This is a genomic window from Amycolatopsis pithecellobii, assembly GCF_009707865.1.
GTDB lineage: Bacteria > Actinomycetota > Actinomycetes > Mycobacteriales > Pseudonocardiaceae > Amycolatopsis_E > Amycolatopsis_E pithecellobii.
Genome location: NZ_WMBA01000006.1, coordinates 1 through 55,431 on the forward strand (window position 1 = coordinate 1; position 55,431 = coordinate 55,431).

Here is a 55,431-nt window from a genome sequence, read left to right on the forward strand (position 1 = left end):
CCACCAGCCCCTGGCGGACACGCTTCGCGTGGCGGTGTCCTCACCACGTCGGCGCTGCCCTCCGCCAGCGACCACCTCAGAACCCGCTTCGGTGCGAGCTGACGGCGTGGTGAGCGCCTTCGCCGCTGAGAAACCACTCCCTTTCAGTGTTCCTGTTGGTCTCGCTCGTACAGTTCGGCGAGGTAGCGGTTGTAGGCCGCCAGCTCATCGTCGTCGTCCGCGACCGGGACGGCGGGGCGCGGCTTGGGTACCTGCGCGACGCGGCGAGGTTGCGGAGGCGCCGCGGGTTTCGCGGCCGCGGCCTCGCGGCGCAGTTTGCGGATGCGCAGCACCATGAACGCCGGGAACAGGCCGAACAGCGGCCACTGCAGGACGTACCCCAGGTTCTGGAAGGTTCCGGTGGCCGATTCGAACCGGTTCCACTGCCACCACGCCAGCCCGCAGCACACGATCAGGCTGAGCAGGCACAACACCCCGATCGAGACACGGCGTGGCGTGAGGAACCCGGCTGACACGCCTTCGACGCTAGCACTCGCCGCACTTCACGAGACCTTGACCACCTGCGCGGCCTTGGCGTAGGAGTCGGCGAGGCCGAACACCTTCTGCGCGTATTCGACCGAGTTGTTGTACGACAGGATGCCCTGCCACCAACCGGCCGGGGCCGACATGTCACGCCCGCCCGCGCACAGGTACTTCGCGGCGGCGAGCGCGGCCGCGTCGATCTGCTGCGGGTCGTATCCGCCGCCCCATTTCGCCCAGGTGCCGGGGATGAACTGCATCGGCCCGACCGCGCGGTCGAAACCCGGGTCACCGTCGAAGCGGCCGCCATCGGTATCCCCGATCGCCTTGACCCCGGCGGAACCGTCGAGCGGCACGCCGACGATCGGCTTCGACGGGTACCCGTTCGCCTGCAGGACCGCGCCGCCGTACTGGCCGTGGTTCGACTCGATGCGGCCGATCCCGGCGATGGTGGCCCAGGAGATCCGGCACCCGGGCTGGCTCTCGCGCACGGCCAGTTCGGCGTTGCCGTAGGCGATCAGCGCGCGGGCCGGGATGCCCGTCACGTCGGAAACCTTGCCCGCCCACACCGACAGCAGGTCCTTGCCTTGCTGCTGGGGCCGCTGCTGCGGTTGCGGGTCGGCCACCGGCGCGCCCGCGACCGTGGCGTTGACCGGAGCCGTGGACCCCGGTGCGACGTCGGCCGCCTGCACCGACAGCGCCGGGATATCAGTGGTGGTCCGGCTGGGCGCGGGTGTGCTGACCCTCGTCATCACGAACACCGCGGCACCGGTCATCGCGAGGACCACCACCATGATCCCGAGCCTGCCCAGCGCGGCCAGCCCGGCTGGGCGCTTGCGTGGTTCGGCGGGCACAGGAGCGGTTTCCTGCTCGATCTGCTCGGTGCCCAAGAATCCTGCCCTCCGCCGGGTGTCCGTATGTCCAACGACCATACGGAAACCCACGTTACGGGCGGGTTATCAATGCGGGTGGGAACCTAGCTCGCGCGCTGCTGCCGGGCGAGGCGGGCGACGCACCACGCGGGCGCGCTGCCGCGGCGCAGGTGCTGCAGCACGGTCATCGGGCCGAGGCGACGGCTCAGGTCGCCCGGGGTGAGGCCGGCGGCGCGGTAGTCGAGCGCGCGCTGGTCCAGCGGGCTGATCCCGGCGTCCCACCACTTCGCGGCCTCGGTCACGTCGCCGATCATCTGCCACCATCCCGCGGCGGCGACGAGCAGCTCGTGCGGAACCCCGGGGAGCCGCTCGCGCATCGCGTCGAGGTAGTCCGGGTCGGCGGATTCGACCGGCGCCCAGCCACGGGCTCCGGACCTGGCGCGCTGACCGGGAATCCCGGGCGCCTGCTGCGGTACGTCGGCGAGCCACGCGGACGCGATCCGGTCGATCTCCTGCTCTTCGGCCGTCTGCTCACGTTCAGCCGCCCACTGCCGAATAACCGCATCAACTCCGGGATCTCCGGTCATCCCTGCCTCCTTGTGCCCCAACGACAAGTTGTGATGATCGAGCGATCGAGCGGGCCAGAACCAGCTGGTCACGCAATGTGAGCACCGTAGAGGCAGTTCCCACCGCTGCGCCAGACCCTGCGGCCCACGAATTCGACGACCAGGGCCTTCAATGGCTTGATCCACCCGGATGGTCGAATCCATCGCCTCATATTTCCCACGTTGTGACTTTCCGTGATCACGTTGCCGAGGGCGCACCAAAGGCCGGCACCGCGTTCGGCGGCGCCGGCAGGCTCAGTGTCGGGTCAGGAGAAAAGGGCTCGCACGAACGTCACGATCGCCTCGGCGCCGTCCTGCAGCCAGCCGAGCGCCCTGTGCACGACGTCGGCCGACTGGGTTGGCCTGCTGATCAAGAAGAACAGGACGAGCGCGACGACAGCGACGACGACGATCTTCTTCGCGTTCGCCGACATCCGCTCCCCCGATCGTTTCGCGGGCCGCCGCCCGGGACACCCGTCATCCTGCCCAACGAGCGAGCTTTCCGACAGGCCTTCACCTGTTCGGCGGCCACCCTTGACTCTCCGTGTACGGCCCAGGGTAGCTTTCGCCGCTCGCTGCCCCGTGCGGGACATGCCGGAAACCGCGCCGGTAACGGGATTTGCGAGCCGCAAGCGGCGGATGGCGCTCAGAGCGTGCGGGAGATGATCTCCTTCATGATCTCGCTGGTACCGCCGAAGATCCGGTTGATCCTGGCGTCGGCCCACGCCCGCGCGATCGGGTACTCGGTCATATAGCCGTAGCCGCCGAACAGCTGCAGGCAATCGTCGACGACCTTGTTGACCCGCTCGGTGGTCCACAGTTTCACCATGGCCGCGCCCTGCACGTCGAGCTCGCCCCGCAGATGCCGTTCGATGCACTGGTCGAGGAACGCGCGGGCGACGGCCGCTTCCGTGGCCGCCTCGGCGAGGGTGAACTTGGTGTTCTGGAACGAGAAGACCGGACGGCCGAACGCGGTGCGCTCCTTGGTGTAGGCAAGAGTTCGCTCGATCGCCGCCTCCATCCCGGCGACCGCGGTGACGGCGATGATGAGCCGTTCCTGCGGCAGCTGCTGCATCATCTGGACGAAGCCCTGCCCCTCGGCGTCGCCGAGCAGGTTCGCCACGGGCACGCGAACATCGTCGAAGAACAGTTCCGCGGTGTCCTGCCCCTTGAGCCCGACCTTGTCGAGCAACCGGCCACGGCGGAAGCCCGGGGTGTCCGCCGGGACCGCGACCAGCGAAACACCGTGCGCACCGGCGTCGGGGTCGGTCTTCACGGCGAGCACGATGAGGTCGGCGAGCCCGCCGTTGGTGATGAACGTCTTGGCGCCGTTGATGACGTACTCGTCACCGTCACGGACGGCGCGGGTCTTGATGCCCTGCAGGTCCGATCCGGTGCCCGGCTCGGTCATCCCGATCGCGGCCACCATCTCCCCGCTCGCGAGCTTGGGCAGCCACTCCTTTTTCTTGTCTTCGTTCGCGTAGGCGAGCAGGTAGTGCGCGACGATGCCGTTGTGCACGGCCACGCCCCACGCACTGTCTCCGGCACGCGCCTGCTCCTCGTAGAGCACGGCCTCGTGTGCGAACGTGCCGCCACCGCCGCCGTACTCCTCGGGTATCGACAACGCGAGCAGTCCCACCTCGCCGGCCTTGGTCCACAGTTCGCGTTCGACGTGTTTCTGCTCGCTCCAGCGCGCCGCGTTCGGAACGAGCTCCCGCTGGCAGAAAGTCCTTGCCAGTTCACGGAAATCGGCCAGCTGGCCGCCCCATGCGCTGTTCGGTGTCGGCAGTGGCACGATGCGGACCTCCTGGAAAACATTACGTGCGGAAGGTAAGTTCTGACCAGAATGTACATTGAGGAGGTGGCCGTGGTCGAGCCCCGAGGGCACCGCACCCAGGCAGAGCGGCGCGAGCAGACGAGGACGGCGCTGCTCGACGCGACGATCGAGTGCCTGATCGAACTCGGGTACGCGCGCGCCTCGATGCAGGAGATCTGCGCACGGGCCGGCGTCTCCAAAGGCGCGGTACAGCACCATTTCTCGGACAAGGCCGAGCTGATGGCCGCGGCGGTCGAGCATCTGACGACGAAGCGGATGACCGCGCTCACCGACTCGCTCGGCAAGCTGCCCCGGGGCGTGGAAGCCATTCCCGCCGCGGTCGATCTGCTGTGGTCGGGCTATTCCGGCGCACTCGCGGCGGCGGCGACGGAGCTGTGGATCGCCGCCCGGACCGACCCGGCTCTGCGCGTCGCGATCCGGCCGGTCGACCGCGCGATGGGCCGCGCGGCGCTGGCGGGCATCCGGTCCCTCACCGACGACCTGCCCGCGGAGCAGGTCGAAAACCTGTTCTGGTTGACGGTGAATCTCGCCCGCGGGCTCGCGCTGGACGCGGAACTGGGCGGCGCCCCGGCGCGGCGCAAGCGACTGCTGGAGGAGTGGAAGCGAATGGCCGTCGAAGCGACGAACTGACCGGGCCCGGCCCGGCCCTCACTCGGGCCGGCCCCGGTCACTCGTGAGACACGGGACGCCGCCGAGCATGACGCCACGGTGGGCTCTGATGACGAGAATCCCCTGTTCGCGTGAGCGGGTCAGGGCGCGTCGCACGCTCTCGCGTGGGAGCGCCCGGCGTTGATCTGGCGCAAAAAGCTCAGCTCCGGTGGCAGCGTCGCTGCTCGACTTGTGCGCGGAACGCAAGATCACCGCCGACGTCGAACGCCGCCGTCAGGCTCAAGCACGCACGAGGAGGCCCCGCTCATAGGCGATCGCCACCGCTTCGGTGCGGCGGGTGGCGCCCAGCTTCGCCATCACGCGAGACAGGTGCACGCTCACCGTCTTCTCACTGATGTACAGCTCCTCTCCCACTTGCCGGTTCGTCCGGCCCAGCGCCACGCGCTCGAGGACCGCCCGCTCCCGTTCCGTCAGCGGGTCCACCCGCTCCGGCAGCGCCGCCGCCGGCACGCCCGGCAGCTCGATCCGCGCCCGGCGCGCCACCTCACGCACCGCGTCGCGCAGAGGTAGTGCGCGCAGCTTTTCCGCCGTTTCGTGTGCCTGCTTCAACTCCGCGGCCGCCTGCTCCGGCTCCCCCACCGTCAGCAGCGCCTCCGCGTACTGCCACCGGCACACCGCCTGCTCGTACACCGGCCCATAGCCGAACTTCTCGACCGCCTCCGCCCACAGCGCCGGATCCGGCGCACCCGGCAACCCGCTCGCGATCGCTTCGGCGCGCGCCAGCCAGGCCTGCCCCTCCGGCCCGAGCGAACCCGACCGTGGCCTGCCCGTCGCGGCCGCCCGCCGCACCCGCTCGATGAGCTGCGCTCCCCCTTCGACATCGGCCGGCTCCCCGCGCCGGCGCGCCGCGGCGGCCCTGGCGACCGCGGCGGCGAGCGCCCCCGCGCCGAGCCGGATCCCGCTCAACCGGTACGCGGGATCGAGCGCGTCGAGATAATCCATCGCCTCCGCGGCGCGCCGGATCGCCGTCTCGTGATCACCCTGCCAGTACGCCAGCTCCGCACCCGCGCCACCGGCGGCGATCGCGGTCAGCGGCTCGGCCCGCCAGTGCGTGCGAAGCTCCGCCAGCAACTTCCCCGCCGTGGCGAACCCGCCCCGCGACACCACGACCGGCAGCCAGGTCGCGGTCATCCGCGCCGTCAGCACGCTGGACACGCCACGCGCCGGCGCCGCGGTGACGGATTCCGCCGGCCAGTTCCCGCGCTGGTACTGGAGCGAGAGATGCCGCGCCCGCAACTCGAGCCCGTACGCGCTCCACGTCATCCCGGTCTCTTCGGCCCGCTTGATCCCGCGCTCGAACACATCGATCGCTTCCGGGAGCTCGCCTTGATCGTCATAGCTGTACCCGAGGAAGCACAGTGCCCGCAGTTCGACACTCGGCGCGGTCGCGTCACGGGCCTTGCGTGCCGCTTCGGTCAGCCGGGCGCGTGCCTCGGCGAAGTCACCGGCGTTGTCGGCCAGCGCGCCGACGGTGATCAGCGCCGAAGCCTCCGCGCCCGCCGTGCCGGCTGCCCGCGCGTCCTCGACCGCTGTCCGCGCGCTGACCAGCGACTCCCCATGGCGATCGAAACTGCGCAGGATGGCCGCCCTGGTCGCGAGCACCCACGCACGGGTCTTGCTCGACTCGGTCGCTTCGATGAGATCCCACGCCCGGTTGATCGCGTCGAGCGCACCACCGCTCTCGCTCTCGACGTTCATCAGCGACTCGGCCAGCCGGCGCCATGTTTTGCTCGCCCGCACCACGTCGGTGTCCGTGCTCAGCGCCTCAACAGCCGACCGGGCATAGGCGATCGCGCGCTCCGGCTCCCCCGACGTGCCGGCGAAATACGAGGCCTCGTGCAGTAACCGCAGCTCGTCGAAATCGGGCGGGCGCGCGTCGGGCGGGACCGCGTCCCAGATCTCCAGTGCCTGCTCGACATGCCGCAGCGCGGCGCCGGGCGCGCCGAGCCGTTCCGCCTCCTCCGCGGCCCGCAGCAGAGCGGGCAGCGCCGCGGTGAGATCGCGGCTCTGCAAACTGTGGTAGGCCAGCTTGGCGTCGTGCCCGCGGCCCTGCGGGGTGCGCCGGATCCGCGCCGCGTACGCCGCGTGCATCCGGGTGCGCTCACCGGGCAGCAGATCGCCGTACACCGCCTCCTGCAGGAGCGCGTGCCGGAACGTGTACGCGCCCTTTTCGACCACCAGGGCGTGATACTGCACCGCCTCCCGCAATGCCTCGTCGAGTTCGTCCTCCCCCAGCCCGGACACCTCGGCCAGTGCCGCGTGCGCCACCGACTCGCCCGCCACCGCGATCACCCGCAGCACCCGCTGCGCATCGGACGTGAGCCGTTCCAGTCGCGCCAGCAGCACCTCGGCGAGCCCGGCCGGGAGGTCGACGCAGTCGCTGCACGAGGCCAGCAGTTCCTCCGCGAAGAACGGGTTGCCCTCGGAGCGCTCGACCACGCTGGTGACCAACTCCGGCGCCAGCGGACCGTCCGCGAGCGCCTCGACGAACGCGCGCGCATCGGCGTCCTTCAAGGGATGCAGCTCGATCTGCGCGACGGCGGGCAGCCGGACCAGCTCGACGAGCAGGCCCCGCAACGGATGCCGGCGGTACACGTCCTCCCCGCGGTAGCTCGCCACCACGAGCAACCGCTGCCCGCGGAGGCGGGAAAGCAGGAAGGACAACAGGTTCCGGGTGGAGCCGTCGGCCCAGTGCAGATCCTCCAGTACCAGCAGCACCGGGCGGTGCTCGGCGATCTCGGTCAGCACCCCGAGTACCGCGTCGAACAGCTGCAGCTGCCCCAGGTCCTGCTCCGGGCGCAACCGGTACGCCATGTCCCGCTCGGAACCGGCCGACATGTGCTCGGCAGTGGCCACCGGCCCTGGCTGGGCCAGCGGCAGCAGCCGGGCCAGCGCCGGGCGGATCCGCACCGCGGCCCCGACCGCCGCGTCGTCCGCGGTGGCCAGCGGCCCGAGCGCCTCGGCGAACGGAAGGTACGGCAAGCCGCCTTCACGCACATCGAGACAGCGGCCGGTCAGCACCAGCGCGCCGCGCGCCGTGGCGAACTCGGCCAGCTCCGCGAGCAGCCTCGTCTTGCCCACGCCCGCGTCCCCGGCGACCAGTACCGCTCCGGCCTCACCGTGTTCGGCACGCGCAAAGCCGGCGCGTAGACGCCGCATCTCGTCCCCACGCGCGACCAAGGGAATACCGGAACCCAAACGAGGCACAAGTCGCATTCTGGCCTACCCCTCCGACAGTTTCGGAACGGTTTTCGCCGCGGGCGAGATTCCGGCCCCTTACCCCGCCCGAGCCTCGGCGACTGTCGACTCGTCCGCGCTCGGGCCCCGCTGTCTCGGCACGTGTATTTCCGGGCTTCTTCGGCCCAGCAGCCGGCGCCGCCGCTTCGGCTCGGCCGGCCATGACCTGTAGATCTCTTCGGTCCGGTACGCCACCTCGGCCCGCACCACGTCGTAGAGCCAGCTGCCGTGCATGGGAACTCCCCTCTTTCCACTCATCGGTTCCTGCGAACGTCAGAGTCGTCCTGAGGGGGCCGGTCCGGCATCGGCATTCCACGCCGTCCCGGACAGCAAAAGACCCCTTACTCCGCAGGGGTCCAGCTCAGCGGTGTAAGGGGTCGGTGCGGAGCGCACTCAGTTGCGGCCGACGGCATGCAGGAGACCGCGCCAGCCCGACGGGGAAACGCTCAGCGCGCCCGCGTCCGGGTTCTTCGAGTCGCGGACCCCGACGTGCCCGGTGAACAGCGCGACCTCGACGCAGTCGTTGCCGCCGCCGCTGTAGCTGCTCTTGCGCCAGGTTCCCTCGGAATATTCGACTTTCGCCATATCTCCCCGCTCCTCACTTTTCACGCGGTGCTTTATCCGGCTCAATATCGTTCCGCGGCTTCGGCGATCAGTGCCAGTGAGTCGTCCGGTTTCAACGCCGCTGCACGCAGATGATCGAACATGAGCGAATAGCGCCGGACATCGGGGGGTAGTTCCAGAAAGAAACCGCCGGACGTACTGTCCACATAGACCACGTCCTGATCGGCCTGTTCGGGAAAACCGAGGATCAGAAACGGGCCTTCCATGCCGGGATGGGCGCCCGCGCCGAAAGGCACGACCTGAATGGTCACATGGGGCGACTGCCCGACTTCGAGGAGTCGTTTCGCCTGCTGTCCCATCACTTCCGGCCCCCCGACCATCCGGTGCAAAACGGCCTCGTCGATCACCGCCCAGTAGTCCGGCGGGGTCGGATCGGACAGCAATTGCTGGCGCGCCACCCTGGCGGCAACGCGACGTTCCACTTCCGATTCCTCCGAATCCGGGCGCATTGCCCGGATCACCTCCCGGGCATAAGGCTCGGTCTGCAACAGACCGGGCACGATCAGCGCCTGGAAAGCACGCAACGAGCTGGCATCGGCCTCGAGCCCGACGAAGGTGCCCGTGAAGACTTCCTTGTAGGCATGCCACCAACCCGGTTTACGGGCTTCCCTGGCGAGCTGGACGAGCGCTTCCCGTTCGTCACCGGTGAGCCCGTACAGCTCCAGCATGTCCCGGGCATCACGCGGGGTGACCCCGACATGTCCCGTTTCGATCCGGCTCACCTTCGAGGCGGAGCATTCGAGCTTTTCGCCCACCTCGTCGATGGTCAGATCGGCCGCTTCCCGTAACCGGCGCAACTCGCTCGCGAGCCGCCTGCGCCGAATGGTGGGACCCTGACCCCGTTTCACTGGTGCACCTCCGCGTTGGCCGTCGCCCATTCTCCGGTCGTTTCTCAGCGCCGTTACTACATCTAAGCAGCCGATTCTCCCAGGGAAGCGAGGGTGACCTCCTCGTCCGGGTTAGTTTCGCCAGAATGGCCTACTGCAAATTGCAGTTTGCGGTTGTAAGGTAGCGTCCTGCGTTCGCTTCCGGGAAATCAGTAGCGTCCCGGCGGACGAATTCACAGGAGGCGGCGTGTACGACGGCAATCCACTCGACGGAGGGCTCCGGACGTCGGTGCACCAGCGCCTCGACGATCTTGCCCGTGCCGCCGGCCGGCGCGATCCCCGCCGGGCAGCGGAGCTTTCCCGGCAGGAGATCCCGTTGCTCGTACAGGCATTGCGCTCGGTGCTGGCCGCGCACGAACCCGACGAGCACGGCCACTGCCCGGTCTGTCACCCGAAATCCGCGTGGCTGCCGTTCCGGCGCCACAACCGGCTGCCGTGCCGCGCGTATCTCGCGGTGCAGCTACGACTCGGCAACGCGGAAACGGCCGTGCCACTGCAGCGCCGCCGTCATCGCGCCACTCACCTGCATTCGGTGAGCTGAGGTCACGACACGCGCAGCAGGCCCTCCTGCACGACGGTCGCGATGAGCGTGCCGTCAGCGGCGAAGAAGCGGCCGGTGGCCAGGCCGCGCCCGCCGGACGCCGATGGCGACTCCGTGTCGTAGAGAAACCATTCGTCCGCGCGGAACGGGCGGTGGAACCACAGCGCATGATCGAGGCTGGCGCCGCTGACCGAATCGAGTTCCCAGTAGACCCCGTGCCGGGCGAGCGGGGAGTCGAGCAGCGTCATGTCCGAGGCGTAGGTCAGCACGCAGACGTGCAGCAGGTCCTCGTCGGGAAGGCTGCCGTCGGCACGCATCCAGACCTGGTTGCGCCCGGTGGCGGCGCCGGTCTCGCGGGTCATCCACGGCGGGTCGTTGATGTAGCGGATATCGATCGGCCGCGGTCGCGTACGAGCGCCGCTCAGCCCAGGGAAGCCACGGATGCGTTCGGCGAACGTCGGCAGTGTCTCGGGAGCGGGCACGTCCGGCATGTGGTCGGCGTGATCGAGGCCCGGCTCCGGCTGCTGGAACGACGCGGACAACGCGAAGATCGCCTTGCCGCGCTGGATCGCGACCGCGCGCCGGGTCGTGAACGACCGGCCGTCGCGGGTGCGGTCGACCTCGTAGACGATCGGGATGCTCGGGTCACCGGGCCGGATGAAGTAGGCATGCAGGGAGTGCACCTTGCGTTCCGTCGGCACGGTGCGTCCGGCGGCGACGAGCGCCTGGCCCGCGACCTGGCCACCGAACACCCGAACAGGCGATGCGGCCGGGCTCACGCCGCGGAAGATGTTCTCCTCGATCTGTTCCAGGTCCAGCAGGTCGACCAGGTGATCGAGCACCTGCTGCCCACCGGCGCCCTCCTCGGCCGCCAACCGTGCCGCGGCGTCTTTCGCCAGGTCTGTCATATCGAGAACCTACAGTCGCGCGCAGCGCGTCGATGAGGGGCGGTGGTCGGGCGAGGGGCTGGCGTTATGCGTGATCGTCTTCGCCCAGGCGGTGCACCCGTATGAGATTTGTCGTACCGATCGTGCCGGGCGGCGAGCCGGCGACGATGACCACCAGGTCACCGGGCTGGTAGCGCTCCATCTCCAGCATCGCGCGGTCGACCTGCTCGATCATCTTGTCCGTCGAGTCGACCTTCGGCACCAGGTACGTCACGGTGCCCCAGGTCATGGACAGCTGACTGCGCACGCACTCCTCGGGGGTGAACGCGAGCAGCGGCAGCCGGGTGTGCAGCCGGGCCAGCCGGCGCACCGTGTCCCCGGACTGGGTGAACGCGACCAGTGCCTTGGCGTTGAGCCGCTCGCCGATGTCCCGCGCCGCGTAGGAGATGACGCCCCGCTTGGTCCGCGGGACATGCGAAAGCGGCGGCACGGTGGGCGAATCCGTCTCGACGGCCTCCACGATCCGGCCCATCGTGCGCACCGTTTCGATCGGGTAGCGGCCGACGCTGGTCTCGCCGGAGAGCATCACCGCGTCGGTGCCGTCGAGCACCGCGTTGGCGACGTCGGAGGCCTCGGCCCGGGTCGGGCGAGAGTTGTTGATCATCGAGTCGAGCATCTGGGTGGCCACGATGACCGGCTTGGCGTTTTCCCGCGCGATCTGGATCGCGCGCTTCTGCACCAGCGGCACCTGCTCCAGCGGGAGCTCGACCCCCAGGTCACCGCGGGCGACCATGACCCCGTCGAACGCGAGCACGATCGCCTCGAGGTTGTAGACCGCTTCGGGCTTCTCGAGCTTCGCGATCACCGGCACCCGCGGCTTGCCGAGCCGGTCCATCACCTGGTGCACCAGGTCGATGTCGGCGGGCGAGCGGACGAAGGACAGCGCCACGAAGTCCACGCCGAGCTCCAGCGCGAACTCCAGGTCCTCGATGTCCTTGTCCGACATCGCGGGCACGGACACGTCCATGCCCGGCAGCGAGACGCCCTTGTTGTTGCTGACGGGACCGCCCTCGGTGACCTCGCAGACCACGTCGGGGCCCTCGACGTCCTTCACGACCAGGCCGACGTTGCCATCGTCGACGAGCAGCCGGTCACCGGGCTTGGCGTCCTTGGCGAGGCCCTTGTAGGTGGTGGACACGCGGTCATGGGTGCCCGCGACGTCCTCCACGGTGATGCGCACGATGTCTCCCGTGCGCCACTCGACCGGCCCGCCGGCGAACGTGCCGAGGCGGATCTTCGGGCCCTGCAGGTCGGCCAGGATGCCCACGGCGCGCCCGGTCGCGGCGGCGGCTTCGCGCACCATGTCGAACACCTGCTTGTGATCGCCGTGGCTGCCGTGGCTGAAATTCATCCGGGCCACGTCCATCCCGGCATCGACGAGAGCCCGCACTTTGTCCGCGGTCGCGGTGGCGGGACCCATCGTACAAACGATCTTCGCGCGTCGGCTCACGGTGGAAAGCGTAGTCCTTCGCCGCCCATTCGTCTTTACCGATCCCGAGATCGAGTCAGCGCCTGGGGTTTTCACTCACCCCGACGTGGTCGCGTGCCCATTCGTTGAACTCCCGCACCTGCCGCCACGCCTTGCGCACCCGGTCCAGGCACGCGCGTTCGTGCAGCGTGTCGTCGGGTTCCCAGGTGCGGACCGCGTACAGCGAGCGGTGCTTGAGCAGGTCGAGACGCGGGTGGTCCTCGGCGAATCCGCGCGGCCTGGTGCGCAAGGTGTCGCCCGCGATCTGCCAGCCCGCTTTGCGGAGTTTGCCGAGAATTCGCTCGAGCGCCCTGCCGTGGATGTCGGTGTCGACGGCCTGCCGGAACCGCGCCAGCTGATCGGACTGGAGGTGGAAACAACCGCCACCGACCCGCAGACCGCCCGACGACAGCTCGACGTAATAGGCGCCACCGCCGCGGCCCTGCTCGATCACCGCGCCGCAGTGGGTTTTATATCGACTCTTGACTGTGTCTTTGCGGGCGAACCGGACATCGCGATGCGGCCGGAAGACCTTGCCCTCACCGAAGTCCGGCGCGAATTCCGGGGTCAGCTCGGCCAGCAGCGCCTCCATCGGGGCGCGCACGTGCTCGCGGTAGATCGACAGGTTGTCTTCCCAGTACGGCTTCGAATTGTCGGCGAGCAACCCGTCGTAGAACTCGACCGCGTGTTCTCCGAATCCCGCGAACGTCACGCGTCAGACGATAGCCACCGTCACCGACAAGAGTGATGGACCGTTTGCCTCGCGACTGCGACGGGAAGGGCCTTGGGAGTCCGAAGTGTCCAGAGGAGGGAATCACCGTGAACTTGTTCGACAAGGCGAAGGAAGCCATGGGCAAGCACCCCGACCAGGCCGACCAGGGCATCGACAAGGCCGCCGACGCGGCGAAGTCGAAGTGGGGTGAGCACGGCGACCAGATCGACCAGGCCGCGGAGAAGGCGAAGGGCTTCACCCACCAGCCCGGTGAGCAGGAGCCGCCGCCGGAGCCCCCGCCGCAGGAACCACCTGCCTGACCACGTGCGCTTCGGGGGCGGCGAACTTCGCCGCCCCCGAAGTCGTGTTCAGCCGGTGACCGCGGTGATCAGCTCACCGCCCGGGGTGTCACCGGACAGCTCCCAGACGAAGGCACCGCCGAGACCCTGTTCACGCGCGTACCCGATCTTGCCGCCGATCGTGCTCGGCGTGTCGTAGCTCCACCATTCGTTGCCGCAGAACGCATACGCGGTGCCGGCGATCGTGCCGGTCACCGGGCAGCGGGTGGTCAGCAGCTTGTAATCTTCGATCCCTGCTTCGTATTTGCCCGGCGCCGGGCCAGTCGCGGCGCCGCCCGGCGCGGACTGCGTGACACCGGTCCAGCCGCGCCCGTAGAAACCGATCCCCAGCAACAGTTTGTTCGCGGGTACCCCCTTCGACTTGAGCTTCTGAATCGCGGCGTCGGCGTAGAACCCGGCGGTGGGAATGCCGTTGTAGGACGTCAACGGCGAGTGCGGTGCAGTCGGCCCGTCCGGATCGAAGCCGCCGAAATAGTCATAGGTCATCACGTTGTACCAGTCGGCATACTGGGCCGCGCCGCCGTAATCAGCCGCGTCGATCTTGCCGCCGGACGTGCCGTCGGCGGTGATCGCGGCGGTCACCAGCTCGTTGCCGAACCGCGAGCGCAACGCGGACATCAGGTTCGTGAACGCGGACGTACCGCTGGTGTCACAGGAAAGCCCGCAGGCATTGGGGTATTCCCAGTCGATGTCGATCCCGTCGAACACGCCCGCCCAGCGCGGATCGTGCAGCAGGTTGTAGCAGGAATCCGCGAATGCGGCCGGGTTCTGCGCCGCTTGCGGGAAACCACCGGACCAGTTCCAGCCGCCGAAGGAATAGATCACCTTCAACCCGGGATGCATCGCCTTCAATCGCTTGAGCTGACCGAAGTTCCCGCGCAACGCCCCGTTGTCCCACGTGTCGGGGACGCCGTCGACGCTGGTGTCCGCGGTGTAGGCCTTGTCATAGGCGGCGTAGGGGTCGCCGATGACGCACTGGCCGTTCGTCACGTTGCCGAAGGCGTAGTTGATGTGCGTCAGTTTCCCCGCCGTGCCGCTCGTCTCGACGTTCTTCACATGATAATTGCGGTCGTACACGCCCCATTCGGTGAAATAGCCGACCACTTTTCCCACGGGGGCGGCAGTGGCGGCCGGTGGCGTGAACGTGATGGTCATCAGCACCGCGGCGAGCGCGCCCGCGACGGTGTCCCACTTTCGATTCCGGAACATGCTTTCTCCCCGACCCTGGACAGAAGGGACGAACAGCACGGTAAGTGGACTAGACCATCAATTCAATGGTCTAGTCCACTATTCCCGACGAAAGTAGCAGCCGATGTCCGGGCAGCCGGCTCAGCCGAAAAAGACCTCGGCTTCTTCGTAGCGCTCCGCCGGCACCGTTTTCAGCTCGGCGGTCGCCTCGGCGAGCTTGACGCGCACGATGTCCGTGCCCCGCAACGCGACCATGACCCCGAAGTCGCCATCGGTGACGGCATCCACCGCGTGCAGACCGAAGCGCGTCGCGAGCACCCGGTCGTACGCCGTCGGCGTGCCACCACGCTGGACGTGCCCGAGCACCACCGCACGCGACTCCTTGCCGGTGCGCGCCGCGATCTCGTCGGCAAGCCAGGTGCCGATACCGCCGAGCCGGACGTGCCCGAACGCGTCTTTTTCGCCGCTGGTCAGCATTTCCGCGCCACCCTCGGGCAGCGCACCCTCGGCGACCACGATGATCGGCGCGTACATCCGCTCGAACCGGCGCTCCACCCATTCGACGACCTGGTCGACGGAGAACGGCCGCTCCGGTACCAGGATCACGTTCGCACCACCGGCCAGCCCCGAGTGCAGCGCGATCCAGCCCGCGTGCCGGCCCATCACCTCGACCACGATGGCGCGGTAGTGCGATTCGGCGGTGGTGCGCAGCCGGTCGATCGCCTCGGTCGCGATGTGCACCGCGGTGTCGAAGCCGAACGTGTAGTCGGTGGCCGCGAGGTCGTTGTCGATCGTCTTGGGCACCCCGACGACCCCGATACCGTCGTCGGTCAGCTTCTTGGCGACCCCGAGGGTGTCCTCGCCGCCGATCGCGATCAGTGCGTCGATCTTCTGCTCGGCGAGCGTCGCCCTGATCCGGTCGACGCCGCCGTCCTCCTTGTACGGGTTGGTGCGCGAGGAGCCGAGGATCGTGCCGCCGCGGGTGAGGATCTCCTCGACGTCGGCCAGCCCGAGCGGCCTGCTCTCACCGGTCATCGGGCCACGCCAGCCACTGCGGAACCCGACGACGTCCCAGCCGTTGGTCTCGATCCCCTTGCGGACCACCGCCCGGATCACCGCGTTCAGCCCGGGGCAGTCGCCGCCACCGGTCAGCACCCCCACTCGCATGGGAACCAGCCTTTCGAAGATTGTTCTGCGTCACACTTGTGGCCGTCAGGGTAGCCGGGGTTGGCCTTGATCGGTCAAGCGGTCAGCGCCTTTGGTAGGGTCGCGTTCGTGCAGCGGTATTTCTGGTTTAGCGGGCCGGCCCTGGGTGGGCCAGCCGGCGAGATCGCCGCGCGCTGAACCTCCACCCTTGAGCCGGAACACGACCGGCTCGGGTGCGACGCGGGCCGGTCACGAAAGGATCGAACCCGTCATGCCGATCGCCGCAGGCCCCGCGGAACCGCTGGAATCATTGGACAACCAGCGCACCGTGGGCATCAGCCCGCTGATCTCCCCTGCCCTGCTCCGGCAGGAACATCCGATGGATGCCAAGGTCACGAAGACCGTCGCGGCAGGCCGCGCCGCGACCACCGACATCCTGAACGGCACCGACGAGCGGCTGCTGGTCGTAGTCGGTCCGTGCTCGGTGCACGACCCCGAAGCGGCCGTCGACTACGCGATCCGGCTCGCCGAGAAGGCCGACGCGCTGCGCGACCAGCTGCACGTGATCATGCGCGTGTACTTCGAAAAACCGCGCACGACGCTGGGCTGGAAGGGGCTCATCAACGACCCGGCGCTCGACGGCAGCTACGCGGTCAACCAGGGACTGCGGATGGCGCGCAAGCTGCTGCTCGACATCTCCGCGCTGGGGCTGCCGGTCGGGTGCGAGTTCCTCGACCCGATCACCCCGCAGTTCATCGCCGACACCGTGAGCTGGGGGTCGGTCGGCGCGCGGACCGCGGCGAGTCAGGTGCACCGGCAGCTGTGCAGCGCGCTGTCGATGCCGGTCGGGATCAAGAACTCGACCGAGGGCGATGTGCAGGTCGCGGTGGACGCCACGCGCGCCGCCGCGGCGAGTCACGTGTTCCCCGGTATCAACACCGACGGTCTCGCCGCGCTGATCACCACGTCGGGCAACCCGGACTGCCATGTCATCCTGCGCGGCCACAGCGCCGGCCCGAACTACGACCCGGCGACGGTGCGGGACACCCTCGCGCGGCTGAGGGCGAGCGGTCTGCCGGAGCGAGTGATCATCGATGCCTCGCACGGCAACAGCGGCAAGGACCACATGCGGCAGGCGGCCGTCGTCCGTGATCTTGCCGGACGCATCGGCGACGGCGAGCGCGGCATCGTCGGGGTGATGCTGGAGAGCTTCCTCGAAGCCGGGCGTCAGGATCTGGTCCTTGGCCAGGCCGCGGAGCTGACCTACGGGCAGTCCATCACCGACGCCTGCATGGACTGGACCACTACCGCGGATCTGCTGGACGACCTCGCGGAGGCGGTCACGCGCCGGTAGCCGGGGCGCGACAGACGGGCGGACGGAACTCCGGCGGTCAGATGCGGGCGCGTTGTGCCTCGATCACGCGCCAGCGTTCGAGGTTGTGCCGTGCGTCGGCGAGGGCGTCGTGGGCGTCGGCGGGTGGGGCGGGCAGCTTCGGCTTGCCCGCATCCTCCCAGCGCTGGCGCAGATCACGGGTGAACCGCGGCAGCTGCCGGGGCAGCGCCGGCATCGGGCCCCACAGCTGCGCCAGCGCGACGTGGTCATAGGCGGCGTACCAGGCCCACAGTTCGATGCCGCCCGGTGGCCTGCCGAAGAAGTCCAGCAACGCGGCCCGGATCTGCTCGCGGCTGCGCCACGCGGGGTCGGCCGGCGAGGGCAGCTTCGGCAGCACGTGGTCGCGCACCCACGGACCTGCCTTGGCCGGGTCGAAGTCGGTCGATACCGCGTAGAACTCCCGGCCCTTCTCGTCCACGACACCGATCGAAACAAGATCGATCGTCACGCCGTCCTCGATGAACTCGGTGTCGTAGAAAAACCGCACCGGAGCACTTTACCGATCCGACCGAACGTAGGCGGACACGGTCCGCAGCGGACCTGCTCGTCAGTAAGCGGGCCTCAACCGACCTTCGTGTCCGGGACCCGGTCCGCCCCGGTCGCCTGCGGCGGCACCGCCGCCTCCACCCCCGCGGCCTCCGCCGCCAGCAGCTCCTTCGCCCGCGCCGCGTAGATGTCGACGTAGTCCTTGCCCGACAGCTCCATCAACGCGTACATGATCTCGTCGGTGATCGACCGCTCGACGAACCGGTCGCCCTGCAGGCCGTAGTACCGCGAAAAGTCCAGCGGGGCACCGAAACGGATCTCCAGCCGGCGCGGGCGCCACATCTTCGAGCCGATCGGATTGACCTTGTCGGTGCCGATCATCGCCACCGGGATCACCGGCACCCTGGCCTCCAGCGCGATCCGGGCGACCCCGGTCTTGCCCTTGTGCAACCTGCCGTCCGGCGAGCGGGTGCCTTCCGGGTAGATGCCGAGCAGGTGCCCCTCACGCAGCAGGCGGATCGCGGTGTCCAGCGCGGCCTGTGCCGCGGTGCCACCGGAACGGTCGATCGGGATCTGCCCTACTCCGGTGAAGAACCACTTCTTCAGCCGGCCCTTGACGCCCTTCTCGGTGAAGTACTCCGATTTGGCCGGGAAGGTGACCCGCCGGGACACGCGCAGCGGCATGAAGAACGAGTCGGCCACCGCGAGGTGGTTGCTGGCCAGGATGGCACCGCCGGTGGCGGGGATGTGCTCGGTGCCGGTGACTTTCGTCGGCCACAGCACCCGCAGCAAGGGACCGAGCAGCACCCATTTGAGCAACCGGTACAGCACGAAAGACCCGCCCCTCCCCAACCTGCCCGACCCGTGCCCGCCAAGGGTACGAACTGTCACCGCCCGAGCACAACGTCCGCCGTGGGATGTCACAGGCGCCTGGGGCATGTCGCCATCCGGCCCCGCGTGCGACGATGGACCGGATCAGGGTCGAAGACAAGAGGCGGTGATCATGCCCGTGCTCGCCGGTGCCGAACCGTTCTCGCACACCGGATCGGTCGCGGCCGGGGTGTTGCTCTGCCACGGGTTCACCAGCACGCCGCAGAGCATGCGGCCATGGGGCGAGTACCTGGCCGAGCGTGACTACACGGTCCGCTGCCCGCTGCTGCCCGGCCACGGCACGACGTGGCCGGAACTCAACCGCACCAACTGGCCCGACTGGTACGGCTGCGTGCGCACGGAACTGCTCGCGCTGCGCGAGCAGTGCGAATCGGTGTTCGTGTTCGGGCTGTCCATGGGCGGCACGCTCGCGCTGCGTCTCGCGCAGGACTTCGGTGAGCAGATCGCGGGCCTGATCCTGGTCAACCCGTCGGTGACCACGTTGCGACGGGACGCGAAGCTGCTGCCCGTGCTGGCGCGGATACTGCCGTCGGTGCCCGCGATCGCCAACGACATCGCCAAGCCCGGCGTGACGGAGCTGGCGTATCCGCGCACGCCGGTGCGGGCGGCCGCGAGCCTCGCCCAGCTGTGGCGCGTCGTGCGGGCCGACCTGGGGAAGGTGACGCAACCGTTGCTGCTGTTCCGCTCCCGTGCCGATCACGTCGTGGAACCTGTCAACGCCCGGCTCGTGCTGGCCGGGGTGCGCAGTGAAAACGTCACCGAGGTGGTGCTGGAGAACAGCTTCCACGTGGCTACGCTCGACAATGACGCTCCGCTGATCTTCGAGCGCAGCGTGCAGTTCGCACAGGAGCAGGTGGGACCCCGATGAGCTCGCACGGCACCGACCCGGAGGACGTGGACGCCACTTTCGCGGCGATCGTCGCCGACCTGCGCGCGGAGGGCGTCGGTGAGTTCGTCGACGAACCGGCCGAGCCGCGAGCGGACAAGGCGGACAGGGCCGAGAAGTCGGACAAGGCGCCTCCGGCCGAGCCGGAACCGGTCGACCCGCCGTGGCGCATCGGTGGCCCGGCGTGGGACGACACCATGTTCGGTGACGAGCCGGCGGACGACGAGGAGCACTACGTCCCGCCAGAGCCCCCGCCCCTGCCGCGGCCCGGCAAAGGTGCGTTCATCGTGCTGCTGTTCTTCCTGGTGGGGCTGTTCCTGCTGATCGCACCGGGGCTGGTCGGGATCAGCGCGTCGCTGGGCACCCCGCTGGGCATCCTGGCGCTGGCCACGGCGATCGCGTTGCTGCTGCTCCGGGTCAAACAGGGGCCGCCGGACGGCGCGGATCCGAGCAACGGCGCACAGGTCTAACCTGCCTGGCGTGCCCAAAGTCCTCATCGCCCCGGACAAGTTCAAGGGAAGCCTGCCCGCCGAGCAGGTCGCCGACGCGATCGCGGCCGGGCTGCGGCGGGTGAAACCGGATGTCGAGACGGTGACCTCGCCGATCGCGGATGGCGGGGACGGTACGGTGGCGGCCGCCGTCGCCGCCGGGTTCGAGTACGTGCCGGCCGAGGCGACCGGGCCGACCGGAGAACCCGTCCGAACGGGATACGCGCGCCGGGACGACACGGCTGTCGTCGAGCTCGCGATGGTGTCCGGGCTGAGCATGATGCGTGAGCCGGCGCCACTGACCGCGAACACGCTCGGGGTCGGCGAACTGATCGCGCGGGCGCTCGACGACGGGTGCACCCGCATCGTGCTCGGGCTCGGCGGCAGCGCGAGCACCGACGGCGGTGCCGGACTGTTGCGCGGGCTCGGCGCCCGGTTGCTGGACGCGAACCGCACGGAGATTCCGTTGGGCGGTAAGGCTTTGATCGAGCTGGCGACGGTCGATTTCTCGGCCATGCGCCGCCCGGAGATCGTGGTCGCGAGCGACGTGGACAACCCGCTGCTCGGCGAGCACGGCGCGGCCGCGGTGTACGGGCCGCAGAAGGGGGCGTCACCGGAGGACGTCGCGCTGCTCGACCGGGCGCTCGCGCATTTCGCCGACGTGGTGGGCTCCGGCATGGTGGACGCGCCGGGTGCCGGTGCCGCGGGTGGCACGGGGTTCGCCGCGCTCGCGATCCTCGGCGCCACCTTCCGGCCTGGCATCGACGTCGTGCTGGAGATGACCGGCTTCGCCGACCAGCTGCCCGGCACGGATCTGGTGATCACCGGCGAAGGTTCGTTCGACGAGCAGACCCTGCGCGGCAAGGGTCCGGCCGGGATCGCCATGCTGGCCAAGGGAATACCGGTGGTCGCGATGGCAGGCCGGGTCACGCTCGATCAGGAAACCTTGCAGCAGAACGGGTTTGCCGCCGGCTACGGGCTGACCGACATCGAGTCCGATGTGGACCGTTGCATGACCGACACGGCCGCGCTGCTGGAGCGGCTGGCGGCGAACGTCGCGGCCGACTGGCTCTAGCGGTCGCACGCAACGTGCAACTCGCGCGCAGCGAACGTGCAACTCGCGCGCACGTAACGTTCGACTCGCGCGCACGTAACGTTCGACTCGCGGTTAGGCGAACAGGGTCTTCCACTCTTCGAGTGAGGTCGGGCGATACACGAAGTTGTTGCGCCGCACGGAAGACAGCGCTGCCGAGGGCTCGGACGAGTACTGGTGCCCGGGAAACACCACGGGATCGCCGGGAAGCTCCGCCAGCGCACGCAGGCTGTGATACATCGCTTCCGCGTCCCCGCCGGGGAAATCGGTGCGGCCACAGCCTTCGAGGAACAACGTGTCGCCCGCGACGAGGCGGTCACCGAGCAGGAAGCACTGGCTGCCGGGGGTGTGACCGGGCGTGTGCAGGAGCCGGATCGGGATCTCCCCGACGTGCACCACATCGTCGTGGTCGTGGCTGGTCAGGTCGGTCGCGGACAGCCCGGTGACCCGCTGGACCCACTCGGCCTCGTTCCGGTTCACGTGCACCGGCACGGCTTCACGGGCGAGCAGCTCGGCGAGCCCGGCCAGTGTGAAGCCCATCATGCTCCCGCCCACGTGATCGGGATGATGGTGCGTCGCGAGCACCCCGGCCAGGCGCATCTCGTCGGCCGCCAGCACGTCCAGCAGATCACCGACCGCGTAGGCGGGGTCGACCACGACCGCTTCCCGCGTCTCGCGATCGCCGATCAGATAAGCGAAGTTGACCATCTGGGTGGCGACCGGGTCACCGACGGCGAAGTCACGACCGGACAACAGCTGACGGAAGTAGAGGCGGTCCTGCATGGGGTGAGCGTAAGCCCTCTCAGCTGAACGGCGTCTTCGGGCGTTCCTGGTGCACACCGTCGACGAACACGTCCACCTTCTCGTCGTAGAACGCGACGAGCCCCTGCACCTTCTGGCTTTCCGGGAACGGCGCCCGGTAGTACCAGACGATGTCCTCGTGCAGCTTGTCCCCGACGCGCACCGAGTAGTACTCCGCTTCACCCTTGTACGGGCAGCGTGTGATCGTGTCACTCGGTTCGATGAGGTCGAGGCGGATGTCGGTCTTCGGCAGGTAGTACCGGGTCGGCAGACCGGTCTCGAACAGCAGGTGCGGGTTGCGCGTTTCGGCGACGGTGACGCCGTCGATCTCGATCCGCACGTGCCGGGAGCTGGCGAGGATGTCGACGCGTTTGTGCGGGTCGCGGGGGTGGACGAAGATCTCCTCTTCCTCCTCGAACCAGGCGTCCATCTTCGCGAAGTCCAGCCGCACGTGGCCGTTCAGTTCGGTGAGCGGCGAGTCCTCGTACTCGTCGGCGGCCAGCTCGGCCGCGCGCTCGCCGACGCGGACGGTCGAAACCTTGGCGTCGCCACGGCTCGGGGTGTGGTGAGTTTCCCCCGAAGGCTCGAGCACGCCCGGGGCGAAGTCTTCTCGCGGAAGGTAGTAGGCCGGGTAGTACGGGATCTCCCACACCAGTAACGGCCGGATGGTGTCGGCGATGATCTTGCCGCCGAAGAGCACCCGTACCCGTTTGGCGCCTCGTTCCGTGCGTACGCGACCTCGGCTGTCGTTGCCCATGGTGGGTGTAACGGCGGTCACGACGAGGTTATTTCTCCCGTCCCATGCTGATGTTTGCCCGGCCGATACGGAGGTACCAGTAACCCCGTGTGGTTGCTGAGACTTCCCGGTGTCTACCGCCCGCAGGCCGACACCCGGTTACTGCTCGACGGCTTGCGGGACGCCGGGCTCGGGCACCGGGCTCGCGCGCTGGACCTCTACACCGGGTCCGGGATCGCGGCGATCGCCGCGGCGCGCCGTGCCCGGCGGGTGACCGCCGTGGACCGGTACCTCCCCGCAGTGCTGAGCGCCCGGTTCAACGCGCGGGTACGCGGACTGCCGATCCAGGTGCGGCACGGGGATCTCACGTCGGTGACCGAGCGGTTCGACCTGGTCACCGCGAACCCGCCGTACGTGCCGTGCGTCGCGCCCGAACCGCCGTACGGGGCCTCGATGGCCTGGGACGCAGGGCCGGACGGGCGGCACTACCTGGACCAGCTGTGTGAACGCGCGCCCGATCTGCTCACCGTGGGAGGCACGATGCTCATCGTGCACTCGGCGTTGTGCGGGGTGGGACAGACCGTGGAATCGTTGCGGGACAACGGGTTGAAGACCTCAGTCGTGGCACGCGCGGTGGAACCCTTCGGCCCGGTGCTGCGGGAACGCGCCGCGTATCTGGAAGACGCGGGGCTCATCGCGCCGGGTGAACGGACCGAGGAACTGGTGGTGATCCGTGCCGACCGCATCGAACGCTGAGCGCCGCCGGGTCCGCATCGATCCGGGCGGGCCGGTCCTCGTGGAAGGTCCGGTGGAGTTGACTTTGCCCGACGGCACCACGGTTTCCTCCGACCGTTTCGTGGTGGCCGTCTGCGTGTGCCGCCGCAGCAAGCGGTATCCCTTCTGCGATACCAGCCACCGCAAACGCCGCCGTTAGCGCAACGAGGAATCGCCCGAGTGCCAGGCGGACAACACATCCGCGGTGAAGCGGGCCTCGACGACGTTCGTCGCCTGGATGCCGAATACCACGTCAGCGGCCAGCTCGGGTTCGTCGGTGAGCAGGCCGCCGATCACGTCGTGCCGCATGATCTGCTCGTGCACCGCGTCGGCCTCGATGTGTTCGGTGAAGAACCGGGTGCAGGCCGCGGGTGCACCGAGCCGGGTCAGTGCGTGCTCCAGCCGGATCGCGCTCGGCGCGGTCGTGATCTCCGCGGCGGCGAAATGCCCCACGAGCGCCCCGCGCAACCGGCGGTGCAGGCCGAACAGCGACATCAGGTTGACCACCGCGAGCATGCTCGCCGGCGCGCGGTCGAGGTAATGCAGGTAGCCGGCATCGAGACCCGCGGCCTCCATCAGGTCCGCATAGAGCCGCGCGTGCACCCGGTCGCCCCGGCCGCCGCCGAACTCGTCGAACTCGACCGCGACGAGCGCCGCCTTGGCCCGGCCACGCAGGCGCGGGATGACCCATGCGTGGGGATCGGCTTCCTTCAGGTGGTAGACGGAGCGGTGCACGAAGTACTCGCGCAGGTGCCACCATTCACCCTGGCCGGCGAGAAAATGGCTGAGGCCGTTGCCGTCGACGGGTTCGACGAGCAACTCATCGAGTTCGCTCTCGACGTCCTCACCGCCGGCCACCGCCGCACGGAGTCCGGCCAGGAACGACCGCTCCATCGCCGCGCGCAGCCGCAGCAGCTCAGGGTCCCATTCCCAGTCCGGGTCGACGCCGGCCAGCCCCTGGTAGTGCAGCTCGTAGCACAGGTACAGCGCCAGCTGCACGTCCTCGCCGAACGGGTCGGCGTCGCCGACCTCACCCAGCTCGGGGAACTCGCCACGCTCGTCACGGTGAAACGACCCGATGATCGCTTCGGACAACGGTCCTCGAGCCGCGGGCAGGGCGGCGACAACGCTTGACATGGCCACGGATTACCCGTCGTGGCCGCCGGTAAGCATCGCGACGAGCGCCGGCATCCCGGCCGCGCGGGCACGGCGCTGGCGCGTCGCGCCGGTCCCCGCACTCGTCAGGCGCCGGAGCGACTCGCGGACGAAACCGAGATCCCCGGTGTCTTCCAAGGCCGGCCGTACATATGCGAGCAGGTTCGCCACGGTCTGCCCCGCCGGAACCTGTTTCGCCGCAACGGGATCCACCCCGACACCGTCGATGCCGTCCCGCGCCGCCGCCCAGACCGCCGCTGCCGCGATCTGGCCGGATACCGGGACGAGCGCCGTGCCGCGCTCGATGTCGGCCAAAGCCCGGCGCACCAGCGCACGGCTGAGCACCGCCTGCAGCACCGCTTCGTCGACGGTCAGCGCGGTGTCCGCGACACGGAATTCGATGGTGGGCAACCGTGCCGACGGCCGGGCCAGCCAGAACGACATCGCCGGATCGATCAGTACGCCGCAATCGACGAGGCGCGCGACCTCGGCTTCATAGCCGGCGAACCCGTCGAACGGCGGCGGCACACCCGCCCCGGGAAACCGGGATTGCAGCACCATCCGCCAGCTGCCGTAGCCGGTGTCACGGCCGCGGTCGAACGGCGAATTCACCGACAGCGTAAGCAAAGCTGGCAGCCACGGCCGCACCCGGTTGAGCACCTGAACCGCGAGTTCCTTGCCCGGCACGCCGACGTGCACGTGAGTGCCGCAGGCCTCGTAGTCGGCGACCAGGCCGCGATAGCCGGCGTCGATGCGGCCGAACCGGCCCTCGTTGTCGCGCGGCGGGAGCGGCCCGGAACAGAGAGGCGTCCCCGATGCGGCGATAACCGTGCCGTGCCGCGCGGCGGCGTCACGCAGGATTTGCCTGCCCCGCACGACTTGCGCCCGCAGGCGCGCCGCATCGGTGCAGATTCCGGTCGCCGCCTCCACCTGGGTGGGGCGCAGTTCGCGGTGCAGCGCGGCGCCGTCCGGGAGTGGCGCGAGCCCATCGAGCACCTCGGACGCGCGGGATACGGTCGCTCCCGTCCCCGGATCGAGCAGGAGGAATTCCTCCTCGACGCCGATGGTCAGTCCGGAAGCGGGGGCAGCGGCTTCGTCGCCGGGCCTTCGATCACCGAACCGTCCGTACCGAAGCGGGAACCGTGACATGGGCAGTCCCAGGTTTTCTCGGCGTTGTTGAAGGCGACGAGGCAACCGAGGTGAGTACAGCGCGCGTTCACCGTCCGCACCGTGCCGTCCGCGGTCCGGTACGAGGCGGCGAACTGCGCCCCGCGCCGGGACACGACGCCCTCGCCGGTGCCCGGCGCGGCGGATGCCCGGACATGGTCGCCCACCAGATGTTTTGCCACCGGCGCATTGGTCTTGGCCAATCCGATGGCGGACCGAACGTCAAAGCGGTTCGGGTCGTACAGCCGCGCGTACACGCTGCCTTCACCGCGAATCTCCTTGTCCAGCAGCAAACCCGCGGCCGTGCCACCGGTCATCCCCCATTGCCCGAACCCGGTCGCCACCCACAGCTGTTTCGCCCACGGCACATAGTGGCCAACATAGGGCACACCGTCCAAAGTAGACATATCATGGGCGGACCAGCGGTGGGTCACCTCGGTCACGCCGAACTTACCGGCGGCGCGGGCGAGTTCGAGGTAGCGGGATTCGACGTCGAGGTGCTCGCCGGTCCGGTAATGCTCGCCGCCGACGATGACGATCCCGTTGTGGCCGCGTAACGACCGGTGTGTCTCCGCCTCGAGGTACATCCCCGGCGGGCTCTCACCCGGACCCGCCACCACGAGATCGCGGGTCGGTTCGAGCCGGGCGAAGTACAAACCACGGTCGAGAATCGGGTAGTGCGTGGCGATCACGACATCCCCCGCCCGCACCGTCGTACCGCGCACGTGCACGGTCGGCACCGGCCGTTCGTCCACCCGTTCCACCCTGGCCTGCTCCAGGATGACGCCGCCGAGCCGTTCGATCGCGGAAGCCAAGCCCAGTAACCACTTGCGCGGATGGAACTGCGCCTGGTCACTGACCCGCACCGCGCCCGCGACCGGGAACGGCAGGGTGGTCTCTTTGACGAAGCTCGCGGGTAACCCGGCCTCGCGGGCGGCCTCGGCCTCACGTTTGAGCTTGCCGGCGTGGCCGCGCGTGTAGACGAAACTGTCCTGGCGCGAGAAGTCGCAGTCGATGTTCAGCTCCGCCGCCGTGCGCGCGATCCATTCGAGCGCCCCGAGCTGGCTGGCCGCGTACTGGGCGGCGGCCTCGGCGCCGTTCCGGTCGGTCAAGTAACGGTATTTGACGGCATGCTGTGCGGTGACCTTCGCGGTCGTATGGCCGGAAACGCCGCCGGCGACCTCCCCCGCTTCCAGCACGACGACCGAGCGGCCCGCGTCCGCGAGCGCGTAGGCGGTGGTCAGCCCGGCGATACCGGCGCCGATGACGGCCACGTCGGCTTCGGTGGGCAACGGCTGGTCAGCGCGTGACGGGGCGGTCGCGGTGTCCACCCACAGAGATCGTGGCGGCGGTAGCTGCATGTCTTGGGGGATGCCCCCGGGGCGCCGCGCGAAACGTCACCGTGCCGCGGCGAGATCCTCCACCAGCGCGGCGTAAGCGCTGTCGCGATCGGGTGCGCGGAGCACGGCCGACGGGTGCACAGTGGACAGTACGTGTGCCGGATGCCCGTCGAATTCGGCCGGTGCCTCGACCACCTTCCCCCGGTGGGCGGTGATCCGGAACGAGGGCCCCATCAGCGCCGAAGCGGCGGTCGCACCCAGCAGCACCACCAGTCGCGGCCGGACGGCTCGCAACTCGGCCACGAGCCAGGGCCGGCATGCCACGATCTGGCCGCGCGAAGGCTTCTGGTGAATCCGGCGTTTCCCGCGCTCGGTGAACCGGAAATGCTTCACCGCGTTCGTCACGTACACCTGCCCGCGGTCGATACCCGCTTCGACGAGCGCATGGTCCAGTAGCCGCCCGGCCGGGCCGACAAACGGTTCGCCGTCGATGTCCTCCCGGTCGCCGGGCTGCTCTCCCAGCATGACGATCTTCGCCCGCTTCGGTCCCGCACCGAACACCGTCTGCGTGGCGTCCCGGTAGAGGTCGCATCCGCGACATCCCCGGGACGCCTCGCCGAGCCGGTCCAGATCGGTGCTGTCCGGAACGAACTCCGACGCGTCAGCCCGGCCGGTTGACGTCACCACGCCAGCTACCGGTTTCCATGCCGCGGTGCTCGATGAATTCCTTGAAGCGCTTCATATCGCCCTTGACACGACGGTCGAGCAGACCGAGCTTGTCCGCGACGTTCTCCACGACGCCTTCCGGATCCAGATCCATCTGCGCGGTCACGCGGGTCGTCGAATCGTCGAGGCGGTGGAATGTGATGACGCCGGCGTGGTTGGGCCCGCTGTCCGAACGCCATGCCACGCGTTCGTCCGGGTGCTGCTCGGTGATGGTGGCGTCGAATTCCCTCGTGGTGCCGGCGACCTGGGTCACCCAGTGCAGGTGCGTGTTGTCCAGTTGCCGGACCTGTTCGACACCTTCCATGAACTCCGGGAAGGACTCGAACTGGGTCCACTGGTTGTAGGCCGTGGTCACCGGGACGTTCACGTCGACGGTTTCGGTAATCGTGCTCATGGTGCTCCTTTCCGTTTCTCAGCGGGACGGGCGCAGCAGAACCTTGATCGCACCGTCCCGCTTCTCCTGGAACATCCGGTACGCCTCAGGCGCCTGGTCGAGCGGCAGGTGATGGGTGGCAAGGCCTTCCACGCCCAGCGGGTCGGCCTCGTCGCTGACCAGCGGCAGCACGTCGTCCATCCAGTGCCGCACGTTCGCCTGCCCCATCCGCAACTGGATCTGCTTGTCGAACAACTCGAACATCGGCAGCGGATCGGCCATCCCGCCGTAGACGCCGCTGAGCGAAATGGTGCCGCCGCGGCGAACGGTGCGGATGGCGGCGTGCAGCACGCTCAACCGGTCCATACCAGCTGTCTCGATCACTTTCGCGGCAACGGGTTTCGGCAGCAGACCCGACATCTGCTGGGCGAGCTTGCCGACGGGGGCACCGTGCGCCTCCATCCCGACCGCGTCGATCACCGAGTCGGCACCGCGCCCGGAGGTCAGATCCCCGACGACGCCGGGAATGTCCTTGTGGTGCCGGATATTGAACGTCGTGGCGCCGTGCCGGGCGGCCACCTCCAGGCGTTCCGGCACCAGATCGACCCCGATGACGAGTTCGGCGCCACGGTGCCGCGCGATGCGGCAGCACATCTGCCCGATCGGGCCCAGCCCGAACACCACCACGCTGCCACCCGGTGGGATCGCCGCATATTCGACAGCCTGCCACGCGGTGGGCACCACGTCGGACAGGTAGACGTACCGGTCGTCCGGCGGGCCGTCCGGCACCTTCACCGGGCCGTACTGGGCCTGGGGAACACGCAGATATTCGGCCTGCCCGCCCGGCACCTGCCCGTAGAGCTTGGTGTACCCGAACAACGCGGCACCCTTGCCGTATTCGGTGACCTGCGTCGTCTCGCACTGCGACTGCAACCCGGAAGTACACATGACACAGTGCCCGCACGAGATGTTGAACGGCACCACGACGCGGTCACCGCGCGCGAGGTTGCGGACTTCGGAGCCGACCTCTTCGACCACACCCATCGGTTCGTGCCCGAGGATGTCGCCCTCACCGAGAAACGGCCCCAGCACCTCGTACAGGTGCAGGTCCGATCCGCAGATGCCCGTGGACGTGATGCGCACGATGGCGTCTGTGGGTTCCTCGATCCGGGGATCGGGCACGGTGTCCACCCGGACATCGCGTTTTCCGTGCCACGCAACCGCTTTCATGCGCTGGTCCTCCCGTCGGCCTGCTGCGTCCGGGAAAGGGGTATCCAGGCTGGAGCGGGGTGAAACTACGCGTCGAGCCAGCCGTGCTGGTTGGCCAGATCGAGCACGGTCCGCCGCACGCGCAGCAACTGCTCGGCGGTCAGCGTCGGCACCCCGGTCAGCAGCGCCTCGGTGAGCTCCTCGCGGAAGTCAAGGCCGGCCGGCAGATAATCGTCGTCGTTACCGGACCGCGCGTTGCGCACCACGCGCACATTGGACGCCTTCGGCCCGCGCTCGCCATCCTCCAAAGTGAACTCGACGACCGTGCCCGGCGCGATCAGCCGCTTGTCCACATCGAGATCGTTGACGTGGACGAAGACGTCCTCGCCGCCGTCATCCGGCGCTACGAACCCGTACCCGCGCATTTCGTCGAACCGAACGACTTTACCCGTGACCACCAGTGAACCCCACAATGAATCGGGGGCCGGCAGCGCGGCCCCACGCGACATCGCGACAAGGTACCGCCTGGAAGGCTCCGGGCACAAACCACGGGTGTGTCCCGGCCTCGGCGCGGCCGGAAGGCGGCGCCGAGGCCGAACGTGCAACTCGCGCGCATGGAAAGCGCAACTCGCGCGCACGGAACGTTCAACTCGCGCAGGGGTCAGGCGGCGTGCAGCAGTACTCCGCGGATGTTCTTACCGTCGCGCAGATCCTGGTAGCCCTCGTTGACCTCGTCCAGCGTGTAGCGGCGGGTGACCAGTTCGTCGAGCTTGATCGCACCGGCTTCGTACAGCCGCAGCAGGCGGACGATGTCGTACTGCGGGTTGGCCGAGCCGAACAGCGTGCCCTTGATCGTCTTCTCGAACAGGGTCAGCACTCCACCGGACACGTGCACGGTGAGTTTCTCCGGGTTGGCCAGGCCGGTGATGACGACCGTGCCGCCCTTGCCGATCGCGTTGAACGCCGCGCTGACGATGTCCTCGTCGACCGTGCCGACCGTGATCAGCGCCTGGTCGGCCAGCTGGCCCCGGGTCAGCTCAACGAGCTTGGCGAACGCTTCGTCGGCGCTGGCGAACGCATGGGTCGCGCCCAGTTTCAACGCGGTCTCGCGCTTGAGCTCCACCGGATCGACCACCACGATGTTCAGCGCACCGGCATGCGCGGCACCCTGGACCGCGTTGATGCCGATCCCGCCGATGCCGTAGATCACGACCGTGTCGCCCGCGCGGACCCCGCCCGCGTAGTTGGCCGTTCCCCAGCCCGTCGGCACGCCACAGCCGACCAGCACCGCGGTCTCCAGGGGCAGCCAGTCGTCGACCTTGACGACCGAGTACTGGGAAATGGTGGCGCGCTCGGCGAACGTGCCGAGCATGCACATCGCGCCGTAGTCGGTGCCGCCGCGGTGGAACCGGAAGCTGCCGTCCGGCAGGTTCCCCTGCAGGATGGTGGCGCCCATGTCACACAGGTTCGACCGGCCGGTCGCGCAGTAGCGGCACGTCCCGCAGTTGGGGATGAAGCTGCACACCACGTGGTCACCGGGCTTGACCTTGGTGACGCCGGGGCCGACCTCCTCGATGATTCCGGCGCCCTCGTGGCCGCCGATGATGGGGAACCGCGGCACGAGATCGTTGTCGATCAGGTGCAGGTCCGAGTGGCAGAGCCCGGCGGCGGTGTACTTGATCATCACCTCGCCGTCGCGCGGGCCGTCGAGTTCGAGCTCCTCGATCTCGAACGGCTTATGTGCATCGTGCAAAACAGCGGCTTTGGTCTTCACGACGCGTTCACCCCTTTGTGAGGTCGCAGTAAGGACCGTTACAGCATGACATCCGAAGCAAGCGCGGCGACAGAGTCAAGTAGACTTTTCGCCCACCGGGTGAGGATGGCTTCGCCCGCCTCGGCGGTCGCGCCGCGTGGGTCGCCGAGCACCCCGTTGGGGCTGACCGCGCGAATTCCGCCCTCCCGCAAGGAATCGATCAACACCGGCATGGGCGTGGCGTTCCCCGGCTCCAGCCGGTCGAGCCGCACGGCGTCCGGCCGCAGCGCGAGCATCACCGACGTCTCGGTGTGCCCGGCGTGGCTGTCGTCGCTTCGCCCGCTCGGCAACCAGGCCCGTACTTTCCTTCCCTCGTAACGAAGTTTCGCGACCGCGCGGCGCAGCGGCTCGACGTTGCCCCCGTGCGCGCAGACCAGGAGCACTCCGGCGAAGGCGTCCGCCGAACGCACCAGCTCGACCAGAACCGTTTCGGTCGCTTCCTGGCCGATCGACAGCGTGCCGGGGAAACCGGCGTGCTCGCCGCTGGACCCGTACGGCAGTGCGGGCGCCACCACAACGTCTTCCCGTTTCCTCGCCACGGTTTCACACAACGCGACGGCGATCTCGGTGTCCACAGTGTACGGAAGATGTGGACCGTGCTGCTCGGTGGCGCCGAGGGGAACCACGAGCAGCCGCGGTGTCAGTTCGGTCCACGTACGGTCTTTCATTTCCTGGGCCAGTTTGTGAAATCCGGGATGAGCGGCGTGACCGTGCGTTCTTTCCAGCAGCCGTACCAAACTCCGGCGCCATAGCTGAGATCGTCAGCCGTTCTCGCCAGCACCCAGCGGACGGGATCGAGGCCCGGTCGGGTTTCCGCCCACTCCTTGAGGTGACGCGAGAAGGCGAACGCGAGGACCGTCCGACCCCGGGCGGCGAGCACCGGCACGGCCACCGGTCCCCAGGTCCGGGTGAGTGCCTCGGCGAAGTACCGGCCCGCACCGAGGTGACCACGCAGGGCGATGAGCAGCGATTCCCGCACCGGGACGCCCAACGGCGCGAGCTTGCGTGGCAGGAGGGCGGCCGTGCCGAAGGCGACGGCCGCCCCGAGGCCGGGGCGGCGCGCGGCGATGAGACCCCACGCGAGCGCCGTCCACCCGGAAACCCGCACGGGAGCGATGGCTTTGTGGCCGTGCCTCTTCGCGAGCGGCGCCGCGGAGGTGCCGTAGTCGAACCGCTGCTTCGCCCACGCACGCCAGGTTTTCCGCGGGGTGTGCAACACTTCGGACTTCGGCTCGTAACGCACGCGACCGTCCAGCCGCCAGACGAAATCGACGTCCTCCCCGAAACGCAGCCGCTCGTCGAAACCGCCGGCTGCCTTCGCCGCCGCCGTGCGCACGACGAGTGCGGCCGTCGGGAGGTAGGTCACCCGGCGCCCCGGCCCGACCGGTGCCGGAGCCGCGCCGAGGTCCAAAGCGGACCGTTGCCGCTCGTACTTCTCGAGCGCGGAACTTCCTGGCGTGCTGCGAATTCTCGGGGCGACGGCGACGACAGCCGGGTCCTCGAAATGCGGCAGGATCGCGTCGAGCCAGCCGGGCCGCGGTTCGGTGTCGGCATCGAGGAACGCGGTGAGTTCCGTCGTGACGTACGCGAGTCCCGTGTTACGCGCGGCGGCCGGGCCGCGTGCCACCGGATGTCGTTGGGTCGCAACGGGAATCGGCGCCTGGGACCCGTCGTCGATCACCACGTCGGCAGCCGGCAACGTCGCGGGGTCGCGCGCGGGCACGACGATCGTCACGTCCGCGCGCGTGAGGCCGGCCTTGCGGTGCTCGGGATGGGCGATACCCGCATCGACGAGCCGGTCGGCGAGTTTCCGTTGCTGGGGCAGGTCCGACACCTCTGCGCCGTCGCGCCACTGCCGGACCAGGAGCGCCCCGGCCTTCGACAACCGCAGAACCCGCAGTGGCGCACCGCCGATCAGCACCTGACCGAGGATGCGTGTACCCGGATCGATGCGGAGCTTCACGCGCGGAACCCGTTCACGGCGCGTACCCGTGCCGGCGCAGGTAGTCCAGCAGCTCCCGCGCCGCTTCTTCGGCTGTCGCCGGATGCAGGACCTGGGGCGGGGTCCGCTCGACGAGCGCGCCGGTGAGTGCGAGCATCCGTTGGTGTGGCTCGTTTCCGGTGGGCGCGGGCAGCGCGCGCGGCCGGGGCCGGTAGGCAGTCACCGCGCCCGCCCGCAGGTACCGCAACGAGCCGGCCTGCGCGACCGGGATTTCCGCCGTGCGGGCCGCGATGGTGGCGGGCAGCGACGCACGCCGCAACACCGTGCCCGCCGCCTCGACCGAGCACACCGCCGGCGCGCCGAACATCAGTCTTTCCCGTCTCCCGCCGTCGAGTCGGCGCACCGCGTGCAGCGCACCGTCGATCGCTTGGAGTTCGATGAGGCCGAGTGCTTGGCACGCACCGAGCCGCTGCGCCAGGAATGCCGGTGTGGCACCGGTTCCGCGGTCGGTCGAGTGGTCCCCGCAGACGATGACATCCGGTCGTTCCGGCAGGCCGTCCAGCAGCAGCCGTGCGGTTTCGCTGCCGTCCTCGGTGACGGGCTCGGCCGGACCGTCGATGCGAAGCACTTCGTCCGCACCCACAGAAAGCGCTTCCCGAAGCATCTCCCCGGCCTCGACGGGTCCGACCGTCACGGCCATGCAGCGCCCGCCGAACGCTTCGGCGATGCGCAGCGCGTGTTCCAGGGCGGCCTGGTCGGCGGCGTTCGCCCCGCTGGTGCGCGCGTCCGTGCGCACCAGCCCGGTGAGCGGATCGACGGCGGCACGCTGATCACTGAACCGCAGGGCGGCCACGATCAACATCGGCTATCCCTTCCGGAACACGACGCCGTGGCCCCCGTCCGGGTAGCTCCAGCTGATCGCGCCCTCACCGTTACAGACCTGGTAACAGGTGCCGCATTCGAAGCACTGCTCGTAGTTGAACAGGATGCCGCCGTCACTGGTCGGCACGAACAGATCCGCCGGGCAGGCGTGCACACACGCCTTCGTGGTGCACGAACGGCAGACGTCGGCGTCCACGGTGATGTGCGCGCGCTGCGCGACACGAAACTCCACTGTGGACATGACATCGTCGAAGGCCGGTTCCTGATAGCGCTTTCCGGTCATCGCAGTCCTCGCATCCCGGTCCAGCCGTCGCGCAGCAGCTCACGCCAGCGTACTCCGTTTTCCTTCATCGATCTCCGCAACAGCTTGCGCAGACCGGGTTTCGGCGCCGGATTGTCCACCTGGAACATTCCCTGCACGAGATCGCACACCAGCGCCGGGTACTGTTGCTGCGTCCGGTCCGACAGCACCAGACCAGGGAACTTCCGCAGTTTCCGGTGATCGGCCAGCACGAACGACTTCTCCAGCATCGTCCGGTAGCCGGCGAGGCCGCGCCGGGACACGTCACCGGAGGCCACCGCCGCCGCGGCCGCACGCCCGGCGTACATCCCGGCGCCGATCGCGAAGTTCACGCCCTCCAGCCAGATCCCGGCCGCGAGGCACATCGCCGCCGCGTCCCCGGCGACCAGCATCCCGTCGCCGATCAGCTCGGGCATCGCGTCGTAGCCGCCTTCGGGGATCAGGTGCGCGGAGTATTCGATCTGCTCGCCGCCCCTGATCAGCGGCGCGATGGCGGGATGCCGTTTGAGCTCGGCGACGAGTTCCTCCGGCCTGGTCTTCGCCTTGCTGACGCCGGTGAGCGCGAGTACGACGCCGATGCTCACCGAATCCAGGTTGGTGTAAAGGAAACCGCCGCCCGGAATGCCCCTGGTGCAGCCGAGCATCTCGATGTCCACCCCGTCGCGGCCGGTGATCGCGAACCGCTCCTCGATGACGTGCCTCGGCAGCGCCAGGGTTTGCTTGACGCCCAGCGTCAGGTGCTCGGCTTGATGCTCGGTCTGGTACAGGCCGGCTTCTTTGGCCAGGAAGGAGTTCACCCCGTCGCACGCGATCACCACACTTGCCGTGAGATCCCCGTCGGGCCGGTCGGTGCGCACCCCGACGATGGTTCCGGTGCGATCCTGCAGCAGGTTCGTGACCACAGTGGACGGAATGAGGACCGCACCCGCCGCGACAGCTTGCTCGGCGAGCCAGGAGTCGAGGTCGGCCCGGTACGCGGTGGCGCCGTTGTACGGGGCACGGCCCCAGTCCTGCGTGCGGAAATCCACGGTGAGCGCCTGGGTCGGGGTCATCACCATCGTCGAGCGGCGGGTGACCCAGCGCTGCACCGGCATGTGCTCCCACCAGTCAGGCACGAGCTCGTCCAGGATGCGGCCGTAAACCACGCCACCGTAGACATTTTTCGCGCCCGGGAACGGTCCGCGTTCGATCAGCGCGACAGAACGCCCCGCTCGCGCGGCTTCGAGCGCGGCCGCCGAGCCGGCCGGCCCGGCACCGACCACGATGATGTCGAAGGTCTTTGCCGGCTCATCGAAGACAACACCCGCCGACGTACTGGCGGGGCCCGCGTAGGTCATCGCACCTCCAGCATCCGGGCCAGCTCGGCGAGCACGGCAGGCGCGTCGGCGACGATGCCCAGGTCGGCCATTGCCGTCATCGGGCAGGACTCGTCGAGGTTGACGCTGACGACCTGCGCCGGGTCACCGAGCCCGCCGACGTGTTGCGCCGCACCGGAAACACCGAACGCGACGTACAGCTCGGGATGGACCACGACGCCGGTGGTGCCGATCTGCCGCTGGTAGCCCGTCCAGCCCGCGTCGGTCACCACCCTCGTCGCGCCGAGTGCGGCCCCCATGGCGTTCCCCACCTTTTCCAGTAATGCCACGGATTCCGGGTTGCCGAGCCCGGCTCCGGCGCCGAAAATCCTCGGTGCTTCGGCCAGATCGACCGTGCCGGGTTCGGGGTCGAGCACCTCGATCACGGTCACGTCCGGCGCTTCGGCGTGGGGCAGCTCGATCGCGTACAGCACGGTTTCAGACGCGGGCGCACTTCCGCGCACGCCGGGCTGCAACGTCGCCACGAACGGCCCGTCCGCGATGAGGTCGGCGCACACCCGGTCGCCCCAGCGAGCGACTTCCGCGCCGTGGGCGGTCACCCGGATCGCGCCCGCCAGCAGCGGCCTGCCAAGTTCCGCGGCCAGCCGTGGCGCCAGATCCCGGCCGTCGGCCGATGCGGGCAGCAAAATCCGTTCCGCGTTACCAATCCGACCGAAAGTAGGCGGATACGCATCCGCAGCCGACCTGTTCGTACAAACCGTTTCCGCCGTGGCTGTAGTCGGATTGGTAACGAACGGCGGCACAGTAAGGGTCTTCGCCAGCTGGCGGGCCCAACGGCCCGGTGCGAACGTGCCGTTCTCGGCGAGGGCGCCGGTGCACAGCGAGGGCAACTCGGCCGCTGCCTCCTTCACGCCGGTGCCGACGAGCAGCGCCGCGCCCCCCGCCTCGGCAACGGTTTCGTCCGCGCCGAGCGGCAGTACGCCGTCACGGACGACGATCACCGCGAGCAGGTCGTTCACAGTGCCACCCCCACCCGGTGGCCCTCGATGACGGCGGCGTGCGCGCGGCGCGGGGTCACGCAGTCACCGGCGCGGTGCACCGGGAACGGCGCGTCCTTCAGCTCTTGCCACAGCTGGTCTTCCGGTTGCTGGTGCGTCGCACACACCACCCAGTCACAGCCGAGCTCGCGGGTCACGCCGGTGGTGTGGGTCAGTACCCGCAACACGATCCGTCCGTCCACTTCGGACGCGGCGAGGATCACTTCGTCGGTGTGCTGCCGGATGCCCTTGGCGTGCGCACGGACGTTGAACGTCTCCATGTCGAGCGTCACGCCGAGATCCTGGCCGACCACCATGCCGGAGGTGCTGATCCGCACCGAACAACCACGGTCGGCGAGCAGCTCAGCGGTCGAGGTCGCCTGGTGGAAACCGAGATCGTCGAGGACGACGACCTCGCCCTCCGGTGCCGCGCGACCTTCCAGTACGTCCCGCACGTCCACGACACGGGCCAGATCGCCTGCCCAGTAAGGTTTCTGCGGCTTGGCGCCGGTCGCGAGCACGACGGTGTCCGGTGACTCCGAACGCAGCAGTTCGGCCGAAACTTCCGCGCCGGTCTTGATGTCGACGCCGTACCGCTGACACTCGGCGAGCAGATTCCTGACCACATCGAGGAATTCCGCGCGGCTCGGGATACTCGCGGCGACCGCGGCCTGGCCGCCGGTGGTGTCGTTGCGCTCGAACAGCGTCACGTGGTGGCCGCGCTGCGCGGCCGTGGAGGCGGCCTGTAGCCCGGCCGGGCCACCGCCCACGACGAAGACGCGTTTCGGCCGCGGTCCCGGCGGCGACAACGGCACTAGCAGCGGCACGCTTTCCTTGCCGGTGCGCGGGTTTTCGATGCAACCCAGCCACCGGTTCAGCCCCATCCGGCCGACGCATTCCTGGTTGCAGGACAGGCAGGTCCGGATCTCCGTCGAGTGTCCGGCACGGGCCTTGGCGGCGAAGTCGGCGTCCGCGATCTGGCCACGGACGACGCCGACCAGATCGCAATGTCCTTCGGCCAGCGCACGTTCGGCCTGCACCGGGTCCTTGATCCGGCCGACGCCGATCACCGGGAGCCGTACCGCTTCGCGAATGGCGTTGGCGATGAACAACGCGTAGCCCGGAGGGATCGCCATCGACGCCTCGATCATGTACAGCGTCGAGGTGGCCACGCCGATCGAAGTGTTGATGTAGTCGACTTTTCCCGTCGCCTCAACGAGTTTCGCGACCTCGACCGCTTCGTCGATCGTGGTGCCGCCTTCGATCAGCTCGTCACCGCACAACCGCACGCCCAGCGCGCGGTCTCCTCCGATGGCCTCGCGAACGGCGTCGATGATCTCCAGCAGAATGCGCGCCCGGTTGGGCAGCGAGCCACCGTAGGAGTCGGTGCGCTTGTTCGTGGCGGGGGAAAGGAAACCGCGGACGATCGACGAATGCGAACACTGGAGCTCGACCCCATCGAACCCGCCTTCGGCGCAGTGCCCGGCGACCGTGCCGTAGCCCGCGACCACTTCGGCGATCTCGCGATGGTCGATCGCTTTGGGCACCTCGCGGAACATCGGGTCGGGCACCGGCGACGGCGCCCACACCGGCAGCCGTGAGTACATTGAGGACGTTTGACCACCGTTGTGGTTGAGCTGCGCGAAAATCGGGGTGTCGTGCGCATGCACGGCTTCGGTGATGCGACGGTAGCCGGGGATCACCTCACGGTGAAAACCGTGGATGAGCTTCTCGTACGGCCAGTCCGTCTCATGCGTCGAGTGCTCCTCGGTGATGATCAGCCCCGCGCCGCCGGCCGCGCGCGCCGCGTAGTACTCGGCATGTTGCTCGCTGGGCAACCCGTTCTGCGCGTAGTTCGTCAGATGCGCGGAGAACACGATCCGGTTGCGCACCACGACCGGCCCGACCCGCAGCGGCGAGAACAGGTACCGGTAACGTCCGCCACTCATACCAGTTCCCTTTCCCGCACTGCATTGTCGGTACCAATCCGACCGGCAGTCACGGCGATCCGCCTGGCGTAGGTCGGCTTCCGGCTGATCACGGTCGGCCTACTTTGGGTCGGATTGGTAGTAGCTTCATCGCCGCGCGGCGGCCTTCCAGTATCGCCTCGTGCACCGTCCGCGGCGCGACGCAGTCACCGGCGCGAAGCGTTCCCGGCAGCTCGTCCGGCAACCGGTGTCCACAGTGGACCACTGCGGCGCAGTCGAGCTCGCGGCGCTCGGCGGTGAAGACGTCCTCGATGACGACCTGCCCGGCACGCACCTCGCGCAGCACCGATCGCTTGGCGAGCGTGACCCCGGCCTGCTGCAGGCGCGTGTTGGCGTCGGCGAGGTCACCGGTCAGCGCGAGCTGCGTGCCGATCACCTGGTCCTGGCTCACGATCGTGGTCACCTTCCCTTGCGCCGCCAAGAGTTCGGCCACTCCGACGCCGACGAAGTCACCCACCGGATCGGCCACCACGATCGGCCCTTCCGGTAACCGCGCCCCGGCCAGCAGGTCCACCACGTCGACCACCTCGCCACCGAACACGGCGTAGTTTCTCGGCCCCGCAACGGATCCTGTCGCGACGATGGCGCCCCTGGGCACGTCGGTCACGTGCACGCCGGTCCGCACCCGTACGCCCAGCCGGTGAATTTCGCTTTCCAGCCAGTCGGCGAGCTTCGCCAGCCGGGCCCGGCCGTCGACGTTCGCCGCCAGTCGCAGCATGCCGCCGAGCCGATCGGTCCGCTCGCGCAGTTCCACGCGGTGGCCGCGCAGCGCGAGCACCCGCGCGGCTTCCATCCCGGCCGGACCGCCCCCGATCACCACCACATCGCGTGGAGTGTCGTGGCCGTCGATCGACGGGTCCTCGGTTTCGTGGCCGCTGCGGGGTTCGCTGATGCAGCTGACAATCGGGTTGCGGTTGTCCCGCACGCGGCATCGCTGGTTCGACAGCACGCACGGCCGTGGGGTCGCGCCCGCGCGCACCTTCACGACGAGTTCGGGGTCGGCGATCTGCGCGCGTGTCATCTCGACCACGGTCGCCACGCCTTCGTCGAGCGCCTGCTGCGCCTGTGCGGGGTCGACCACGCTGCCCTGCAACACGGTCAGCGTGCGACCTTCGACAGCCCCGGTGATCCGGCGGCACAGGTCGAGGTTGAAGCCCGGCTCGGTGTGCAGATCTGGCCGGGTCGCCGAGGCGCTCATCGCCGAGCCGCGCACCGGCACGAGGTAGTCCACGCTCGCCGCGACATCGGCGGCGAGCACCGCCGCCTGCTCGGGGGTGAGCCCCGCCCACGGCGCCAGCTCGTCGCAAGACAGGCGCAGGCCGATGATCCGGTCGCCGATCGCCTCCCGCACCGCGGCCAGCACTTCCCTGAGTAGCAGGAACTTTTCCGCACCATAGGAATCGGCCCGCTGGTTCGTCAGCGCCGAGATGAACTGCCGCAACAACGAGTACTGTCCGGCGTCCAGCTCGACACCGTCCATTCCGGACTCCACCGCCAGCGCCGCCGAAGCACGGAAACCGTCGACGAGCATGCGGATCTGGTCGTCTTCCAGCTCCATCGGCAGCTCACGGCTCGCGACGTCGGGAACCCGGGACGGCGCCCACAACGCCGACTGCGAGAACGCCGAAGACCCCTGTGACCCGGTGTGTCCCAGCCCGGCGAGCACGAGCGTGCCGTGTGGACGACAAGCGTCCACTGTGGACGTCCAACCAGGACCGCACAACGCGGCCAGTGGTGCCCGCTCGTACGGCCAGTCGGAGTCGTGCACGCTGGCCGTCTCGGTCACGATCATCCCGGCACCGCCGGCGGCACGGGCGGCGTAATAGGCGACATGGCGGTCGGACAACACGCGCCCGCGCGCGAGGTTCGTCTCGTGCGGTCCGAAAAGGACCCGGCTCGGCGCGGTCCGGTCCGCGATCTTCACCGGGTCCGGCAGCGTGTTCATCGCAACCCGGCGAGTGGACTCGTGTCGCACGCGCGGTCCGGGCGCGACGGCGGGCCGAAGCCGATGCTCACCGGGACCTTGCGGCTCTTGCGATGTGAATGGTCCACATCGGACCGTGGCGCCGCGCCGACCGTTGCCAGCGCGCGGGCCCCGTTGCCCTTGACGCACTCGGGGTCGGGACCGTCGAGCGGCAGTCCGGTGAAGAACTTCGCCGCCATGCACCCGCCCTGACATGCGTCGTAGGCGGAGCACGACGTGCACGCGCCACCGGTCTGCGGTCCGCGCAGGCGAGTGAACAGTTCCGAATCCGCCCACACCTTGGCGAATCCGCCCTCGTCGCGGACGTTGCCGGCCAAGAACTCCTGATGGATCGCGAACGGGCAGGCGTACACGTCGCCCACCGGGTCGATCAGGCAGACGACCCGGCCGGCACCGCACAGATTCAAGCCTGGCAACGGATCCGAGCCGAGCGCATTGAGGTGGAAGAAGGAGTCGCCGGTGAGCACCTTCTCCCCGCGCGCGACGAGCCAGTCATACAGTTCCAGCTGCTGTTCCGCCGTCGGGTGCAGCTCGTCCCACACGTCGGCGCCGCGACCGGATGGCCGCAACCTGGTGATGCGCAGCTGGGCGCCGTAGGTGTCGGCGATCTGCGCGAACTGGTCGAGCTGACCGATATTCTGCCTGGTCATCACGACGCTCAGCTTGAAATCGCGGAATCCGGCGTCGCGCAGGTTGGTCATCGCGCGGATCGCGGTGTCGTAGGAACCCGGCCCGCGTACCGCGTCGTTGACCTCCGCCGTGGCCCCGTCGAGCGAAATCTGCACGTCCACGTAGTCGGTCGCGGCGAGCCAGCGGGCGCGCTCGGGCGTCAGCTTCACGCCGTTGGTGGAGAACTTGACGCCCACCTGGTGTGCCACCGCATACTCGACCAGTTCCCAGAAATCGGCGCGCACGGTGGGTTCGCCGCCGCCGATGTTCACGTAGAACACCTGCATGCGCTGCAACTCGTCGATGACCGCCTTGCATTCTTCGGTGCTCAGCTCGCGTGGATCCCGCCGCCCCGAGGAGGAAAGGCAGTGCACGCACGAAAGATTGCAGGCGTAGGTCAGTTCCCAGGTCAGGCAGATGGGCGAGTTGAGCCCTTCCTTGAAATGCTCGACGAGCTTCATCGCGCGCCTTTCAGTCACGTCGTTCGATCGTTCCGGTATTCGCCAAGCCCTCGAGCGCTTTCAGATACGACGGCCGCTGGTCGTCGGGGACGCCCGCCACGTCGAGAGTGGTGTGCACGTCGGGCTGGGCTTCGAGCGCGCGCACCACCTCGACCAGCAGTTTCGTTTTCAGGAACGACAGCCTGCGGGTGCCGAAGTCATACGCGAGCGCGCCGAACGACTCGGGTCGCAGTGCGATGCGCGGCGAGCACCGGTACGGCTGATCTGGCTCGAACACCGGTCTCAGTAGACGCCGCACATGCCGTCGATGGACACCTCTTCGACGAGCAACTCGTCTTCCACCAGAGCCTCGTCCTGCGCAACCTGCTGAGTCTCGGCCATGGGATGCTCCCTTCGTCGCGGCCGCCCCGGTGCGGCTCGCGTCACACACAATAATGGCACCGAGTGCCGAATGGAAGAGGGTATGACCGACCAGGGTGTTTCGCGCGCCGGCCGCAAGCCGATCACGTCGCGCGCCGAGGTGGAGCACGTGGCGTTCGAACTGTTCGCCCGCCAGGGGTTCGAACGCACCACGGTGGACGACATCGCGCAGGCCGCCGGGATCGGGCGCCGCACGTTCTTCCGCTACTTCCCGTCGAAGAACGACATCGCGTGGGGCGATTTCGATGGCGAACTGGCACGGATGCGCACGCAGCTGGCCGGTTACCCTCCGGACGTGCCGCTGATCGACGTGATCCGCGAGGCGCTGGTCGAGTTCAACCGGATCGACCCGGACGAGGCGCCATGGCACCGCCGCCGGATGGAGTTGATCCTGACCACCCCGGCGTTGCAGGCTCACTCGACGCTGCGGTACACCGCGTGGCGGCAGGTGCTCGCGGACTTTGTTGCAACACGACTCGATGTCGCGCCGGATTCCCTTGCGCCACAAGCAATCGCGTACGCGACGCTGGGTGTCGCGCTGGCCGCGTACGAGCAGTGGCTGCGCAGCCCCGGCACTGAGCTGAGTGAGCTGTTGAGCGCGGGAATGCGGGAGCTGAGCGCCGCGATCGGTTGAGCGGGATTGCGTACCATCTCGGTGTGCTGTTCCCGCGTGGTTCCGAGGCCATCAGCCCGACCGGCCACTACACCGGCTACGTCTGGGTACGCAATGGGCTGGCCCCGCCGGAGCTGGCGACCGCCGAGGGCCGCGTGATGTTCCACCTACTGGAACCGGCGATGCGGGTCAGCCGCCTGCTGGGCCGGCCGACGATCGAGGGCTTACTCGTCGCCCGGCACCGGATGCTGGACGAGCTGCTGGCCGGTGCGGTTGAGCGTGGCGAAATCGGGCAGGTGATCGAGATCGCGGCGGGCCTCTCCGCCCGAGGTTGGCGCTTCACCCGGCGGTACCAGGATTTGGTCTATGTCGAGGCCGACTTGCCACGCATGGCGGCCCGCAAGCAGCATTTGCTGGACCGGCTCAGCGGCCCGGTCCCGCGGGTCACGACTGTGGACGCCCTCGCCGCGGACGGACCGTCGAGCCTCGGTGCGGTTGCGGACACTTTGGACCCCGATGTCGGCACCGCGATCATCACCGAGGGTCTGCTGAACTACTACGACCTCGAGGCGGTTACCACTATGTGGCACCGTTTCGCCGAGGTCCTCCTGCGCTTTCCGACCGGTGCGTACTTCGCGGATATCGTCATGCTCCCGGCCACCAATTCGCTCGCCCGGCGCTTGGCGGGCGGTTTACTGGAAACCACGCTCCGAGCGTCGGTACATGTACATTTCCCGAACCCCCCGGAAGCGGCGAAAGCATTACAGGCGGCGGGCTTCCCAGCGGCGGAGCTCCTATCCGCACCCGGCGACGATCCCGGGGCAAAGTTAGTGCGGATCATCGACGCCTGGACCTGAGCCGGCCCCGAAAACCGCCGCCGTGCAACGAAAGCCGGCCAACGGACCCACCGCCCACTCCCACCCCCGAACCGACACGAAGCCTCCTTGAAGAATCAGGCGAAGTGGGGCGGGGGTGGGTCCCCCAACGAGGGCGCCCCGCGCCCGGTCACCTAGGCAGCCAACGGAACCACCAGGGCATCGCACGGAGCGCGACTCAAAAAGATTGCCTCGCCGGCGGGCTGGCTCCGGGATAACTGGCCCAACAGGCCTCACCTTGTCGAGGTGGTCGAGTTGGGGCTTTCTCTTTCCTCTTTTAGTGCTGTTAGTAGCGTTTTTGGCCCCACGTGTGCTGCGCCTTCTGCCTCTATCCGCTTTCGTAGTTCCCTGTCTGCTGTCACTACGGTTACGCGGTCGTCGGGGCGCTCGGCTCGCAGGGTTCGCACAGTGTCCACAATGGTCGAATCGCCATCTCGGGTTGCGGAAATGACGTCCACATTGTCAACCGGTTCAGTGTGCCGCGCTCGGCCTTCGACGACCAACGTTATTTTCGGCCACCATGACCAACCGGCCCCGTCGAGCATGAATTGCCGGCCCGCGAGAAGTGCCAGTTGGTCCCGCAGACGCCGCGCGGCGCCAAGCCGGTCGCGCCACCAGCCGTCCGGGCGGGAACCGACGACGTTCGCGCCGTCGACCACCAGCAGCAGTTCCCGGCCCAATTCTGAACGTAGCATCGGCCAAGCCGCAGCAAAATCCTGATGCAGCGGGTACCCACCCACGTTATCCGGCGGCACCCACCGTAGCTCGTCGCTTTCGGCGTTCATCACCCGCGCCTCGACCGGCCGCACGGCCTGTGCGAGCACCGTCGTGTACGTCCAGCCGCCATGATCCACGGTCCAGGCGGACAGGGGACGCGCCGCATCGCGCGGGATTCCTGCTTCTTCCTCCGCCTCACGTGCGGCGGCTTGCCAGGCGCTTTCCGTACTGTCTATGGCACCGCCCGGCAGCGCCCACGTGCTCCCATGGTGGGTCCACCACGCCCGCCGCTGCAACAACACTCCCCGGTCCGGATCGGCCAGCAGCACACCCGCCGCACCGAACCGGCCCCAGTGCCGGTGCCCGCCCAGGCATTCGACGAACCCGTCCCCGTCCATTCGTCAAGCTTGTCACACGGACAGGGCCTCCAGCGCCATCGTGGCAGCCCCCACCATCGCGGCATTGTCACCCAGGTGCGCGGTGCGGATCCGGGCCAGTGGCCGGTGCCGGCCGCCGGTGATCGCCGCCGTGTAATGCTCGCGTGCCTCGTCCAGGAACAGGGTCGCCGACCCGGACACGCCACCCGCGATCACCACGAGCTCGGGGTCGAACACGTCCGCGACCAGCGCGAGCCCCTCCCCCAGCCATTTTGCCAGCTCAGCCACCGCGCGCTGAGCGATCGGGTCGCCATCACGGGCCGCGGCGGCGACCCGTCGGCCGGTGATCGAGCCCGGATCATCGGACACCTTCCGCGCCAGCACGGTCGACTCCCCGGGGTAGCGCGCCAGCAGTTCGATGGCCGTCGCCGCGAGCGCCGTGCCACTGCAGTATCGCTCCCAGCAACCGTACTTTCCGCACGGGCAGGCCCGCCCGCCCGGCACGACCGTCAGATGCCCCAGCTCCGGCGCAACCCCATGCGCACCACGGTAGATTTCGCCGTCCAGCAACAAACCGGCCCCGATCCCGGTCCCGATCGCGACCAGAGCCGCGACCCGCGTGCCCCGTGCCGCGCCGAACCGGTGCTCGCCGAGCGCGGCGGCGTTGGCATCGTGCTCAAGGGTCACCGGCAGCCCGACACGTTTCGCGATGCGGTCCGCGACCGGCGCCGCCCGCCACGCCAGATGCGGCGCGAACATCACCGTGCGCCGGTCGTTCGCGACGAAACCCGCGACCGACAACCCGACCGCGACCACCTCGTCGTGCCGGTTGCGCAGTTCGTCGATCACCCCGGAAATGGCGTCTTCCAAGGCATCCTCACCGCTCGGCGTGCCGGCCCTCGCAGTGTCCACAATGGACCCCTGCGTGTCGACCACCGCAGCGCGGACAGTCGTCCCGCCGACGTCAAGGCCGATCGCACGCACTCAGGACTCCCCGCGCCATTGCACCGGAATGTGCTGCACGCGCGGCGAAGACGGCTCCGGTTTCGATTCCGGCTGGAAACCGGGCATGTGGAAACCGTGCTCGGGATCCCATCGGTCGGCGAGCACCGCCCGCAGCAGCGCGACGAGCTGGGCGAGCTGCTCCACCACCCGCGCCGCGAGCTCCGGCCGTTCCCCGCGCACCACGGAAACCACCGCACACAACGGACACCAGCCGCAATCGGCAGCCGGCCGTTCGGACTCACCGTGCCCGGCGGCGACGATCCCATCGAGCCACGGCGCGGCACGTTCGACGACCATCTCCACCAGCAGCCGGATCTCCTCGGCCAGGTTCGTGGCGTCGGCCTCCGTCATCACTGCCTCCCGGCGTGGGTCAACGACACGACCAGCCCGCGTGCGTCCGAGACGGCACCGGTGATGTGACACGCCCGCAACGCCCCCGGCAGCGCGACGAGCCGCCGGAACCCGTCCACGGTGATCGCCAGGTCATCGTCCACTCTGGCCAGATCCACCGCGGCCTCGGGCCCGAGCGGCAACGCGACCCGCAGTTCGAAACCGCCGTCCACTTCGGACACATCAAGCAACGGCGGCGCGGTCTTTTCGTTGGCGGACAAGGGATCTGCGTGCCCGTAGAGTTCCGCCGAGATCTCCAAAAGCGCGGGAAGGCCGACCGGCTCACTGGCCCGGTGCTCCACTTGCGAGAACTCCGCCAGCCCAGACCCGGCGAGCTCCGCGAGTACCGCGTCCTGCTGGCGGCGGCGCGTCCGCAACCACGACGCCGCCGCACCACGCCACACCCCCGGCGCGGGCATCAGCCGGTTCACGATCACCCGGTCCACCTGGATTCCGCGCAGGGCAAGGGAACTGAGCGTCCGGCGGGCTTCGGCGACAACGACCCGTTCCGGCGTCAGCACGAGCCGCACCCCGGTCCTCGCCTGATCGGTGAGCAGGCCTCGCAACGACTCCAGATGCGAGCCCAGCCGCCGCACCGCCTCAACCGTCCCGCGCCCGCCCGCGAACTTCAGCTGCCACATCCTGTTGAGGTACCCGGAAACGGCCTCGGGAAGCGCGAGCAACCGCAACGTCTCCGCGGTCGGACCGCAGTCCACGACCACGATGTCCCACCGGCCGGACTCGGCCAGCCGTTGCACCTCGGTGAGCGCCAGCAGCTCGTCCACCCCGGGAAGCACGGTGAGCTCCTCGGCGTCGAGCGCGTCGATCCCCGCGCCGGCGAGCGCCGCGGTGAGCTTGCCCCGCAGCTCCTGCCACATGCCGTCGACAAGCCCGCGCGAATCCACCTGTGCCCCGTGCAGGCAGTGGTCCACCTCGGCCGGTTCCGCCGCGAGCCGCTGGGCGAACGCGTCACCGAGCGAGTGCGCGGGATCCGTCGAGACCACCAGCGTCTTGTACCCGCGCGTGGCGAGCCCGGCCGCGGTCGCCGCCGCGAGGGTCGTCTTCCCGACGCCACCCTTGCCGGTGAACAGCAGCAGCCGCATGTCAGGCCGTGCTTTCTCCAGTATTTTTCCCACTGCCTTCGACCCTGCGCTTGAGCTCCTTCAGCGCGGTGTCCATCACCATCTTCTCCGCCTTGCGGCGCAGCAGGCCGATCATCGGGAGCACTAGCTCGACCGACAACGTGTACGTCACCTTCGTTCCGCCCGATGCCGTGGGCGCCAGCTCGTACCGGCCGTCCTGCGCCTTCTGCATCTGCCCCTTGACCAGGTGCCAGCTCACCGAGCGGCCATCGGCAGCCCAGTCGTATTCGAGGGTGTAGACGTCCTTGATCGGCCCGGCGTCCAGGGTCAACCGCACCTGCTTCGGCTTGCCGGCCTCGTCGGTGGCGAGCACCTCGGTCGCCTGGACCTGCTTCGCCCACTCCGGATACGACCCGAAGTCCGCGATCACCGCCATCACCCGCTCGGGCGGCGCGTTGACCTCGATGGATTGTGTGGACTGGTCGGCCATGGCGCAGAGGTTACAGGGCCGCCCGCCGCTCACCAGCGCAACACGTACGGACGCTCGGTGACCTTGAAATGTCCCACGTTGCGGCATTCGGTTCGCCCGGCCCGCAGCTGTGCCGAGAGCGGCTGGTGCACGTGGCCGAACAACGACCATCGTGGCTGCTGGTCACGGATCAGGCCGGTCAGCGCGGCCGAGCCCATCTCGAGCCGTCGCGAGATCACGTCGTAGGTCAGCTCCGGGGAGGCCGGCGGCATGTGCGAGCACAGCACGTCGATGTCGGTCAGCTTGCCGACCGCTTCCTCGAACTCGTCACGCTGGCGCAGGTAGGGCCGCCACACCGCGTTCGGCCGCGGCGGGGGCGCGTCGTCGGGCAGGATCACCCCGCCGACGAACCCGAACCGCCATCCGCCGATCTCGGCGACTGCACCGTCCAACACGGTCACCCCGTCGCGTGCGAACTCCGTCCACAGGTCCGGGGAGTCGACGTTGCCCGGTGTCGCGTACGTCGGGGCGCTCAGCGCGGCGAACAGCGTCGCGTACTGCTCGCGGATCGCCTCCTCGACCGCGGCGGCCGGGTCGTCGAGGGTGGCCCACAGCGAGCGGGAGTAGGCGATGGTCTCGTCGCGGGTTCCTTCGCGGCGCAACCGGGCGAAGGCCGAGACCTTCTCCGGCCCGAACAGGGTGCCGAGGATGCCCTTGTCGTGCTGCTGGTAGTCGACGAAGTCGAGAAGATCCCCCAGCACGACCAGCGCGTCGGCGCCATCCCCGGCCCGGGCCAGCGCCTCGGCATTGCCATGCACATCGGAGACGACATGAACCCGCATGTTTGAGAGGTTACTGTGGCGCGAAGCGCGTCGATGAGGGGTGGCAGGTCGGGCGACGGGTGGGGCTAGTGAACGGGCGGGATGCCTGGTGCACGGCCGTCTTCCAGGATCTCCTTCAAATCCAGCGCGATGGCCTTCGCCGCACGGGCACGCCGGTCGAATTCACGGCGTGCGTCCCGGGGCCGCATCGGACCGGGCGGCGCCGCACGCAGGAAGTAATGGAGCAGCGTGCCGTCGAGCATCCGTTCGAGCCACACCTCCATGGTGCCCACGAGCGCGCCCGTGACCGTCCACCGCAGGCCCTCGTCACCACGGTCCGTGTACACCTCGAGCCGCAGGTCAGGCCAGTAGCGCCGCCACCCGGCGGGGTCGGCGAAAGCGGCCTTGACCGTCCCCGGCGGGACCGCGAGGAACGTCTCGTCGACCACGTCGATCGCGGGCGGTGCGCCGTTCAGCGTGCTCACGGATCCAGAATGTCATGGTCACGGGGCCTTGGTCGTATGGTGGTACTGACGCTAGGTTGACCGGCGAGTAACAACCACCCCGCGGAGGTTCACTGTGCGCGAGTACAGCGCCCCGGCACTGCAGCCGGTAGCAGACAACGAGAACCTGAGCGACATCATGTGGGCGAACGCCGAGCGTTTCCCCGACTCGGTCAGCTTCCGTCGCCAGTCCGGCGGGTCCTGGCTCGACGTCACCGCCCGCGAGTTCGCCGGCCAGGTCATCGCCGTCGCCAAGGGGCTCATCGAGGCCGGCGTCGGGCGCGGGGACCGGATCGCGCTGATGTCGAAGACCCGCTACGAGTGGACACTGATCGACTTCGCGATCTGGGCGGCCGGCGCGGTCACGGTGCCGATCTACGAAACGTCGTCGCCGGAGCAGGTGCACTGGATCCTGTCGGACTCCGAGGCCAAGGGCGTCTTCGTCGAGACCGATCAGCATCTCGCCGGCGTCGATCAGACCCGCGAGCGGCTGGGTGGGCTGCGGTACGTGTGGCAGATCGAGGGCACGCATGCCGGCGGGGCGGTGGCCGAACTGACCACGCTCGGCGCGAAGGTCGCCGACGACGTCGTGCACCAGCGCCGCCGCGAGGTGAGCGCGGGCGAGCTGGCGTCCATTGTGTACACATCCGGCACCACCGGCCGGCCCAAGGGTGTCGAGCTGACGCACCGGAACCTGCTCGCCGAAATCCGCGCCGACATCCTGGCGTTCCCGCAACTGATGGAGCCGGGCAACTCGCTGCTGTGTTTCCTGCCGCTCGCGCATGTGCTCGCGCGCGCCATCGCGCTCACGGCCATCGCCGCGCGCGTCACCCTCGGCCACACGCCGGACGTGAAGAACCTCGTCGCCGACCTCGGCACGTTCCGGCCGACATTCGTGGTGGCCGTACCTCGCGTGTTCGAGAAGGTCTACAACACCGCGAAGCAGAAGGCGCACAGCGAAGGCAAGGGCAAGATCTTCGACCTCGCCGAGTCGGTCGCCGTGCAGTACAGCGAGGCGCAGGACAAAGGTGGCGCGGGCTTCGGGCTCAAGGCACAGCATTTCCTGTTCGACAAACTCGTGTACGCGAAGCTTCGCGCCGCGCTTGGCGGCCGGTGCGTCGCGGCGGTGTCCGGCGGTGCCCCACTCGGGCCGCGGCTGGCACATTTCTTCCGTGGCATCGGGGTTCCGGTGTTCGAGGGCTACGGGCTGACCGAAACGAGCGCGGCGTCCAATGTGAACACTCAGACCGCGTTCCGGGTGGGGACGGTCGGACGGCCCGTGGCGGGCACTTCGGTGCGCATCGCGGACGACGGTGAGGTGCTGCTCAAGGGCGATGTCGTGTTCACGGCGTACTACAACAACGAGCAGGCGACGAAGGAATCGCTCGACGAGGGCTGGTTCCACACCGGCGACCTCGGCCGGCTCGATAGCGACGGGTTCCTCACGATCACCGGGCGCAAGAAGGAAATCATCGTGACCGCGGGCGGGAAGAACGTCGCCCCGTCCGGACTCGAGGACACGATCCGTGCGAACCCGTTGATCAGCCAGGCGATGGTGGTCGGCGAGCAGCGGCCGTTCATCGGTTTGCTGGTCACGATCGACGAGGAATTCTTCCCGGCGTGGAAGGAACAGCACGGCAAACCGGCGTCGGCGACGGTGGCCGACCTGGCGCGCGACGCGGACCTGAAAGCCGACATCCAGGCCGCGGTCGACGAGGCGAACAAGCAGGTCTCGCACGCGGAGTCGATCAAGAAGTTCGTCGTGCTCACCCAGGACTTCACCGAGGCGACCGGGGAGATCACGCCGAGCCTCAAACTGAAACGCAATGTGGTGAGCCGCAACTACGCCGACACGATCGAGGCCCTGTACCAACGCTGAGGCACCCGCGTCACAGCGCCGTCATACTGGCGATTTTCCAAGCCCCGTCGACCTTTCTGGCCTTCACGGACAGCGCGGCCGACGTCGAGGACTGCTGATTCGACGACGTGGTCAGGGTTTGCTGATCGACGAAGACGAGCAGCTTCGCCGAGTCGCCCTGCAGGTCCGCGACGGCGATCGAGTTGACCGTAGTGGTACGGACCAATTTCTGGCCGACCGCCTGCTGCCGGGCCGAAGCGTAGCCCGCCTGGTACTGGCCGACCGCGTCGTCCACGAGCATGCTTGCCGCGGCGCGCTCGGTGCGGGCGAGATTGGCGTAGTCGTAGGAAAAAATCGCCTTGATGTCCGCACCGATCTGGTCGGAAACGGCCGCGGTCGCCGGAATGTCCGCGACCGCCCGGTTCCCGCCGTGCAGCGCCCCGGCCCGCAATCCCGCGAACACCGCGAAACCCGCGGCGAGCACGATCAGGCCCAACAACGCCGCCATGACTGTGGCGCGCTGGTGCGGCGCGGGCTCCGGCGGCCGGGGTCGCGGTGAGGGGAGCTGCCGTTCGGTCATGACGACGCAGCCTGCACCGAATCGACCTTCCAGCCATCGTCGGTGCGCGCCAGCGAAGCGTTGAGCCGCGTGCGCGACGGCACTGACGGCGCGCCGTTCGTGCTCAACCGCACATCCAGCACCGCGAGCACCCGCGCCGTCCCGGCAGCCGGGTCCACCTCCGCGACCGCCGCCTGGTTCACCCGCGCGCTCGCGACCGTCCTGGTCGCCGTCGTGCGGTCGAGCTGCAACTGCCGGTCGCCGCTGAGCGTCTTGCCCAGCTCGCCCGTCGTCACCTGGATCCACCTGTCCACCGCCGGCCCGGGATCGTGGTAGTCGACCGTGTTCAGCGCCGTCAATGCCTCGCTCGCGGCGGCCAGCACGGCATCCCGGTCCCGGGCGCGCGTCGCCGCCTGGTCGTGGGCGGCGCTCGCCCACGACCAGCCGAACCACACCGCGACCAGCGCGGCGACGGCGGCCACGGCACCCAAGGCCACCACAGCGGGAGACTTCATCACGGTAATCCCAGCAGTTGCCCGATTCCCGTCGCACCCGGCCCCCGCACCAGCCCGAGCAAACCGGGCAATTGTCCCTGTGGGGCCTGCGGTGACGGCGCCACAGACGGCGCCGGCGCGACCGGCACGCCGCCGTACGGAGCGTTCTGCGCGCCGCGCACTCCGGTCGGGCTGCCCGGCGGCTCGGCGCAGTACGCCCGCGTGTTCGCCGGCTGGTCGCTGGTGTCGCTCGCCGGCCGCTGCTTGGTCGTCTCGTACCCCTTGGTGCACGAGTGCGGATCGAAGAAGTTGAGCACCAGCCCCAGATGTCCTTCGCCGTTCGAGGTCACCGAACGCGTGAACGCCGAAATGACCGGCAGCGCCACCAGATCCTCTTCGACCGCGTCCGTGCGCACCGCGGTGATCTGCGCGGTCGTCAGCAGGTTCGCGATGAGCACGCCGAGATCGGTGCCCGACGCGGCCAGGATGTTGTCCACATCCTCGGCCAGCCGCGGAGTTTCGTCGATGACCTTGCGTAGCTCGGGATCCGACGTCTTGAGCTGGCCGGCGATCCGGCGCAGCCCGGTGGCGAACGAGGTGATGTGCTGAGCCTGCCGTTCCTGAGTGGCCAGCACGGTCCGCCCGTCGGACAGCAGTTTCGTTGTCTGTGGCAGATTTTCCGTCGCAGTCGAGGTGAGCGAGCCCGCCGTATCGAGCAGCTGCTGGAGATCGGGAGCAACTCCAGCGAAGGCGTCGTAGGACTCATCGACCACGGTTCGCAAGGACGAAGGGTCCACACTGGACACGAATCTGTCCAAATTGGACAGTACGGTATCGGGCGAGACGGGCAGTCCGGTCCGTTCGCGCGCGATCACCGATCCGTTCCGCAAGTACGGCCCGGACTCGCGGCTCGGCCGCAGGTCGACATACTGCTCGCCGACGGCGGACCGGTCCGCGACCACGGCTTGTGTGTCGGCCGGGATCTGTGGGGCACCGGCGTCGATGTCGAGCTCGACAGCGACGCCCTGATCGTCGAGCCCCATCCCGGTGACCCGGCCGACGGCGACCCCGCGGTAGGTGACTTCGGCATTGACGAAGATTCCGCCGGAATCGGCGAGCTGGGCCGTGACGACATAGCCACGCGGGCCGAACAACCGGTCGAGCCCCGCATATTTCGCGCCCGCGTACCCGACCGAAAGTACCGCGATGAGGCCGAATGCGAGCAGTTTGACCCGGTGGGTCCTGGTGAACATCAGTGCCCGCCTCCCAGCAACGAACCCAGCAGGTTACCCAGCACACCGACGCCGGACGAGGTGGGTGCGGGTGCCTGCAGGGGCAGGGGAAGCGGCGGCGCGGAACCGAGTTGGATGCTCCCGGCCGGCGTGGAAACCTGCACCCGGCCCGCGTTCGTGACGTTCTGGTAGATCTCACTCAGGTCCAGGTCCAGCCGTGCACGCACGTTCGCGTAGTCGCCCTTGACCACGTCACCCGCGACATCCGGCAGCGGATAGGTGGGCAGGATCTTGAGCGCGACCGGCAGGTTGTTGCCTGCTTCGGCCAGCTTGGCCAGCGTCGGGGTAAGCGCTTTCAGATTGTCGATCAGCTGGTCCCTGCTCTTGTGCACGGTGTCGACGGCGACCCCGGACAGCGTGTCCAGCGACTGCAGCATCCCGACGAGCTGGTCCCGCTGCTCGTTCACGACTCGCAACCCCGGCGCCAGGTTGCCGAGCGCGTCGGCCAGGTTCGCGGTCTGCCCGATGAGTGTGCTGGACAGCCGGTTCAGGCCGTCGATCGCACGGATGATCTCGCCCTTCTGGCTGTCCAGTTCGGTCGCCAGCTGGTCCACTCTGGACAGTAAAGCGCGGATCTCGGCCTCGTTGCCGGTCAGCGCGGAATTGAGTTCACGGGTGATGTCCGCGAGCCGGCCGACGCCACCCCCGTTGAGCAGCAAGGAAAGCGCGCCGAGCACTTCCTCGACTTCGGGGTTGCGGTTGGTGTGCGACAACGGGATCGTCGCCCCGTCGGTCAGCGTGCCCGCCGCGCCTTCCACCGGCTCACGCAGCTCGACGAACTTTTCCCCCAGCAAACTGGACTGCCGCAGGTCCGCATAGGCGTTCGCGGGAAGGCGCACGTCACCGTTGACCCGCATGGTCACCAGCGCCGAGCGCGTGTCGGGCGCCAGCTCGATCCTGTCCACCCTGCCGACCGCCACATCGTTGACCTTCACACCGGCCTGCGGCACGAGATCCAGTACGTCCGAAAACTGCGCGGTGACGCGATACGGATGGTCACCGAGGTCCGCGCCGCCGGGCAGCGGTGTGCTGTAGAGCCCGGAAAACCCGCCGGTGCCGCAACCCCCGAGGAGCAACATGAGCGTCAGCATGGCCAGAAGGCGCTTCACGAGCCACTCTCCGGGACCGAAACGAGCGGCAGCAACGGTAATGGCGGGATCTTCCCCGCGTTCATCTCGGCCATCAGCTGCGGGATCGACGGGATCTTCGCGACCCCGTCCACGACCGGTTTGAGCGCGTCACACAGGTTGCCGACGACCTCAGGCAGCCCGGCCGGAGTCGAGGCCTTCACCACCCGGCACAACGTGACGAGCAGCGGGTTGGTGAACTCGTTGGCGTTGTAGCGAATCGCGACACTGCCCGAGGCCGCGTCGTAGGAGTTGATGAAGTTCGTCATCCCGGTCGGCGCCACGTCGAGGACCTCCGCGAGTGCGGCCCGCTGGTCCACCAACACCTTGCTCACGCCGGCAAGTTTGTCCACATTGGACGTCAACAGATCGCGGTTCTCCTCGACGAACTGCTGCACCTGCCCCAGCGAGGAGGCCAGCGAGGAAAGCGCTTTCCCCACGTCGTCGGAGTCGTCGGCGAGGAAGCCCGTCACGTCCGCCACCCGCGCGTAGAACTGGTTGAGCTGATCGTCGCTGTCGGCCAGTGCGGTGGTGAACGACTGCAGGTTCCGGACCGTCGCGAACAGGTCGCCCTTCGAGTCGTCGAGCGTGCGCGACAGGTCGGCCAGCTCCGTCACGGTGTCGTTGAGGTTCTTCCCGTTGCCGTCGAGGTTCTTCGCCGCGGTAGTGAGCAAATCGGACAGTGCGCCGTGCGCATTGGCTCCGTCCGGACCGAGGCTCGTGGACAGCTTGTCGAGGCTGCCATAGAGGTCGTCGATCTCCATCGGCGTCGCCGTGTGTTCCTTCGGAATCACCGTGCCTGAGCTCAGCACCGGCCCACCGTCGTAGGCGGGAGTCAGCTGGACGTACCGATCGCTCACCAGCGAAGGCGCGATCACCACGGCTCCGGCGTCCGCGGGAACCAGCACGCCCGGATCGAGTCGCATGTCCACCCGCACCGCATCGCCCTGCGGTGTCACACCGGTGATCTCACCGACCTGGATGCCCAGTACTCGCACTGACGAACCCGCATACAGGCCAACGGTTTTGTCGAACATCGCGGAGACCTTGACACCGGCCTGATCCCGGAAACCCAGCCACAGCCCGGCCGCCAGCACCAGCACGACGACGCAACCGGTTGCGACCCAGCGATAGGTGGAGCGTCCCGCCTGAGTGTCGATTGTCATCGCCCGCCCACCCCTTGGTCCGGCGCCGAGATCGGCGGCGTGCAGCCCTCAGGGTTCACCGACAGCCCACCGGCCTTGACCACCGGCGGGAACAGCCCGCAAATATAGCCCTCGAACCAGCGCCCGTTGCCGGTCGCGTTG

The 55,431-nt window shown here is 68.7% G+C and carries 62 protein-coding genes (1 of these 62 only partly in view); 12 read left to right on the forward strand and 50 right to left on the reverse strand.

What is annotated here, in order from left to right:
- Positions 1-143: 143 nt before the first annotated feature.
- The 5 genes from GKO32_RS05720 to GKO32_RS05735 form a co-directional block, all read right to left on the reverse strand.
- Positions 144-515, reverse strand: a complete 372-nt coding sequence (locus tag GKO32_RS05720; protein WP_312867535.1) for a hypothetical protein — start codon at positions 513-515, stop codon at positions 144-146.
- Between the two features lie 27 nt (positions 516-542).
- A complete protein-coding gene (locus GKO32_RS05725) occupies positions 543-1,409 on the reverse strand; it encodes a lysozyme family protein (protein WP_154755739.1) in 867 nt (288 codons plus the stop codon).
- An 86-nt stretch (positions 1,410-1,495) separates the two neighbouring features.
- Positions 1,496-1,978: a helix-turn-helix transcriptional regulator gene (locus GKO32_RS05730; RefSeq protein ID WP_154755740.1), complete on the reverse strand. Its 483-nt coding sequence runs from the start codon at positions 1,976-1,978 to the stop codon at positions 1,496-1,498.
- A gap of 284 nt (positions 1,979-2,262) precedes the next feature.
- On the reverse strand, positions 2,263-2,430 hold the full coding sequence (locus tag GKO32_RS37900) for a hypothetical protein (RefSeq protein WP_166459400.1): 168 nt from the start codon (positions 2,428-2,430) through the stop codon (positions 2,263-2,265).
- A gap of 212 nt (positions 2,431-2,642) precedes the next feature.
- Positions 2,643-3,791 (reverse strand): acyl-CoA dehydrogenase family protein, encoded by a 1,149-nt coding sequence (locus tag GKO32_RS05735; protein WP_312867536.1) that lies wholly within the window; start codon positions 3,789-3,791, stop codon positions 2,643-2,645.
- A gap of 51 nt (positions 3,792-3,842) precedes the next feature.
- Here GKO32_RS05735 and GKO32_RS05740 point away from each other — a divergent pair, with 51 nt between their 5' ends.
- Entirely contained in the window at positions 3,843-4,463 is a 621-nt protein-coding gene (locus GKO32_RS05740; protein WP_154755741.1) for a TetR/AcrR family transcriptional regulator, read from the forward strand.
- 258 nt (positions 4,464-4,721) lie between these two features.
- Here the strand turns inward: GKO32_RS05740 and GKO32_RS05745 are convergent, their stop codons facing one another.
- The 4 genes from GKO32_RS05745 to GKO32_RS05760 all read right to left on the reverse strand — a co-directional run bounded on the left by GKO32_RS05745 (position 4,722) and on the right by GKO32_RS05760 (position 9,211).
- Positions 4,722-7,718: a helix-turn-helix transcriptional regulator gene (locus tag GKO32_RS05745; RefSeq protein WP_154755742.1), complete on the reverse strand. Its 2,997-nt coding sequence runs from the start codon at positions 7,716-7,718 to the stop codon at positions 4,722-4,724.
- Positions 7,719-7,778: 60 nt separating this feature from the next.
- Positions 7,779-7,973: a hypothetical protein gene (locus tag GKO32_RS05750; RefSeq protein WP_154755743.1), complete on the reverse strand. Its 195-nt coding sequence runs from the start codon at positions 7,971-7,973 to the stop codon at positions 7,779-7,781.
- A 159-nt stretch (positions 7,974-8,132) separates the two neighbouring features.
- Complete coding sequence (locus tag GKO32_RS05755; protein WP_154755744.1) at positions 8,133-8,324, reverse strand: DUF397 domain-containing protein; 192 nt, start codon at positions 8,322-8,324, stop codon at positions 8,133-8,135.
- A 41-nt stretch (positions 8,325-8,365) separates the two neighbouring features.
- Positions 8,366-9,211, reverse strand: a complete 846-nt coding sequence (locus tag GKO32_RS05760) for a helix-turn-helix domain-containing protein (protein ID WP_312867538.1) — start codon at positions 9,209-9,211, stop codon at positions 8,366-8,368.
- Positions 9,212-9,437: 226 nt separating this feature from the next.
- On the opposite strand from GKO32_RS05760, the gene GKO32_RS05765 reads away from it, so the two are divergent.
- On the forward strand, positions 9,438-9,791 hold the full coding sequence (locus GKO32_RS05765; protein ID WP_154755746.1) for a hypothetical protein: 354 nt from the start codon (positions 9,438-9,440) through the stop codon (positions 9,789-9,791).
- A gap of 2 nt (positions 9,792-9,793) precedes the next feature.
- Here GKO32_RS05765 and GKO32_RS05770 read toward each other — a convergent pair whose 3' ends face one another.
- The 3 genes from GKO32_RS05770 to GKO32_RS05780 all read right to left on the reverse strand — a co-directional run bounded on the left by GKO32_RS05770 (position 9,794) and on the right by GKO32_RS05780 (position 12,918).
- On the reverse strand, positions 9,794-10,699 hold the full coding sequence (locus GKO32_RS05770) for an acyl-CoA thioesterase (RefSeq protein WP_154755747.1): 906 nt from the start codon (positions 10,697-10,699) through the stop codon (positions 9,794-9,796).
- A 64-nt stretch (positions 10,700-10,763) separates the two neighbouring features.
- Positions 10,764-12,188: a pyruvate kinase gene (gene pyk / locus GKO32_RS05775; RefSeq protein ID WP_312867539.1), complete on the reverse strand. Its 1,425-nt coding sequence runs from the start codon at positions 12,186-12,188 to the stop codon at positions 10,764-10,766.
- Between the two features lie 55 nt (positions 12,189-12,243).
- A complete protein-coding gene (locus GKO32_RS05780) occupies positions 12,244-12,918 on the reverse strand; it encodes a DUF2461 domain-containing protein (protein WP_312867540.1) in 675 nt (224 codons plus the stop codon).
- Between the two features lie 107 nt (positions 12,919-13,025).
- Here GKO32_RS05780 and GKO32_RS38740 point away from each other — a divergent pair, with 107 nt between their 5' ends.
- Positions 13,026-13,238: an antitoxin gene (locus GKO32_RS38740; protein WP_312867541.1), complete on the forward strand. Its 213-nt coding sequence runs from the start codon at positions 13,026-13,028 to the stop codon at positions 13,236-13,238.
- Between the two features lie 48 nt (positions 13,239-13,286).
- Here the strand turns inward: GKO32_RS38740 and GKO32_RS05790 are convergent, their stop codons facing one another.
- Both GKO32_RS05790 and GKO32_RS05795 read right to left on the reverse strand, forming a co-directional pair.
- Positions 13,287-14,486, reverse strand: coding sequence for a glycoside hydrolase family 18 protein (locus GKO32_RS05790; RefSeq protein WP_154755750.1), 1,200 nt, complete (start codon positions 14,484-14,486; stop codon positions 13,287-13,289).
- A 120-nt stretch (positions 14,487-14,606) separates the two neighbouring features.
- Positions 14,607-15,632 (reverse strand): 6-phosphofructokinase, encoded by a 1,026-nt coding sequence (locus GKO32_RS05795; protein ID WP_154755751.1) that lies wholly within the window; start codon positions 15,630-15,632, stop codon positions 14,607-14,609.
- 250 nt (positions 15,633-15,882) lie between these two features.
- Between GKO32_RS05795 and GKO32_RS05800 the strand changes: the two genes are divergently transcribed.
- The gene (locus GKO32_RS05800; RefSeq protein WP_154755752.1) at positions 15,883-16,965 is read left to right on the forward strand and encodes a 3-deoxy-7-phosphoheptulonate synthase; all 1,083 of its coding nucleotides are present in this window, start codon (positions 15,883-15,885) and stop codon (positions 16,963-16,965) included.
- Between the two features lie 37 nt (positions 16,966-17,002).
- Here the strand turns inward: GKO32_RS05800 and GKO32_RS05805 are convergent, their stop codons facing one another.
- Positions 17,003-17,491, reverse strand: coding sequence for a polyadenylate-specific 3'-exoribonuclease AS (locus GKO32_RS05805; RefSeq protein ID WP_312867542.1), 489 nt, complete (start codon positions 17,489-17,491; stop codon positions 17,003-17,005).
- 74 nt (positions 17,492-17,565) lie between these two features.
- Positions 17,566-18,321: a lysophospholipid acyltransferase family protein gene (locus tag GKO32_RS05810; protein ID WP_312867589.1), complete on the reverse strand. Its 756-nt coding sequence runs from the start codon at positions 18,319-18,321 to the stop codon at positions 17,566-17,568.
- A gap of 172 nt (positions 18,322-18,493) precedes the next feature.
- On the opposite strand from GKO32_RS05810, the gene GKO32_RS05815 reads away from it, so the two are divergent.
- From GKO32_RS05815 to GKO32_RS05825, 3 genes are read left to right on the forward strand one after another with little or no spacing between them, the layout of a single operon-like run.
- Positions 18,494-19,249 (forward strand): alpha/beta hydrolase, encoded by a 756-nt coding sequence (locus tag GKO32_RS05815; protein ID WP_154755754.1) that lies wholly within the window; start codon positions 18,494-18,496, stop codon positions 19,247-19,249.
- Positions 19,246-19,737, forward strand: coding sequence for a hypothetical protein (locus GKO32_RS05820; RefSeq protein WP_154755755.1), 492 nt, complete (start codon positions 19,246-19,248; stop codon positions 19,735-19,737). Before GKO32_RS05815 ends, GKO32_RS05820 begins: the two co-directional genes overlap by 4 nt.
- A 10-nt stretch (positions 19,738-19,747) precedes the next feature.
- Positions 19,748-20,830, forward strand: coding sequence for a glycerate kinase (locus tag GKO32_RS05825; RefSeq protein WP_312867543.1), 1,083 nt, complete (start codon positions 19,748-19,750; stop codon positions 20,828-20,830).
- Between the two features lie 93 nt (positions 20,831-20,923).
- Here the strand turns inward: GKO32_RS05825 and GKO32_RS05830 are convergent, their stop codons facing one another.
- Both GKO32_RS05830 and GKO32_RS05835 read right to left on the reverse strand, forming a co-directional pair.
- The gene (locus GKO32_RS05830) at positions 20,924-21,631 is read right to left on the reverse strand and encodes an MBL fold metallo-hydrolase (RefSeq protein WP_154755757.1); all 708 of its coding nucleotides are present in this window, start codon (positions 21,629-21,631) and stop codon (positions 20,924-20,926) included.
- Between the two features lie 19 nt (positions 21,632-21,650).
- Complete coding sequence (locus tag GKO32_RS05835) at positions 21,651-22,406, reverse strand: DUF427 domain-containing protein (protein ID WP_154755865.1); 756 nt, start codon at positions 22,404-22,406, stop codon at positions 21,651-21,653.
- A gap of 87 nt (positions 22,407-22,493) precedes the next feature.
- Here GKO32_RS05835 and GKO32_RS05840 point away from each other — a divergent pair, with 87 nt between their 5' ends.
- Positions 22,494-23,141: a HemK2/MTQ2 family protein methyltransferase gene (locus GKO32_RS05840; protein WP_312867544.1), complete on the forward strand. Its 648-nt coding sequence runs from the start codon at positions 22,494-22,496 to the stop codon at positions 23,139-23,141.
- Positions 23,119-23,319, forward strand: coding sequence for a CDGSH iron-sulfur domain-containing protein (locus tag GKO32_RS05845; protein WP_312867545.1), 201 nt, complete (start codon positions 23,119-23,121; stop codon positions 23,317-23,319). The genes GKO32_RS05840 and GKO32_RS05845 overlap by 23 nt, the downstream gene beginning before the upstream one ends.
- Here the strand turns inward: GKO32_RS05845 and GKO32_RS05850 are convergent.
- From GKO32_RS05850 to mftA, 19 genes are all read right to left on the reverse strand, one after another.
- The gene (locus GKO32_RS05850; protein ID WP_154755758.1) at positions 23,316-24,296 is read right to left on the reverse strand and encodes an iron-containing redox enzyme family protein; all 981 of its coding nucleotides are present in this window, start codon (positions 24,294-24,296) and stop codon (positions 23,316-23,318) included. The two genes, GKO32_RS05845 and GKO32_RS05850, sit on opposite strands and share 4 nt — an antisense overlap.
- A 9-nt stretch (positions 24,297-24,305) precedes the next feature.
- Entirely contained in the window at positions 24,306-25,463 is a 1,158-nt protein-coding gene (locus tag GKO32_RS05855; RefSeq protein WP_154755759.1) for a carboxylate-amine ligase, read from the reverse strand.
- Entirely contained in the window at positions 25,382-26,812 is a 1,431-nt protein-coding gene (locus GKO32_RS05860) for an FAD-dependent oxidoreductase (RefSeq protein ID WP_312867546.1), read from the reverse strand. Before GKO32_RS05860 ends, GKO32_RS05855 begins: the two co-directional genes overlap by 82 nt.
- 66 nt (positions 26,813-26,878) lie before the next feature.
- Complete coding sequence (locus tag GKO32_RS05865; protein WP_312867547.1) at positions 26,879-27,508, reverse strand: UdgX family uracil-DNA binding protein; 630 nt, start codon at positions 27,506-27,508, stop codon at positions 26,879-26,881.
- Positions 27,483-27,941 carry an SRPBCC family protein gene (locus tag GKO32_RS05870; RefSeq protein ID WP_154755761.1) on the reverse strand — a complete coding sequence of 153 codons (459 nt, stop codon included), beginning with the start codon at positions 27,939-27,941 and terminating at the stop codon, positions 27,483-27,485. The genes GKO32_RS05865 and GKO32_RS05870 overlap by 26 nt, the downstream gene beginning before the upstream one ends.
- Before the next feature lie 18 nt (positions 27,942-27,959).
- The gene (locus GKO32_RS05875) at positions 27,960-29,150 is read right to left on the reverse strand and encodes a zinc-dependent alcohol dehydrogenase (protein ID WP_154755762.1); all 1,191 of its coding nucleotides are present in this window, start codon (positions 29,148-29,150) and stop codon (positions 27,960-27,962) included.
- Between the two features lie 65 nt (positions 29,151-29,215).
- A complete protein-coding gene (locus GKO32_RS05880; protein ID WP_208024287.1) occupies positions 29,216-29,638 on the reverse strand; it encodes a cold-shock protein in 423 nt (140 codons plus the stop codon).
- Positions 29,639-29,790: 152 nt separating this feature from the next.
- Positions 29,791-30,903, reverse strand: coding sequence for an NDMA-dependent alcohol dehydrogenase (locus GKO32_RS05885; protein ID WP_312867548.1), 1,113 nt, complete (start codon positions 30,901-30,903; stop codon positions 29,791-29,793).
- Positions 30,904-30,941: 38 nt separating this feature from the next.
- Positions 30,942-31,610 carry a mycofactocin biosynthesis peptidyl-dipeptidase MftE gene (gene mftE, locus GKO32_RS05890; RefSeq protein WP_154755763.1) on the reverse strand — a complete coding sequence of 223 codons (669 nt, stop codon included), beginning with the start codon at positions 31,608-31,610 and terminating at the stop codon, positions 30,942-30,944.
- Positions 31,607-32,905, reverse strand: coding sequence for a mycofactocin biosynthesis glycosyltransferase MftF (gene mftF / locus GKO32_RS05895; RefSeq protein WP_312867549.1), 1,299 nt, complete (start codon positions 32,903-32,905; stop codon positions 31,607-31,609). The genes mftE and mftF overlap by 4 nt, the downstream gene beginning before the upstream one ends.
- A gap of 13 nt (positions 32,906-32,918) precedes the next feature.
- Positions 32,919-33,746 (reverse strand): mycofactocin-associated electron transfer flavoprotein beta subunit, encoded by an 828-nt coding sequence (locus GKO32_RS05900; protein ID WP_154755764.1) that lies wholly within the window; start codon positions 33,744-33,746, stop codon positions 32,919-32,921.
- A gap of 3 nt (positions 33,747-33,749) precedes the next feature.
- Positions 33,750-34,049: a ferredoxin family protein gene (locus GKO32_RS05905; protein ID WP_154755765.1), complete on the reverse strand. Its 300-nt coding sequence runs from the start codon at positions 34,047-34,049 to the stop codon at positions 33,750-33,752.
- Complete coding sequence (locus GKO32_RS05910) at positions 34,046-35,404, reverse strand: FAD-dependent oxidoreductase (RefSeq protein ID WP_154755766.1); 1,359 nt, start codon at positions 35,402-35,404, stop codon at positions 34,046-34,048. The genes GKO32_RS05905 and GKO32_RS05910 overlap by 4 nt, the downstream gene beginning before the upstream one ends.
- Positions 35,401-36,402, reverse strand: a complete 1,002-nt coding sequence (locus GKO32_RS05915) for a mycofactocin-associated electron transfer flavoprotein alpha subunit (protein WP_312867550.1) — start codon at positions 36,400-36,402, stop codon at positions 35,401-35,403. The genes GKO32_RS05910 and GKO32_RS05915 overlap by 4 nt, the downstream gene beginning before the upstream one ends.
- A complete protein-coding gene (locus GKO32_RS05920) occupies positions 36,399-38,369 on the reverse strand; it encodes a mycofactocin system FadH/OYE family oxidoreductase 2 (protein ID WP_154755767.1) in 1,971 nt (656 codons plus the stop codon). The genes GKO32_RS05915 and GKO32_RS05920 overlap by 4 nt, the downstream gene beginning before the upstream one ends.
- Before the next feature lie 88 nt (positions 38,370-38,457).
- A complete protein-coding gene (locus tag GKO32_RS05925; RefSeq protein ID WP_154755768.1) occupies positions 38,458-40,353 on the reverse strand; it encodes a mycofactocin system FadH/OYE family oxidoreductase 1 in 1,896 nt (631 codons plus the stop codon).
- A complete protein-coding gene (gene mftC, locus GKO32_RS05930) occupies positions 40,350-41,522 on the reverse strand; it encodes a mycofactocin radical SAM maturase (protein ID WP_154755873.1) in 1,173 nt (390 codons plus the stop codon). Before mftC ends, GKO32_RS05925 begins: the two co-directional genes overlap by 4 nt.
- Before the next feature lie 10 nt (positions 41,523-41,532).
- Positions 41,533-41,799, reverse strand: a complete 267-nt coding sequence (gene mftB / locus GKO32_RS05935; protein WP_376765930.1) for a mycofactocin biosynthesis chaperone MftB — start codon at positions 41,797-41,799, stop codon at positions 41,533-41,535.
- A gap of 5 nt (positions 41,800-41,804) precedes the next feature.
- Positions 41,805-41,903: a mycofactocin precursor MftA gene (gene mftA / locus GKO32_RS05940; RefSeq protein WP_154755769.1), complete on the reverse strand. Its 99-nt coding sequence runs from the start codon at positions 41,901-41,903 to the stop codon at positions 41,805-41,807.
- A gap of 82 nt (positions 41,904-41,985) precedes the next feature.
- On the opposite strand from mftA, the gene mftR reads away from it, so the two are divergent.
- Positions 41,986-42,576, forward strand: a complete 591-nt coding sequence (mftR, locus tag GKO32_RS05945; protein WP_246243226.1) for a mycofactocin system transcriptional regulator MftR — start codon at positions 41,986-41,988, stop codon at positions 42,574-42,576.
- A 23-nt stretch (positions 42,577-42,599) separates the two neighbouring features.
- Entirely contained in the window at positions 42,600-43,412 is an 813-nt protein-coding gene (locus GKO32_RS05950) for a class I SAM-dependent methyltransferase (RefSeq protein ID WP_312867552.1), read from the forward strand.
- Between the two features lie 251 nt (positions 43,413-43,663).
- Here GKO32_RS05950 and GKO32_RS05955 read toward each other — a convergent pair whose 3' ends face one another.
- The 7 genes from GKO32_RS05955 to GKO32_RS05985 all read right to left on the reverse strand — a co-directional run bounded on the left by GKO32_RS05955 (position 43,664) and on the right by GKO32_RS05985 (position 48,767).
- Complete coding sequence (locus GKO32_RS05955) at positions 43,664-44,545, reverse strand: NUDIX hydrolase (protein ID WP_154755771.1); 882 nt, start codon at positions 44,543-44,545, stop codon at positions 43,664-43,666.
- A 12-nt stretch (positions 44,546-44,557) separates the two neighbouring features.
- Positions 44,558-45,508 carry an ROK family protein gene (locus GKO32_RS05960; protein WP_312867553.1) on the reverse strand — a complete coding sequence of 317 codons (951 nt, stop codon included), beginning with the start codon at positions 45,506-45,508 and terminating at the stop codon, positions 44,558-44,560.
- Positions 45,509-45,880: a hypothetical protein gene (locus GKO32_RS05965; RefSeq protein WP_154755772.1), complete on the reverse strand. Its 372-nt coding sequence runs from the start codon at positions 45,878-45,880 to the stop codon at positions 45,509-45,511.
- Positions 45,880-47,022, reverse strand: coding sequence for an ArsA family ATPase (locus GKO32_RS05970; protein WP_154755773.1), 1,143 nt, complete (start codon positions 47,020-47,022; stop codon positions 45,880-45,882). The genes GKO32_RS05965 and GKO32_RS05970 overlap by 1 nt, the downstream gene beginning before the upstream one ends.
- A gap of 1 nt (position 47,023) precedes the next feature.
- Positions 47,024-47,491 (reverse strand): SRPBCC family protein, encoded by a 468-nt coding sequence (locus GKO32_RS05975; RefSeq protein ID WP_154755774.1) that lies wholly within the window; start codon positions 47,489-47,491, stop codon positions 47,024-47,026.
- Between the two features lie 29 nt (positions 47,492-47,520).
- Positions 47,521-48,312 carry a metallophosphoesterase family protein gene (locus GKO32_RS05980; protein ID WP_154755775.1) on the reverse strand — a complete coding sequence of 264 codons (792 nt, stop codon included), beginning with the start codon at positions 48,310-48,312 and terminating at the stop codon, positions 47,521-47,523.
- Positions 48,313-48,377: 65 nt separating this feature from the next.
- A complete protein-coding gene (locus GKO32_RS05985; RefSeq protein ID WP_154755876.1) occupies positions 48,378-48,767 on the reverse strand; it encodes a polyketide cyclase / dehydrase and lipid transport in 390 nt (129 codons plus the stop codon).
- A gap of 103 nt (positions 48,768-48,870) precedes the next feature.
- Between GKO32_RS05985 and GKO32_RS05990 the strand changes: the two genes are divergently transcribed.
- A complete protein-coding gene (locus GKO32_RS05990; RefSeq protein ID WP_312867554.1) occupies positions 48,871-50,673 on the forward strand; it encodes an AMP-dependent synthetase/ligase in 1,803 nt (600 codons plus the stop codon).
- 10 nt (positions 50,674-50,683) lie between these two features.
- On the opposite strand, the gene GKO32_RS05995 is transcribed toward GKO32_RS05990, so the two are convergent.
- The 6 genes from GKO32_RS05995 to GKO32_RS06020 all read right to left on the reverse strand — a co-directional run.
- Positions 50,684-51,160: a hypothetical protein gene (locus GKO32_RS05995; RefSeq protein ID WP_154755878.1), complete on the reverse strand. Its 477-nt coding sequence runs from the start codon at positions 51,158-51,160 to the stop codon at positions 50,684-50,686.
- A 68-nt stretch (positions 51,161-51,228) separates the two neighbouring features.
- The gene (locus GKO32_RS06000; protein WP_154755776.1) at positions 51,229-51,726 is read right to left on the reverse strand and encodes a hypothetical protein; all 498 of its coding nucleotides are present in this window, start codon (positions 51,724-51,726) and stop codon (positions 51,229-51,231) included.
- Entirely contained in the window at positions 51,726-52,958 is a 1,233-nt protein-coding gene (locus GKO32_RS06005; protein ID WP_154755777.1) for an MCE family protein, read from the reverse strand. Before GKO32_RS06005 ends, GKO32_RS06000 begins: the two co-directional genes overlap by 1 nt.
- Positions 52,958-54,088 carry an MCE family protein gene (locus GKO32_RS06010; protein WP_154755879.1) on the reverse strand — a complete coding sequence of 377 codons (1,131 nt, stop codon included), beginning with the start codon at positions 54,086-54,088 and terminating at the stop codon, positions 52,958-52,960. The genes GKO32_RS06005 and GKO32_RS06010 overlap by 1 nt, the downstream gene beginning before the upstream one ends.
- A gap of 14 nt (positions 54,089-54,102) precedes the next feature.
- On the reverse strand, positions 54,103-55,290 hold the full coding sequence (locus GKO32_RS06015; protein ID WP_154755778.1) for an MCE family protein: 1,188 nt from the start codon (positions 55,288-55,290) through the stop codon (positions 54,103-54,105).
- Positions 55,287-55,431 carry the final stretch of an MCE family protein gene (locus tag GKO32_RS06020; RefSeq protein WP_312867555.1) on the reverse strand. The gene runs 887 nt beyond the window's last position, so only the last 145 of its 1,032 coding nucleotides appear in the window; its start codon lies off the right edge, out of view — the gene reads right to left on this strand; its stop codon occupies positions 55,287-55,289. Before GKO32_RS06020 ends, GKO32_RS06015 begins: the two co-directional genes overlap by 4 nt.

Excerpts from the sequence above, each read along its gene's own strand:
- GKO32_RS05730 (WP_154755740.1), bottom strand. The coding sequence starts at position 1,978 with ATGACCGGAGATCCCGGAGTTGATGCGGTTATTCGGCAGTGGGCGGCT.
- GKO32_RS37900 (WP_166459400.1), bottom strand. The coding sequence starts at position 2,430 with ATGTCGGCGAACGCGAAGAAGATCGTCGTCGTCGCTGTCGTCGCGCTC.
- GKO32_RS05740 (WP_154755741.1), top strand. The coding sequence starts at position 3,843 with ATGTACATTGAGGAGGTGGCCGTGGTCGAGCCCCGAGGGCACCGCACC.
- GKO32_RS05745 (WP_154755742.1), bottom strand. The coding sequence starts at position 7,718 with ATGCGACTTGTGCCTCGTTTGGGTTCCGGTATTCCCTTGGTCGCGCGT.
- GKO32_RS05750 (WP_154755743.1), bottom strand. The coding sequence starts at position 7,973 with ATGCACGGCAGCTGGCTCTACGACGTGGTGCGGGCCGAGGTGGCGTAC.
- GKO32_RS05755 (WP_154755744.1), bottom strand. The coding sequence starts at position 8,324 with ATGGCGAAAGTCGAATATTCCGAGGGAACCTGGCGCAAGAGCAGCTAC.
- GKO32_RS05770 (WP_154755747.1), bottom strand. The coding sequence starts at position 10,699 with ATGACAGACCTGGCGAAAGACGCCGCGGCACGGTTGGCGGCCGAGGAG.
- GKO32_RS05790 (WP_154755750.1), bottom strand. The coding sequence starts at position 14,486 with ATGTTCCGGAATCGAAAGTGGGACACCGTCGCGGGCGCGCTCGCCGCG.
- GKO32_RS05795 (WP_154755751.1), bottom strand. The coding sequence starts at position 15,632 with ATGCGAGTGGGGGTGCTGACCGGTGGCGGCGACTGCCCCGGGCTGAAC.
- GKO32_RS05800 (WP_154755752.1), top strand. The coding sequence starts at position 15,883 with ATGCCGATCGCCGCAGGCCCCGCGGAACCGCTGGAATCATTGGACAAC.
- GKO32_RS05815 (WP_154755754.1), top strand. The coding sequence starts at position 18,494 with ATGCCCGTGCTCGCCGGTGCCGAACCGTTCTCGCACACCGGATCGGTC.
- GKO32_RS05820 (WP_154755755.1), top strand. The coding sequence starts at position 19,246 with ATGAGCTCGCACGGCACCGACCCGGAGGACGTGGACGCCACTTTCGCG.
- GKO32_RS05830 (WP_154755757.1), bottom strand. The coding sequence starts at position 21,631 with ATGCAGGACCGCCTCTACTTCCGTCAGCTGTTGTCCGGTCGTGACTTC.
- GKO32_RS05835 (WP_154755865.1), bottom strand. The coding sequence starts at position 22,406 with ATGGGCAACGACAGCCGAGGTCGCGTACGCACGGAACGAGGCGCCAAA.
- GKO32_RS05850 (WP_154755758.1), bottom strand. The coding sequence starts at position 24,296 with ATGTCAAGCGTTGTCGCCGCCCTGCCCGCGGCTCGAGGACCGTTGTCC.
- GKO32_RS05855 (WP_154755759.1), bottom strand. The coding sequence starts at position 25,463 with ATGTCACGGTTCCCGCTTCGGTACGGACGGTTCGGTGATCGAAGGCCC.
- GKO32_RS05870 (WP_154755761.1), bottom strand. The coding sequence starts at position 27,941 with ATGAGCACGATTACCGAAACCGTCGACGTGAACGTCCCGGTGACCACG.
- GKO32_RS05875 (WP_154755762.1), bottom strand. The coding sequence starts at position 29,150 with ATGAAAGCGGTTGCGTGGCACGGAAAACGCGATGTCCGGGTGGACACC.
- GKO32_RS05880 (WP_208024287.1), bottom strand. The coding sequence starts at position 29,638 with ATGTCGCGTGGGGCCGCGCTGCCGGCCCCCGATTCATTGTGGGGTTCA.
- mftE (WP_154755763.1), bottom strand. The coding sequence starts at position 31,610 with ATGAAAGACCGTACGTGGACCGAACTGACACCGCGGCTGCTCGTGGTT.
- GKO32_RS05900 (WP_154755764.1), bottom strand. The coding sequence starts at position 33,746 with ATGTTGATCGTGGCCGCCCTGCGGTTCAGTGATCAGCGTGCCGCCGTC.
- GKO32_RS05905 (WP_154755765.1), bottom strand. The coding sequence starts at position 34,049 with ATGACCGGAAAGCGCTATCAGGAACCGGCCTTCGACGATGTCATGTCC.
- GKO32_RS05910 (WP_154755766.1), bottom strand. The coding sequence starts at position 35,404 with ATGACCTACGCGGGCCCCGCCAGTACGTCGGCGGGTGTTGTCTTCGAT.
- GKO32_RS05920 (WP_154755767.1), bottom strand. The coding sequence starts at position 38,369 with ATGAGTGGCGGACGTTACCGGTACCTGTTCTCGCCGCTGCGGGTCGGG.
- GKO32_RS05925 (WP_154755768.1), bottom strand. The coding sequence starts at position 40,353 with ATGAACACGCTGCCGGACCCGGTGAAGATCGCGGACCGGACCGCGCCG.
- mftC (WP_154755873.1), bottom strand. The coding sequence starts at position 41,522 with ATGAAGCTCGTCGAGCATTTCAAGGAAGGGCTCAACTCGCCCATCTGC.
- mftA (WP_154755769.1), bottom strand. The coding sequence starts at position 41,903 with ATGGCCGAGACTCAGCAGGTTGCGCAGGACGAGGCTCTGGTGGAAGAC.
- mftR (WP_246243226.1), top strand. The coding sequence starts at position 41,986 with ATGACCGACCAGGGTGTTTCGCGCGCCGGCCGCAAGCCGATCACGTCG.
- GKO32_RS05955 (WP_154755771.1), bottom strand. The coding sequence starts at position 44,545 with ATGGACGGGGACGGGTTCGTCGAATGCCTGGGCGGGCACCGGCACTGG.
- GKO32_RS05965 (WP_154755772.1), bottom strand. The coding sequence starts at position 45,880 with ATGACGGAGGCCGACGCCACGAACCTGGCCGAGGAGATCCGGCTGCTG.
- GKO32_RS05970 (WP_154755773.1), bottom strand. The coding sequence starts at position 47,022 with ATGCGGCTGCTGCTGTTCACCGGCAAGGGTGGCGTCGGGAAGACGACC.
- GKO32_RS05975 (WP_154755774.1), bottom strand. The coding sequence starts at position 47,491 with ATGGCCGACCAGTCCACACAATCCATCGAGGTCAACGCGCCGCCCGAG.
- GKO32_RS05980 (WP_154755775.1), bottom strand. The coding sequence starts at position 48,312 with ATGCGGGTTCATGTCGTCTCCGATGTGCATGGCAATGCCGAGGCGCTG.
- GKO32_RS05995 (WP_154755878.1), bottom strand. The coding sequence starts at position 51,160 with ATGGCGGCGTTGTTGGGCCTGATCGTGCTCGCCGCGGGTTTCGCGGTG.
- GKO32_RS06000 (WP_154755776.1), bottom strand. The coding sequence starts at position 51,726 with ATGAAGTCTCCCGCTGTGGTGGCCTTGGGTGCCGTGGCCGCCGTCGCC.
- GKO32_RS06005 (WP_154755777.1), bottom strand. The coding sequence starts at position 52,958 with ATGTTCACCAGGACCCACCGGGTCAAACTGCTCGCATTCGGCCTCATC.
- GKO32_RS06010 (WP_154755879.1), bottom strand. The coding sequence starts at position 54,088 with ATGCTGACGCTCATGTTGCTCCTCGGGGGTTGCGGCACCGGCGGGTTT.
- GKO32_RS06015 (WP_154755778.1), bottom strand. The coding sequence starts at position 55,290 with ATGACAATCGACACTCAGGCGGGACGCTCCACCTATCGCTGGGTCGCA.